The 55,648-nt window shown below is 61.8% G+C and carries 56 protein-coding genes and 2 pseudogenes (1 of these 58 cut by a window edge); 35 read left to right on the forward strand and 23 right to left on the reverse strand.

What is annotated here, in order from left to right; translation table 11 throughout:
• The first annotated feature begins 167 nt into the window (after positions 1 to 167).
• From QRN04_RS04335 to QRN04_RS04345, 3 genes are all read left to right on the forward strand, one after another.
• Complete coding sequence (locus tag QRN04_RS04335) at positions 168 to 590, forward strand: Hpt domain-containing protein (protein WP_284974931.1); 423 nt, start codon at positions 168 to 170, stop codon at positions 588 to 590.
• A 145-nt stretch (positions 591 to 735) separates the two neighbouring features.
• Positions 736 to 1,476 carry an IclR family transcriptional regulator gene (locus QRN04_RS04340; RefSeq protein WP_284974932.1) on the forward strand — a complete coding sequence of 247 codons (741 nt, stop codon included), beginning with the start codon at positions 736 to 738 and terminating at the stop codon, positions 1,474 to 1,476.
• 116 nt (positions 1,477 to 1,592) lie between these two features.
• Positions 1,593 to 2,780 (forward strand): 4-hydroxybenzoate 3-monooxygenase, encoded by a 1,188-nt coding sequence (locus tag QRN04_RS04345; RefSeq protein ID WP_284974933.1) that lies wholly within the window; start codon positions 1,593 to 1,595, stop codon positions 2,778 to 2,780.
• Positions 2,781 to 2,863: 83 nt separating this feature from the next.
• Here QRN04_RS04345 and QRN04_RS04350 read toward each other — a convergent pair.
• The 6 genes and pseudogenes from QRN04_RS04350 to QRN04_RS04375 all read right to left on the reverse strand — a co-directional run.
• A pseudogene (locus tag QRN04_RS04350) lies at positions 2,864 to 4,316 on the reverse strand (HNH endonuclease signature motif containing protein); the annotation flags it as partial.
• A 359-nt stretch (positions 4,317 to 4,675) separates the two neighbouring features.
• On the reverse strand, positions 4,676 to 5,140 hold the full coding sequence (locus QRN04_RS04355; RefSeq protein WP_284974934.1) for a DUF8821 family protein: 465 nt from the start codon (positions 5,138 to 5,140) through the stop codon (positions 4,676 to 4,678).
• Between the two features lie 67 nt (positions 5,141 to 5,207).
• Positions 5,208 to 6,077, reverse strand: a complete 870-nt coding sequence (locus QRN04_RS04360) for a class II glutamine amidotransferase (protein ID WP_284974935.1) — start codon at positions 6,075 to 6,077, stop codon at positions 5,208 to 5,210.
• A gap of 70 nt (positions 6,078 to 6,147) precedes the next feature.
• Entirely contained in the window at positions 6,148 to 7,548 is a 1,401-nt protein-coding gene (gad, locus tag QRN04_RS04365; protein ID WP_284974936.1) for a glutamate decarboxylase, read from the reverse strand.
• Between the two features lie 106 nt (positions 7,549 to 7,654).
• A complete protein-coding gene (locus tag QRN04_RS04370) occupies positions 7,655 to 8,278 on the reverse strand; it encodes a hypothetical protein (protein WP_284974937.1) in 624 nt (207 codons plus the stop codon).
• Positions 8,279 to 8,407: 129 nt separating this feature from the next.
• Entirely contained in the window at positions 8,408 to 8,704 is a 297-nt protein-coding gene (locus tag QRN04_RS04375; RefSeq protein WP_284974938.1) for a hypothetical protein, read from the reverse strand.
• Between the two features lie 275 nt (positions 8,705 to 8,979).
• Here QRN04_RS04375 and QRN04_RS04380 point away from each other — a divergent pair, with 275 nt between their 5' ends.
• On the forward strand, positions 8,980 to 9,798 hold the full coding sequence (locus tag QRN04_RS04380; RefSeq protein WP_284974939.1) for a DUF2382 domain-containing protein: 819 nt from the start codon (positions 8,980 to 8,982) through the stop codon (positions 9,796 to 9,798).
• 322 nt (positions 9,799 to 10,120) lie between these two features.
• On the opposite strand, the gene QRN04_RS04385 is transcribed toward QRN04_RS04380, so the two are convergent.
• Positions 10,121 to 11,974 (reverse strand): glycoside hydrolase family 15 protein, encoded by a 1,854-nt coding sequence (locus tag QRN04_RS04385; RefSeq protein ID WP_284974940.1) that lies wholly within the window; start codon positions 11,972 to 11,974, stop codon positions 10,121 to 10,123.
• Between the two features lie 183 nt (positions 11,975 to 12,157).
• On the opposite strand from QRN04_RS04385, the gene QRN04_RS04390 reads away from it, so the two are divergent.
• Positions 12,158 to 12,388 (forward strand): DUF6458 family protein, encoded by a 231-nt coding sequence (locus QRN04_RS04390; protein ID WP_284974941.1) that lies wholly within the window; start codon positions 12,158 to 12,160, stop codon positions 12,386 to 12,388.
• 88 nt (positions 12,389 to 12,476) lie between these two features.
• Positions 12,477 to 12,761 (forward strand): hypothetical protein, encoded by a 285-nt coding sequence (locus QRN04_RS04395; RefSeq protein ID WP_284974942.1) that lies wholly within the window; start codon positions 12,477 to 12,479, stop codon positions 12,759 to 12,761.
• 53 nt (positions 12,762 to 12,814) lie between these two features.
• Here the strand turns inward: QRN04_RS04395 and QRN04_RS04400 are convergent, their stop codons facing one another.
• Both QRN04_RS04400 and QRN04_RS04405 read right to left on the reverse strand, forming a co-directional pair.
• Entirely contained in the window at positions 12,815 to 13,006 is a 192-nt protein-coding gene (locus QRN04_RS04400; protein WP_284974943.1) for a hypothetical protein, read from the reverse strand.
• Between the two features lie 157 nt (positions 13,007 to 13,163).
• Positions 13,164 to 13,757, reverse strand: coding sequence for a histidine phosphatase family protein (locus QRN04_RS04405; RefSeq protein WP_284974944.1), 594 nt, complete (start codon positions 13,755 to 13,757; stop codon positions 13,164 to 13,166).
• Between the two features lie 85 nt (positions 13,758 to 13,842).
• Between QRN04_RS04405 and QRN04_RS04410 the strand changes: the two genes are divergently transcribed.
• Entirely contained in the window at positions 13,843 to 14,196 is a 354-nt protein-coding gene (locus tag QRN04_RS04410; RefSeq protein ID WP_284974945.1) for a hypothetical protein, read from the forward strand.
• 301 nt (positions 14,197 to 14,497) lie between these two features.
• Complete coding sequence (locus tag QRN04_RS04415; protein WP_284974946.1) at positions 14,498 to 15,904, forward strand: serine/threonine-protein kinase; 1,407 nt, start codon at positions 14,498 to 14,500, stop codon at positions 15,902 to 15,904.
• A 58-nt stretch (positions 15,905 to 15,962) separates the two neighbouring features.
• On the opposite strand, the gene QRN04_RS04420 is transcribed toward QRN04_RS04415, so the two are convergent.
• The 3 genes and pseudogenes from QRN04_RS04420 to QRN04_RS04430 all read right to left on the reverse strand — a co-directional run bounded on the left by QRN04_RS04420 (position 15,963) and on the right by QRN04_RS04430 (position 18,357).
• Complete coding sequence (locus QRN04_RS04420) at positions 15,963 to 17,192, reverse strand: GAF domain-containing sensor histidine kinase (RefSeq protein ID WP_284974947.1); 1,230 nt, start codon at positions 17,190 to 17,192, stop codon at positions 15,963 to 15,965.
• Between the two features lie 65 nt (positions 17,193 to 17,257).
• Positions 17,258 to 17,917 carry a winged helix-turn-helix transcriptional regulator gene (locus tag QRN04_RS04425; protein ID WP_284974948.1) on the reverse strand — a complete coding sequence of 220 codons (660 nt, stop codon included), beginning with the start codon at positions 17,915 to 17,917 and terminating at the stop codon, positions 17,258 to 17,260.
• Positions 17,918 to 17,923: 6 nt separating this feature from the next.
• Positions 17,924 to 18,357: pseudogene (locus tag QRN04_RS04430) on the reverse strand (VOC family protein).
• Positions 18,358 to 18,612: 255 nt separating this feature from the next.
• Here QRN04_RS04430 and QRN04_RS04435 point away from each other — a divergent pair.
• Both QRN04_RS04435 and QRN04_RS04440 read left to right on the forward strand, forming a co-directional pair.
• On the forward strand, positions 18,613 to 18,822 hold the full coding sequence (locus tag QRN04_RS04435) for a hypothetical protein (RefSeq protein WP_284974949.1): 210 nt from the start codon (positions 18,613 to 18,615) through the stop codon (positions 18,820 to 18,822).
• A gap of 103 nt (positions 18,823 to 18,925) precedes the next feature.
• Positions 18,926 to 19,729: a DUF1206 domain-containing protein gene (locus tag QRN04_RS04440; protein WP_284974950.1), complete on the forward strand. Its 804-nt coding sequence runs from the start codon at positions 18,926 to 18,928 to the stop codon at positions 19,727 to 19,729.
• A 73-nt stretch (positions 19,730 to 19,802) separates the two neighbouring features.
• Here QRN04_RS04440 and QRN04_RS04445 read toward each other — a convergent pair whose 3' ends face one another.
• Together QRN04_RS04445 and QRN04_RS04450 are read right to left on the reverse strand one after the other, a co-directional pair.
• A complete protein-coding gene (locus QRN04_RS04445) occupies positions 19,803 to 20,069 on the reverse strand; it encodes a hypothetical protein (protein WP_284974951.1) in 267 nt (88 codons plus the stop codon).
• Complete coding sequence (locus QRN04_RS04450) at positions 20,062 to 20,331, reverse strand: GlsB/YeaQ/YmgE family stress response membrane protein (protein ID WP_284975064.1); 270 nt, start codon at positions 20,329 to 20,331, stop codon at positions 20,062 to 20,064. Before QRN04_RS04450 ends, QRN04_RS04445 begins: the two co-directional genes overlap by 8 nt.
• Before the next feature lie 610 nt (positions 20,332 to 20,941).
• Between QRN04_RS04450 and QRN04_RS04455 the strand changes: the two genes are divergently transcribed.
• The 8 genes from QRN04_RS04455 (at position 20,942) to QRN04_RS04490 (ending at position 29,372) form a co-directional block, all read left to right on the forward strand.
• The gene (locus QRN04_RS04455) at positions 20,942 to 21,343 is read left to right on the forward strand and encodes a hypothetical protein (RefSeq protein WP_284974952.1); all 402 of its coding nucleotides are present in this window, start codon (positions 20,942 to 20,944) and stop codon (positions 21,341 to 21,343) included.
• A 167-nt stretch (positions 21,344 to 21,510) separates the two neighbouring features.
• Positions 21,511 to 22,995: a fumarylacetoacetate hydrolase family protein gene (locus tag QRN04_RS04460; protein WP_502868761.1), complete on the forward strand. Its 1,485-nt coding sequence runs from the start codon at positions 21,511 to 21,513 to the stop codon at positions 22,993 to 22,995.
• The gene (locus tag QRN04_RS04465) at positions 22,988 to 23,656 is read left to right on the forward strand and encodes a GntR family transcriptional regulator (RefSeq protein ID WP_284974954.1); all 669 of its coding nucleotides are present in this window, start codon (positions 22,988 to 22,990) and stop codon (positions 23,654 to 23,656) included. Before QRN04_RS04460 ends, QRN04_RS04465 begins: the two co-directional genes overlap by 8 nt.
• 31 nt (positions 23,657 to 23,687) lie before the next feature.
• On the forward strand, positions 23,688 to 25,202 hold the full coding sequence (gene hpaE, locus QRN04_RS04470) for a 5-carboxymethyl-2-hydroxymuconate semialdehyde dehydrogenase (protein WP_284975065.1): 1,515 nt from the start codon (positions 23,688 to 23,690) through the stop codon (positions 25,200 to 25,202).
• Between the two features lie 30 nt (positions 25,203 to 25,232).
• A complete protein-coding gene (gene hpaD / locus QRN04_RS04475) occupies positions 25,233 to 26,324 on the forward strand; it encodes a 3,4-dihydroxyphenylacetate 2,3-dioxygenase (RefSeq protein WP_284974955.1) in 1,092 nt (363 codons plus the stop codon).
• 2 nt (positions 26,325 to 26,326) lie between these two features.
• Positions 26,327 to 27,112: a 2-oxo-hept-4-ene-1,7-dioate hydratase gene (hpaH, locus tag QRN04_RS04480; RefSeq protein WP_284974956.1), complete on the forward strand. Its 786-nt coding sequence runs from the start codon at positions 26,327 to 26,329 to the stop codon at positions 27,110 to 27,112.
• On the forward strand, positions 27,097 to 27,900 hold the full coding sequence (locus QRN04_RS04485) for an HpcH/HpaI aldolase family protein (protein WP_284974957.1): 804 nt from the start codon (positions 27,097 to 27,099) through the stop codon (positions 27,898 to 27,900). Before hpaH ends, QRN04_RS04485 begins: the two co-directional genes overlap by 16 nt.
• 62 nt (positions 27,901 to 27,962) lie before the next feature.
• Positions 27,963 to 29,372 (forward strand): MFS transporter, encoded by a 1,410-nt coding sequence (locus tag QRN04_RS04490; RefSeq protein WP_284974958.1) that lies wholly within the window; start codon positions 27,963 to 27,965, stop codon positions 29,370 to 29,372.
• 96 nt (positions 29,373 to 29,468) lie between these two features.
• Here the strand turns inward: QRN04_RS04490 and QRN04_RS04495 are convergent, their stop codons facing one another.
• The 3 genes from QRN04_RS04495 to purB all read right to left on the reverse strand — a co-directional run bounded on the left by QRN04_RS04495 (position 29,469) and on the right by purB (position 32,125).
• On the reverse strand, positions 29,469 to 29,903 hold the full coding sequence (locus QRN04_RS04495) for an acyl-CoA thioesterase (RefSeq protein WP_284974959.1): 435 nt from the start codon (positions 29,901 to 29,903) through the stop codon (positions 29,469 to 29,471).
• A 62-nt stretch (positions 29,904 to 29,965) separates the two neighbouring features.
• Entirely contained in the window at positions 29,966 to 30,469 is a 504-nt protein-coding gene (locus tag QRN04_RS04500; protein WP_284974960.1) for a GNAT family N-acetyltransferase, read from the reverse strand.
• A gap of 249 nt (positions 30,470 to 30,718) precedes the next feature.
• A complete protein-coding gene (gene purB / locus QRN04_RS04505; protein WP_284974961.1) occupies positions 30,719 to 32,125 on the reverse strand; it encodes an adenylosuccinate lyase in 1,407 nt (468 codons plus the stop codon).
• Positions 32,126 to 32,294: 169 nt separating this feature from the next.
• Here purB and QRN04_RS04510 point away from each other — a divergent pair, with 169 nt between their 5' ends.
• Both QRN04_RS04510 and QRN04_RS04515 read left to right on the forward strand, forming a co-directional pair.
• On the forward strand, positions 32,295 to 32,606 hold the full coding sequence (locus tag QRN04_RS04510) for a hypothetical protein (RefSeq protein ID WP_284974962.1): 312 nt from the start codon (positions 32,295 to 32,297) through the stop codon (positions 32,604 to 32,606).
• The gene (locus QRN04_RS04515; RefSeq protein ID WP_284974963.1) at positions 32,606 to 33,952 is read left to right on the forward strand and encodes a hypothetical protein; all 1,347 of its coding nucleotides are present in this window, start codon (positions 32,606 to 32,608) and stop codon (positions 33,950 to 33,952) included. The genes QRN04_RS04510 and QRN04_RS04515 overlap by 1 nt, the downstream gene beginning before the upstream one ends.
• 11 nt (positions 33,953 to 33,963) lie before the next feature.
• On the opposite strand, the gene QRN04_RS04520 is transcribed toward QRN04_RS04515, so the two are convergent.
• Positions 33,964 to 34,392 (reverse strand): phage holin family protein, encoded by a 429-nt coding sequence (locus tag QRN04_RS04520; protein WP_284974964.1) that lies wholly within the window; start codon positions 34,390 to 34,392, stop codon positions 33,964 to 33,966.
• Positions 34,393 to 34,464: 72 nt separating this feature from the next.
• Between QRN04_RS04520 and QRN04_RS04525 the strand changes: the two genes are divergently transcribed.
• The 5 genes from QRN04_RS04525 to QRN04_RS04545 all read left to right on the forward strand — a co-directional run bounded on the left by QRN04_RS04525 (position 34,465) and on the right by QRN04_RS04545 (position 40,071).
• Positions 34,465 to 35,583: a histidinol-phosphate transaminase gene (locus QRN04_RS04525; protein WP_284974965.1), complete on the forward strand. Its 1,119-nt coding sequence runs from the start codon at positions 34,465 to 34,467 to the stop codon at positions 35,581 to 35,583.
• Positions 35,584 to 35,732: 149 nt separating this feature from the next.
• On the forward strand, positions 35,733 to 36,923 hold the full coding sequence (pdhA, locus tag QRN04_RS04530; RefSeq protein WP_502868759.1) for a pyruvate dehydrogenase (acetyl-transferring) E1 component subunit alpha: 1,191 nt from the start codon (positions 35,733 to 35,735) through the stop codon (positions 36,921 to 36,923).
• Positions 36,923 to 37,903, forward strand: a complete 981-nt coding sequence (locus QRN04_RS04535) for an alpha-ketoacid dehydrogenase subunit beta (RefSeq protein ID WP_284974966.1) — start codon at positions 36,923 to 36,925, stop codon at positions 37,901 to 37,903. The genes pdhA and QRN04_RS04535 overlap by 1 nt, the downstream gene beginning before the upstream one ends.
• A gap of 52 nt (positions 37,904 to 37,955) precedes the next feature.
• Positions 37,956 to 39,452, forward strand: coding sequence for a dihydrolipoamide acetyltransferase family protein (locus tag QRN04_RS04540; protein WP_284974967.1), 1,497 nt, complete (start codon positions 37,956 to 37,958; stop codon positions 39,450 to 39,452).
• Positions 39,445 to 40,071, forward strand: coding sequence for a phosphatidic acid phosphatase (locus tag QRN04_RS04545; RefSeq protein WP_284974968.1), 627 nt, complete (start codon positions 39,445 to 39,447; stop codon positions 40,069 to 40,071). Before QRN04_RS04540 ends, QRN04_RS04545 begins: the two co-directional genes overlap by 8 nt.
• A 59-nt stretch (positions 40,072 to 40,130) precedes the next feature.
• Here the strand turns inward: QRN04_RS04545 and QRN04_RS04550 are convergent, their stop codons facing one another.
• The 3 genes from QRN04_RS04550 to QRN04_RS04560 form a co-directional block, all read right to left on the reverse strand.
• Complete coding sequence (locus tag QRN04_RS04550) at positions 40,131 to 40,469, reverse strand: hypothetical protein (protein WP_284974969.1); 339 nt, start codon at positions 40,467 to 40,469, stop codon at positions 40,131 to 40,133.
• A gap of 143 nt (positions 40,470 to 40,612) precedes the next feature.
• Positions 40,613 to 41,041, reverse strand: coding sequence for a universal stress protein (locus QRN04_RS04555; RefSeq protein ID WP_284974970.1), 429 nt, complete (start codon positions 41,039 to 41,041; stop codon positions 40,613 to 40,615).
• Positions 41,038 to 42,345, reverse strand: coding sequence for an aminotransferase-like domain-containing protein (locus QRN04_RS04560; protein WP_284974971.1), 1,308 nt, complete (start codon positions 42,343 to 42,345; stop codon positions 41,038 to 41,040). The genes QRN04_RS04555 and QRN04_RS04560 overlap by 4 nt, the downstream gene beginning before the upstream one ends.
• Before the next feature lie 110 nt (positions 42,346 to 42,455).
• Here QRN04_RS04560 and QRN04_RS04565 point away from each other — a divergent pair, with 110 nt between their 5' ends.
• Positions 42,456 to 43,304 carry an isocitrate lyase/PEP mutase family protein gene (locus tag QRN04_RS04565; RefSeq protein WP_284974972.1) on the forward strand — a complete coding sequence of 283 codons (849 nt, stop codon included), beginning with the start codon at positions 42,456 to 42,458 and terminating at the stop codon, positions 43,302 to 43,304.
• A gap of 95 nt (positions 43,305 to 43,399) precedes the next feature.
• Here the strand turns inward: QRN04_RS04565 and QRN04_RS04570 are convergent, their stop codons facing one another.
• Complete coding sequence (locus QRN04_RS04570) at positions 43,400 to 43,975, reverse strand: NAD(P)H-dependent oxidoreductase (protein ID WP_284974973.1); 576 nt, start codon at positions 43,973 to 43,975, stop codon at positions 43,400 to 43,402.
• Positions 43,976 to 44,097: 122 nt separating this feature from the next.
• Here QRN04_RS04570 and QRN04_RS04575 point away from each other — a divergent pair, with 122 nt between their 5' ends.
• The 9 genes from QRN04_RS04575 to QRN04_RS04615 all read left to right on the forward strand — a co-directional run bounded on the left by QRN04_RS04575 (position 44,098) and on the right by QRN04_RS04615 (position 54,472).
• Positions 44,098 to 44,703, forward strand: a complete 606-nt coding sequence (locus QRN04_RS04575; RefSeq protein WP_284974974.1) for a TetR/AcrR family transcriptional regulator — start codon at positions 44,098 to 44,100, stop codon at positions 44,701 to 44,703.
• A 249-nt stretch (positions 44,704 to 44,952) separates the two neighbouring features.
• Positions 44,953 to 45,936, forward strand: a complete 984-nt coding sequence (locus QRN04_RS04580) for an ABC transporter permease (RefSeq protein ID WP_284974975.1) — start codon at positions 44,953 to 44,955, stop codon at positions 45,934 to 45,936.
• A complete protein-coding gene (locus QRN04_RS04585) occupies positions 45,936 to 46,910 on the forward strand; it encodes an ABC transporter permease (protein ID WP_284974976.1) in 975 nt (324 codons plus the stop codon). The genes QRN04_RS04580 and QRN04_RS04585 overlap by 1 nt, the downstream gene beginning before the upstream one ends.
• Positions 46,907 to 49,102, forward strand: a complete 2,196-nt coding sequence (locus QRN04_RS04590) for a dipeptide ABC transporter ATP-binding protein (RefSeq protein ID WP_284974977.1) — start codon at positions 46,907 to 46,909, stop codon at positions 49,100 to 49,102. Before QRN04_RS04585 ends, QRN04_RS04590 begins: the two co-directional genes overlap by 4 nt.
• Positions 49,103 to 49,177: 75 nt before the next feature.
• A complete protein-coding gene (locus QRN04_RS04595; protein WP_284974978.1) occupies positions 49,178 to 50,905 on the forward strand; it encodes an ABC transporter family substrate-binding protein in 1,728 nt (575 codons plus the stop codon).
• 143 nt (positions 50,906 to 51,048) lie between these two features.
• Positions 51,049 to 52,095: a Gfo/Idh/MocA family protein gene (locus QRN04_RS04600; RefSeq protein WP_284974979.1), complete on the forward strand. Its 1,047-nt coding sequence runs from the start codon at positions 51,049 to 51,051 to the stop codon at positions 52,093 to 52,095.
• A gap of 148 nt (positions 52,096 to 52,243) precedes the next feature.
• Positions 52,244 to 52,966, forward strand: coding sequence for a hypothetical protein (locus tag QRN04_RS04605; protein ID WP_284974980.1), 723 nt, complete (start codon positions 52,244 to 52,246; stop codon positions 52,964 to 52,966).
• 133 nt (positions 52,967 to 53,099) lie between these two features.
• Positions 53,100 to 53,648, forward strand: coding sequence for an RNA polymerase sigma factor (locus QRN04_RS04610; protein WP_284974981.1), 549 nt, complete (start codon positions 53,100 to 53,102; stop codon positions 53,646 to 53,648).
• The gene (locus QRN04_RS04615) at positions 53,645 to 54,472 is read left to right on the forward strand and encodes a hypothetical protein (RefSeq protein WP_284974982.1); all 828 of its coding nucleotides are present in this window, start codon (positions 53,645 to 53,647) and stop codon (positions 54,470 to 54,472) included. The genes QRN04_RS04610 and QRN04_RS04615 overlap by 4 nt, the downstream gene beginning before the upstream one ends.
• 77 nt (positions 54,473 to 54,549) lie before the next feature.
• Here QRN04_RS04615 and ald read toward each other — a convergent pair whose 3' ends face one another.
• Positions 54,550 to 55,648, reverse strand: partial view of an alanine dehydrogenase gene (gene ald / locus QRN04_RS04620; protein WP_284974983.1) — the 3' portion only. 20 nt of this gene lie beyond the right edge of the window; only the last 1,099 of its 1,119 coding nucleotides appear in the window; its start codon lies beyond the right edge, outside the window — the gene reads right to left on this strand; the stop codon is at positions 54,550 to 54,552.

The following is a 55,648-nucleotide window of genomic DNA, read 5'->3' on the forward strand; positions in this document are numbered from 1 at the left end:
CTCCTTCGCCTTCAACGCCACCCAACGCACCGCCACCACCAAATAACACCCAGCCACCGCCGAGCCTGATCGGGCGCCCCCCTGCCTGATCAGGCTCGAGCGGTTACTAGCAATTACCCAACTGGTGGCACAACCGCGGAAGGAATGCCATGACGAGCAGGCCCGAGATGACTGAGGAAACTGTGGCGTCGGAAACTGCGGCGTCGCCAGTAGTCCTCTGGGAACTGAACACGCTAAGGAGCCTTCGGGACGAGTTGGGCGATTCCCGTCCCGTGGCACGCTTCCTTTCGACCTACCTGAGTATGCTTCCCGGCAGGGTCCTCAGGATTTCCAAGGGTTTGTGTCAGCACGACACCAACGCCACCCTGGATGCGGTGCTCAGCCTGAAGATCTCCTCGGCCATGGTTGGGGCTATGGAGGCGGAATCGCAATGCCGCGCAATGGAATCGATGATCAGGAACCATTGCTTGGCTTCTGCCGCCGAGGTTCTGCCGGCACTTCGGAGTGCTGCGGAACGCTGTCTGGCGGCCGCCCCGCAGGTGCTAGGCAATGCCGCGGCAGGCGCCCCTCACCATCTGCGCAGCTCATAACCTCCGCAGCTCATAACCGAGCTGAGTCGGGGCTGGTTGGTGCACCCCTGTAGCCCGGAGGCAGCGCGGCTGCTGCTAACGATCAATTGGTCTTACCATTGAATGGAAGGCGCCACCTCCGGCGCCTCTGGTGGAGGAGCACATCGTGGCAAATTCAGATTCGGGCGACTCGGTTGTCGATCGGGTTGTCAGGGTCTTTGAGGCATTCCCTGAAGGTGTGGCGTCACTCCAGCTGACTGAGCTCGCTGAGCGCGCAGGCCTGCCGCTCTCCTCGGCCCATCGGCTGGTCCGGCAGCTCTCCGGCCACGGGCTGCTGGAGCACGACGCCGGCGGCACCGTTCGCTTGGGCATGCGGTTGTGGGAACTCGTGAATCGCAATTCGCCCACCCTGGCCTTGCGACAGGCGGCGATGCCGTTCATGGAGGACATCCAACAAGTACTCAACCAGAACGTTAATCTAGCTGTGCTCGATGGGTGGGAAGCCCTGTTCGTGGAGCGTCTCTCGCGCAGGGGGTCCATAGTCAACCGCGCTCGGGTAGCAGGGCGGATGCCCGTGCATATCTCATCTGCGGGTTTGATACTGATGGCGCATCAATCGGCCCAGCTCCAAGCCGAGTACCTCAAGCAGTTCCGAGACCCTTCAGGAAAGATGACTGCCGACGTCGTACGCCGTTTGCTCGCGGAGGGCGCGCAGCAAGGGTATGTGCAGCTCGCCGGCGTCGTGGACCCGGACGCCTGGGGAATTGCGGTGCCGGTGATGGATGCAAAACGCCGGACTCTAGCGGCATTGGGCGTGGTGGTGCCCGTTGCTGAGATGCGCCTTCAAGCCTTGGTCCCCGCACTTCAGACCGCGGCCCGCGGCATAGGACGCCGTCTTGAAGCGTAATTAGCCTTCCGTTCAACGGAATGCACGACCCCTCGAGCAGTCCCTGCCCGCCAGACTGATTGCAGATCCATCCAAGCCAGATCTTGGGCGGGGACCGCAACGAAGCGAGGAGTACCATGGCACGCACGACTATCACTACCCAAGTCGCCATCATGGGGGCTGGTCCGGCAGGGCTGATGCTCTCCCATCTCTTGGCCAAGCAGGGAATCGAATCCGTAGTGGTGGAGATCCGGAGCCGACAACAGATCCACGAGACAGTTCGCGCCGGCATCCTCGAACACGGCACCGTGAACTTGCTGGTCGACTCCGGAGTGTCGGACCGGGTTCTGCGCGAAGGGGACAGGCACGACGGCATTGAGCTTCGCTTTAACGGCGAGAGTCATCGCATCAATTTCAAGGAACTCGTGGGCGAGTCTGTGTGGCTCTATCCCCAGACGGATGTCTTCGCGGACCTTGCCGCCCGCCGCGAGGCCGACGGCGGCGACGTGCGCTACAGCGTCACCGACACGACAGTGCACGATCTCGAAGGCAAACCCAAGGTTTGGTTTACCGATGCGGAAGGCCATGACGTGGAGGTTGAGGCGGACTTCATCGTAGGCGCTGACGGCTCACGTAGCCACTGCCGCTTCCAGATACCTGAAGCCAACCGCAAATGGTATTTCCACGAGTACCCCTTTGCCTGGTTCGGCATCCTGGCTGAAGCGCCGCGAAGTGCCGATGAGCTCATCTACGCTAACTCCGACAACGGCTTTGCCCTGATCAGCCAGCGTACCGAAACCGTTCAGCGGATGTACTTCCAGTGCGATCCCCACGAAAATGTTGCCGAATGGGACGACGAGCGCATTTGGTCAGAGTTCCGCCGGCGGGTCAACGGCAACGGGTTCGAACTAAAGGAAGGACCGGTCCTTGAAAAGATGGTTCTTCCTTTCCGGAGCTTCGTGCACACGCCGATGCGCCATGGCAACCTCTTCCTGGCCGGGGATGCGGCGCACACCGTTCCGCCCACCGGAGCCAAGGGCTTGAACCTTGCCATCAATGACGTCAAGGTACTTTTTGAGGGTTTGGACTCTTTCTATTCGAGCGGCTCCACGGCCACGTTGGATTCTTACAGCGACCGGGCCCTTGACCGGGTCTGGAGGGCGCAGCATTTCTCATACTGGATGACTTCCATGCTGCACACCGTGCCCGGTGCGGACGATTTTGACAGGGCGCGGCAACTCGGCGAACTGCACTCCGTTGTTGGATCCGAGCACGGGAAAGCGTACCTGGCGGAGTCCTATACAGGTTGGCCGACGTCGCGCTGAAGTCATGATGAGCATTACGATGCCTCCGATCGACGGCGAGCGGGTGGGTGGATGAGGGCCGACAGAACCTAGGGCGCTCCCTCCTACGTTCTGAGGGGTGTGCGGTGGTGGTTCCGCTGCGGTATTTGACCGGGGTCAACGTGGAGTGGCGGAACGAACCACGGGACACCTCTAATGACGCTGATTTTCCATTGTTCTTTGTGCACGAGGTGATGGTGGTGGCTGCAGAGCAGGGTGCCGTTCTCGGTGCTTGTGGTCCCGCCTTGTGACCAGTAGGTGACGTGATGGGCTTCGCACCAAGGGGCGGGCATGGTGCAGTCAGGGAAGGCGCAACCTCCGTCCCGCGCGGTGATGGCTTTCCTGACGTGGGGCGGGAAGAGTCGAGTGGTGCGGCCGATGTCCAACACCCGGGACTCGCTGCCGAGCAGGACGGGAATAATGTCGGCGTCGCAGGCGATTTTGCGGATGGTGTTGGGGTGGATTGGGCCGCCGAATGTGGCCGTGCCGCTGGACGGGCCCCGGTACCTGCGTTGGACTTGTTGGAGGAGGTCGGTGGTCGATCGTGACGATGACTTGGGGCCGCAGTCCTCCGTTGGAGGGCAGTTGGCCGGTGGCCAGTGCCACGTTGCAGGCACCGACCAGTCCGTCCAGGAGCCTCTGCGCCCTGGATCGTCGGTCTAGAACTGGGCGGGCGGGTTCCTCTTTTGTCGCCGTGCCTGCAGCGGAAGCTTCGACTGTGCCTGTGTCTTCATTGCTGGCCGTGCTGTCTGGAGTGCCGGCGCCGGTAGTGCGAAGACGTGGGTTGGTCGCGGTGTTCATGACGGTGGTGAGGGTCTCGAACTGTTCAGTGGTGGCGAAGATCTCAACGTGGTGGAGCCCGTGGCGGGGCTTGCGAATGAAGGCGCCTTGAAGTTGGCGAAGGGCTTCTTCGGTGGGTTCGGGCCCGTCTTGGTCGATGGCGTCAGTCCATCGCCTGGCAATCGTGGCGACGAAGTCGGGGTCGGACTGGATTGCCGTCTGGGTCAGGGCACGCTCCATGGCCGCGATCGTGTCGGTGCTGGCGAAGTGCGTGACCTTGTCCAAGGCCATCGTGATGATCGTCGCGGACCGCGACGGCACAAGCGCGGAGGCGATGGCGTCGGCGAGCTCTTCCCGCTTGGGCGTCACCGATTGACCGGCGATACCGGCGTGGGGGAGGAGTTCGGAGGCCAGTGCAAGCCTGCGCCGGGCTTCACTGATACCGATCCGCAAGCGGGCGCGCAAGAACTCCGCTGCGTTCCGGTACCCGTCGTCCAGGAGGCTCGCAGGTTTCCCGCCGTACTCTTGCGCTTTGGCGGCTTGTGACTCTGGCCCCGCCGCTCGTGATGGTTTCATCTGTTCAGCCTCGTGCCGGGTCCGGGCTACCGCGTGGGCTGCGACTACCTGCAGGTACTCCAGGGACCGGGAGATCTCCTCAACCGTGCCGGCAAAAGCGGCGGCCTCGGTGAAGTCCATCAAACGCCCTTCGACGGCAGCAGTTGAACGTGCCGAGTCGAGGCCCGAAATGCAGTTCTCCAGGATCCGCCCGATCCCGGTTAAGTCGGCAGAAGAACCCGGCGAGGGCTCGCGTCCCTGAGGAGGCGAAAGCGGCGGCATGGCAGTGTTCCGGGCCCCCGCTGTGCCGCCCCTGCGTCGCGAGATGCGGGGCTGGGCGCTACTCTGCTGCTTCCGCTGTATTACCCCCTGCCCGCGTACCTGCCCGCTGTCTCCCATGCAGAAACCCTGTCACGGGAGCCAACCAAGCATCAGGTGCAACCCACGCTATGTGGAAAACCTCCCCAACCGACGCACCTGAACCTGAGCGGTCGGCGAAACGGAAACGGCGGCCATGGAGGTACTTACGAGCCTGGAGCTATCTAGTACTCGCCTTTGATCACGAAGTAGGAGCCCCTGATGACACCGGCAAGTTTCGACTTCTGACGGGCGAACTTGAAGCGTGATTCGAGTTCCTCGGGAATCTCCATTCCCTCTGAGAGTTTGAATCCCACAGCCCTCTTGCCGCCCTCCTCGATGCTGTACATGACGTTGATGGACAGGCCGGACTCGTAGAAAACGTAATCCATGCGTAGCCCGTCAACTTCGAAGGAAGTCGCTTCCAGCGGACGGGACCCGATGACAATATCCCGTTCTTCTTTCAGGATGCGGCTAACGCGCTCGATCACCTCGGGGACTTCGTCCGCGGGGCTGACGGTGAAGGCATGGTTGTACTTGTTCATGTAGTAGCGAGACTCATTGGCGCGCAGGCCGGCGAGCGCATCGACCACAGGAGACGACTCCACGCCTTCTGTAGAAACGTTTTTGAAGTCAACGATGTGCTGCAATGCGATCTCCTCACTAGGTGTGTAGGGACCACGATAACCCGACGACCGAGCTGCCGCCCGAAGCAGGTCAGGGTTTTTGCGACTCCGCGGCGTGGGGTTCAAGGTCGGCCAGGGTGAGCTGGTGGGCCGGGGCATCCGGGAAGGGGAAGGTGCTCCGGGCTGCCAGATCCGGGCCAACATGGATCAGCTCACCGGATCTGAGCGGACGCCATCCGGGGTCGTGGTCCATGCGTTCGGTAGCGAAGAGTACATGTTTGGAACGGGTGAGCTCAGTGCTTCGGGAGTGTATCCGCTTGCTCCGTGCATCCAAGGGCGCAGCGGGGCCCGGAACCGCGGCAGGTTCCCGCTCCAAGATGTATAGCTCGTGCGTTGCCGGGTACCTGAGGCTCCAAATGTCAGTGGCCGTTGTCAGGATGAAGTTCAGACTGAAGACCGGCAATTCCGCGGCAATCCAGCTGACGGCGCGTCCGATTCCAATTCCCACATCTCCTGCTGCCTTCCTGGTTTCCGCGGTGATGAGGGCGAACAGGCGTTCACTGTCCGTCTGTCCTTTTACGAGTTCCAGAACGCCCAGGCTGTCCAAGTGAGCGTCGAGCTTTTGCAGTCCTTCGAAAGAGCCGTTGTGGGCGAACAGCCGGCCATCCTGCTCGAATGGGTGCGTGTTCACCAAGGTTAAGGCGCCGGTGCTCGCATAGCGTACGTGGGCCAAGAACGTGGTGCTTTTGAGGTCGCGGGCTTCGCGGGCGAAAGCATGGTCTTCCCAAGCGGCCAGTGGCTGTTTGGCCACTCGCGGCTTCCCGGCGGCGTCGTAGGTTCCGATGCCCGCGCCGTCGGGTTCCCGACGACTCTGGACGGAGAGGCTATCCGGGGCGTCCAAGAGCCAAAAGGTGGCCCGGACCGGGTGCGCGCCGGCATGAAGCCCGAAGAGTCGGCACATGTCTTTGCTCCTTCACGACGAGGACAGCACAGCCGGGGCGATCAGCTGACACAGGACACGGTACAGCCCGCTAGTGGTGGAAGGCAGGTGTTTGTCCGACGGTGGGCATCGGCGCGTCGAGGGAATCGAGGTATTGGACTTCCCTCTTCAGATCGGTGAGGAAGCTCGATGCCAGGTCCCGCGTAAAGCCGTTCCGGACCACGATCCGCTGGACGGTAATTTCACTGAGTCCATCAGGCAAGGGGTAAGAGGGAACCAGCCATCCGTTCAGGCGGAGGCGCTCTGAAAGATGGTGGAGGTTCCATTTGTCGGTATAGCCATCTGCGAGCTGCCAAGCAAAGACAGGGATGTCCGATCCGTCACTCCACAGCTTGAACGCGTCCATGGCCCCGATCTCGCTCGAGAGGTAGTGGGCGACGTCGCGCGAGGTGGCTTGGACGGACTTGTATCCGGCAAAGCCCAAGCGAAGGAAAAGGTAGTACTGCAGTAGCACCTGGGCCCCTGGCCGGGAAAAGTTGAGCGCGAACGTGGGCATGTCCCCGCCCAAGTAGCTGACGTGGAATATCAGGTCGTCAGGCAGAGCTTCTTCGTCCCGCCATACAACCCAGCCCAATCCGGGGTAGACCAGTCCGTATTTGTGGCCCGAGGTGTTAATGGAGGCTACCCGGGGCAACCTGAAATCCCACACAATTTCCCGCTGCAGGAACGGAGCCACCATAGCCCCGGACGCTCCGTCCACGTGGATAGGGATGTCGAGGCCTCGGCGCTCCTGAATGTCGTCCAGCGCGGCGGAGATGGCCTGGACCGGTTCGTACTTGCCGGTGTACGTAACGCCCATGATGGCAACGACGCCGATGGTGTTCTCGTCCACGTACTGATCGAGGCCTTCGCCGTCGAGGACCGGGTGTTCCGCTGATACCGGAACGTAGCGCGCCTCGACGTCCCAGTAGTTGCAGAATTTTTCCCAGCATACTTGGACTGCGGAGCTGAGGATGAGGTTAGGCTTGTCCGTCGGCAGGCCGTCTGCCCGCCGTTTGTGGTGCCAACGGCGCTTGAGGGCCAAGCCGCCGAGCATGCAGGCTTCCGAGGATCCGATGGTGGACGTTCCCACGCTCTTGGCAGCGTCCGGTGCGTTCCAGAGGTCGGCGAGCATCCGCCAGCAGCGCGTTTCAATCAGCGCAGTTTGCGGGTATTCGTCCTTGTCGATCATGTTCTTGTCGAAGGCCTGGGCATAAAGTTCCGATGCTTCGGGCTCCATCCAGGTCCCGACGAACGTTGCGAGGTTCAGCCTGGAGTTGCCATCCAACATCGCTTCGTCGTGCACGATCTGGTAAGCGGTGGCGGGCAGTGACTCGCCCTCCGGCATGGTAAAGCGCGGGAAGATCGTGGCCTCACCGGCCCTGCTGAACAAGGGGTTGAGTTCGATGGCGGTGTCCGGCTCATGTTTGGACGTCCGGTGTGATCTGCTCATGGCTGCTCCTTGGGATTCTGTCCTGCACAGCGTTAAAGCGTCCGACGGCGGGAGGCCGCGTCGGACGCTTTGTGCCCTTGCGTGGATGGTAGTTTACGCGGGTTGGCTAGTCGACGACGTCGGTGCGACGCTCGACGGCGGCCCGGTCGACTTTGCGGTGGAAGTGCATTCCCGCTTTGCCGCCCAAGATGGCCCCGAGGAGGGGAACGATCAGGGCAATGACGAGGCCGATGATGCCGCTGACAGTCAGGAGGCTCCCGTCGACGGGGATCTGCGGTGCTCCGTTGAGGTTGCCGAGGATGTTGAACTGGCTGCCGGCTACCGTGGCGAGGATGGCCACGATCACGGCGACGATGATGCCCCAGAGCCAAACGGCGAGTCCTTGCCGGGCTCCGTCAAAGCGGGCCATCCTGCCCGCCACGTATCCGCCGCAGTAGTACGCAAGAAACAGTATGACGGCGAGAATTATGCCGCTGGCAACCCCCAGTGTTTGGGCGTTCTTGCTGGCCTGGTCTGCGGCTAGGTTAACGTTGGTGGAATTTGCGGCGCCGACGCCGACGCCGATGGCGGTCGCCAAGGCGCTCAGCAGGACGGTCATCCCGATGGCGGTGAGCCAGCCGAAGAACGCCGAGCCCCATTTGATGCCGCCGAACCGTTCCTTTTCAGTGGCGACGATGTCATTGGTACGCCGTTGGGGAGTGCTTGCTCCCGTGGAATCTCTCTGTGCCATGTCATGTCCTTGTGGAGTGGGGGATCACGCGCCGGGGCCTCGGCTCGACCCCGGTACCTCAATCGAAACACCACAGGACACTAGAAAGCAAGGCTACTTACCATTGAAATGTCGACGTGCTTGTCCGGCCTAATCCGGAATCTCCATCTGGAAGCCGCACTCGTCACAATGGAGTACGCGGGTGGTCAGATAGGCCTCAAGGTCCGGATCCATCCTGCGGTCGTTGAGGCCGGTCATGAGCATGCTTCGCTTCCCGGTTCCCGTGTGCATGGCTACCCCGCAATGGAGGTAATGCTTGCTGAGGCGCGGGATGCTCTGGTTTTTTGTGGAGCTTCGGAAGCGGGTGTCCTCGTCGTCGACCCGGACTGCGGTCATCGCAGGGGCCGGAGGGGAGGAGGGGAAATGATGCGCTGGCTGAGCAGGCATTGGTTGGTCCTGAAAGTAAATGGAGAGTGGACGCCTATGGCATAAGTGTTGTTCTCCTCTCCTGAGGGTAAGCGCGGCAGGCCTGGCATCGCAAGCCTGGTGAATCTTTGCCCAAGGGGTTGCCAAGGTAACACTAAGCATGCTTATGGTATTGGTGTTCCCGCTGACGGGTCGACATTTATTCTCAGGAATTCCCCGTAACAGCGTCTCGAACGGCCCGGTGAAGCAGCTCGCCAGGCATTCTCGGCACCAGAACCGCATTCCAAGGAGACATCATGCTCGCTAGGGAAAACATTGACCGTTTGATGGGCCTCAACGGAAACGTCCGTACGGCAGACGGTGACAAAGTTGGTTCCATTGGCACCTTCTACACCGATGACGACACGGGAGAGCCCACGTGGGTCACAGTGAAGACCGGGCTGTTCGGCAGCTCCGAGTCTTTCATTCCGCTTGAAGGAGCATCCGTGGACGGCGACGACGTCGTTGTCCCCTACGGCAAGGACCACATCAAGGACGCACCCCGCGTAGCCGACGACGGACACTTGGATCCGGGCGAGGAGGACCGCCTGTACAACCACTATGCAATCCAGGGGCGGGACAACGGGAACGGCAAGGCCGTAGGCACGTATGGGACCGCTGACACGTACCAAGACACGGCTAGCACCGGCACGTCCGGCACGAACGCGACCGGCACCACTGACGTGAACGCCTCGGGCGGCGGCGATTCCATGACCCGTTCAGAGGAGCGGCTGAACGTGGGAACGGAAAAGCAGGCTACAGGCCGTGCCCGCCTCCGCAAGTACATCACCACGGAAAACGTCACCACCACGGTGCCCGTCCAGCGCGAGGAAGTTCGCTTGGAGCGGGAGCCCATCACGGACGCCACCGCGAGCGATGCCATGTCCGGGCCGGACCTCACCGAAAGCGAACACGAGGTAACCCTTCATGAGGAGCGCCCCGTGGTCGAGAAGGAAACCGTCCCGGTGGAGCGGGTTCGCCTCGAAAAGGACACCGTCACGGACAACGTCCAGGTCGACGAGGAAGTCCGCAAGGAAAACATCGAGACTGACGGCACGGGCGAGACCCGCCGCTAGCCCGACTTAAGGCGCAAGCCTGACCTGGGCGCTAGCCCGACTCAAGGCGCAAGCCGGCTTAATGCAACGCGTCCGACGGCGGGAGGCCGCCGTCGGACGCGTTGTTGCGTATTGCAACTACCGCTCCAGCACCGGGAATGGGACGATGGATGGATGGGCGAACATGAGCAAGGCCAGCCCGCCGTGCCGACGGGCGCAGCGTCAGAAGACCGGGGAGACCCGACCACCCAGCAAATTCGGACCATAGGCCAGCGCCGAAGGGAAGCCGAACGAAAACTGGACCAGCACCTGGAAGAAGCCAGCCGTAAGGGCGAACCGCGGGCTAACGAAGACGAGGATCATTCCGAAGGGTAGCCGCACCCTCCTGTTGCGTTCTCTTATGCCTGTGCATAGGAGTGTCGCTGTGGTGTGCCTCGCCATGATGGAGTTGCAGGGCGCTGTGGATCAGCGGGAAGTGGCTGAACGCTTGCGGGGTGTTCCCGAGTTGCCGCTGGGACCGGGGATCCCACTCTTCGCTCAGCAGGCCCACATCGTTGCGCAGGGTGAGTAGCCGCTCGAAAAGCGACGTGGCCTCGGCTGTGCGGCCAACACCAAGAAGCGCATCAACCATCCAGAAAGAACACGCAAGGAATACACCTTCGTCGCCAGGGAGCCCGTCGTGCCCGGAGGCAGTGTTATAGCGGAGTACTAAACCGTCGTCGGTCAGGCCCTTTTGGATGGCATCAACGGTCCCCACCACGTGGGGGTCGCGGTGGGGCAGGAAGCCCACCCGCGGAATGAGCAGCAGGCTGGCGTCCAGTTCTGTGCTCCCGTAGGACTGTACAAAGGAATTGAGCTTCTGGTTGAAGCCCTTTGACATCACGTCCGCATGGATCTCGCCACGAAGTGCTGCCCAACGTTGCACGGGTCCGGGCAAGCCGGAAGTCTTGACACCTTTGACCATGCGGTCGGCGGCCACCCACGCCATGACCTTGGAGTGAGTGAAGTGGCGCCTCGGGCCCCGAACCTCCCAGAGTCCGTTGTCCGGCTGGTCCCATGCCCCTTCCAGGTACTCCATGAGGGCCACTTGGATATCCCACGAGTTATCTACTGTGCCCGGCGGCGAGTATGCCCGGGTCAGCGAAAGCCCGTCCAGGACTTCGCCCCACACGTCGAGTTGGAGTTGGGGGGCCGCCGCGTTTCCCAGCCGGACCGGCGTGGAACCCTCGTAACCGGAGAGCCACGGGATCTCTGCCTCTGGAAGTCGGCGTGCGCCGTCGAGCCCGTACACGATTTGCAGCTTGGCCGGGTCCCCGGCGATGGCCCGCAGGAGCCATTCACGCCATGCCGCGGCTTCTTCGGTGTAGCCGGCAGCAAGCAGGGACTGCAGCGTCAGCGTCGCGTCCCGGAGCCAGCAGTATCGATAGTCCCAGTTCCGCGGGCCGCCTATTTGTTCCGGAAGGGACGTGGTGGCGGCTGCCACAATTCCACCAGTGGGCGCGTAGGTGAGGGCCTTGAGGGTGATCAGCGAGCGTTCGATCGGCTCCTTGTACTTCCCCTGCATTTCGGAACGCGCCACCCAGTCGATCCAAAACGATTGCGTCGTTTCGAAGGCCCGGCGTGCGTCGATCTGCCGGGGTTCCCGTTCGTGGCTAGGAGCCCAGCCCAGGACGAAAGGAATCCTCTCGCCTGCCCGCACCGTGAATTCGCTAAAGGTGCGCTTGTCCCGGCCCTGAAGGGGGACAGGGGTGGTGAGGTAGGCCGAATCCGGCCCGGCCACTGCACTGATGCCATGCTTGCTGCGGCGAACCCAAGGAACCACGGTGCCGTAATCGAAGCGTAGGACCAGTTCCATCTCCATGGTGACCTCGCCGGCGAGGCCCTCCACGATCCTGACCAAGTCCACGGCATCGTCCCGTACCGGCATGAAATCCGTGACGCGGACCGCTCCGCCGTCGACTTCCCACTCGGATTCCAGGATCAGGGTGTCTTCGCGGTACCGGCGCCGGGTGCAGTTGCCCTGGGCGCCCTTTGGCGCAAGGAGCCAGCGGCCGGCCTCAGGTGAATCCAGAAGGGCCGCAAAGCAGGCCGGGGAGTCAAAACGGGGGAGGCACATCCAGTCAATGGATCCGTTGCGTCCCACGAGGGCCGCCGTGTGAAGATCGCCAATGAGGGCGTAATCCTCAATCCTGGCCATGGATCAGTTCCTTACTTCGGTGCAATCGACTACGCCTGACCGTACCCTGTCCGTTTGGCTGCCTCAACGCTGACGCGGCTCTTTCCAGGTGAGACCATGCTGGCGGGACCAGATGATCATAAGTATCCTGATGTTACGGACGCGTCGCTTGGCCGCGTGCCGAACGAACTTGAGGAGCTCGTTATGAGAATTGGTTCTTCCATTGCCCTGATCGCCATCGGAGCTATTCTGGCTTTCGCGCTCGCCCCCGGACTCATTCCCTTCTTGGACCAAGTCCTTGTGGGCTACATCTTGATGGTGGTCGGCGTCTTGGGGCTGATCATCTCCATCGCCATGTCCGGCCGTACCCGGCGCACCGTCGTCGAGCGGCGCGTCGCACCGGAAACGATTGTTGAGCGTCGTCCCGAAATCTAACCGGCTCGCCCGCAGCGTGAAACGCACGACGGCGGAGGGTCGCCGTCGTGCGCCAACGCAGCGGGACGTCACAACGTAGGCTTTTGACATGGAAAACTCATTCGTCGTTGAACCTGTAAATGTGAACGAGTATCTGCTCCGGTGGGCAGCAGAGGGGCAGGCGGGCGAGTCCCTGTTCCATACCAACCCGGAGTTCCTCGCGGAAGTAGGCCTGGATGGCTTCGATGAGCAGCAGGTCGTCGAAGAAACCGCGGATTACCTGGCAGAACGCCAGCCGGTGATCGACTTTCCGCAGACTGTCGATCTCGAAGAAATCGCCGCAGCGTACGGGGATTATGCCGAGCAGCTAAAGGCCCGGCTAGAGTCGCGGTAAAAGCCCGCGGGTGATTCCTCTGGGGGTGATTCCTCCGCGGGTGATTCCCGGGGTCACCACAGTAGGTCGACGTCGAACTCTTCCGGGCGGCGTCCGGTGGCGAGGGCCGCAGCCTCACGAACCGCCTGGGCGGCTTCTCCGAGGCTGGGGGACTGAACCACGAGGTCGGGAATTTGCGTGACGTGCAGCTCAAACCAACTATCGGCGGCCCTTGTCACCATCGCCGTCAGGGCAATCGCGGTCATAACGCAGGTTCCTGCCCTTCCAGGACAGTGATGACCGGGAGGTTAAGGTCGAGGCCCTCCCGGGGCGCAGACTAGCGTAAGCCACCTTCTTGACTTAATTGAGCATACAGAAATTCGTATGCTTAATGTCGGTATTGGGGAGGAAATTCCGGCTAAATCAGGCGTCGACGTCGGCGCTCACGCGCTCGCCGTTGAAGTACTCCAGCTGCCAGTCGCCGGAGGCATCGTAGGTGGCGAGATTGAGCGCAGCATTGTGTACGTTGCCCAAGGTGCGGCCGATCGCTCGGCTGAGAGCCAAGCGAATCAATGTCCCGTGCGCCACCACCAACACCCGCTGGCCTTCAAATTCCTGCGCCAACGCTTCGAGCGCCGCCAGTCCACGGCTTGCTGCGTCCTGATCGCTTTCGCCCCCTTGGAAGCCGCTGGCGATTCGGAGGGCTTCCAACTCAGGGCCGGCCTGCAAGCCTTCGGCGCGGCCGAAGCTGCGTTCAATAAGTTCGGGAATATGTTTGGCCACTGTCAGCCCCAGTTCGCCCGCGATGATCCGAGCTGTTTCCGCGGCGCGGTCCAGCGGGGAGGCAACCACCACATCCCAGGCGTGGCCTTTCAAGGCACTCGCGGCATCACGGGCCTGGCCGCGACCGACGTCGTTCAGGGGGATATCCGTGGCGCCCTGCAGCCGGCGATCGGCGTTCCAGTCGGTCTGGCCATGGCGGACGAGGGCGAAGGTGGTGAGGGTCATGCCTTCCATTCTGCACTGCCATTGCAGGGGGTGCGCTTTGTAAGTCTCCTTATAGACTGCTGGTGTAACTGTTCTCGACGCTTAGGGGAAGTACATGAGCTACAACGGAAGTCCATCCGAAAAGGCAGTTCCTGCCGGAGAGTTGGACCGGCGTCATGTGGGCCAGTCGGTGAGTTTTCAAGCCAATGATTTCACGGTGGTTTTCGGTACTATCGCCGGGATTGCCCGCACGGAGGCGCAGGTGTACTTGTCCCTTGCCGGAGTCGGCGGTGGCACGCACCTGAAGGACGAATATGATCTGCCGAACTCCCAGGAGGTGTACCTGCAACTGGATCCATTGAGCAGCGCGGAAAAGGGCTTTTCTGAAGCAGCGAGCCGCATCAAGGACAAGCTGGATGAGCTTGGCAAGAATCTCCGCGACCGGGACCAAGCCAAGGATTCCGAGTAGTCGCCCAGCGAATATGAGGCCACCACGGCCTATGACGCCCCGCCGAAGCACTGGCGGGGCGTCACCCATTTGGTACCAAAAAGACCCGTGACATTGCCTTACCCCCTAGTACTAAGTATCCTGATGACTTATCCAGCGAAACTGGATGACGCTGTTTGGGCTGGGGGTTGCTCGGGTCGTGGGGGCTGAAGAAGGCGGCCATGCGGCCATCGCTGAAAAATATGATCGACGGTATTGCCTGGCATACGCGGACAAGTAACTGTCCGCAGCATCCAGAGGAGCCTGAAGGGCGTGACAATTCGTGGGCAACAATGAAGAGGCCGGGAACATCCCCGGCCCCGATCTCGATCGTGGTGTCCTTGACGGGCGCTATCAACTTGGTCCCATCCTGGGTCGTGGCGCCATGTCCACCGTCTACCGGGCAACCGACCTGCTCCTGGGCCGGGACGTCGCCATCAAAATCTTCCTGCCAGGCTCGGGGGACGAGTCCTTCCGGGCGCGCCAGGAAACCGAGATGCGCCTTTTGGCGAGCTTCGACCACCCCGCACTCGTGGCTGCTTTCGACACGGGCGTCGATACCCGCAATGACGAGGAGCGGGCGTATTTCGTCATGGAGCTCGCCGAGGGCCGGGACCTCCGCGCCGTGCTCGCCGACGGGCCGCTGCCAGTGTGGGAAGCCGCGAACATCGGGTTTAGGATCGCTGAAGCCTTGTCCGAGGTCCACGCCCGCGGGGTCATCCACCGCGACATCAAACCCGCGAACATCCTCGTCTCCGGCGGGGATGTTCATACCCAATCCGTGAAGCTCGCAGATTTCGGCGTCGCGCTTGTCATGAACGACAACCGCCTGACAGCCACCGGATTTACCGTCGGCACCGCCCAGTACCTGAGCCCCGAACAAGCCCAAGGACTCCATCTGACGCCAGCGAGCGACATCTATTCATTGGGCTTGGTCATTCTGGAGACCCTTACCGGCAAAGCCGAATACCCTGGAACGCCAGTGGAGACGGCGACGGCGAGGCTGCACCGGTCTCCGCACATTCCCCCGGAGTTGCCGCGATCGTTGCGTTCCCTGCTCGCAGCGATGACAGACATGGACCCCCTCAAGCGGCCTGGCGCCCACGAGGTCGAACAGTCATTGGCGGTGGAGCGGACGCGCCCTGGCCGCCCGGCCGCCGTCGTCGCGTCCCTGCCGCCGATGCCGTCCAGGCCGCCGCTGGCGGTCCGGACCAGACGCCAGTCCGCCGTCGCCGGTGCACTGAGCCTAGGCAGGCGCCGGCCGAAGACGCTTCGCGGTGTGGCCGCTGCAGCGGTGACCGTTCCGCTGGCGTTGTTGATGTTTGTGCAAGGGCTGGCCCCCTCTGCGAATATCCCGCCCGCCCAGCGCGCAGACGTCAACGTGTCCCAAGCCGATCCGCAGACGTCGGCACCGGCGGAGCCCGCTGGGCAGGGCTCGTCCCAGCCAGTGGAAGCCGTACCGGCGGCGGCCCCAGTAGCAGTCCCAACGTCCGAAGGCGTTCCCGCGTCAACAGTTGATCTTCCGGCTGCAGTGCAACTTCCCGCACCTGCTCCTGTGACGCCTGCCGCGCCCGCAGTCGTTGGTTCGACGAACCAGCCCGGGGGTAACGCCAAGGATTCCGGCAGCGGGAAGCAAACCAAGCCTCAGAAGGCAAAAGATAAATCGCGGCAAAACGGCCCCGGCAAGTAGGCCGGCCTCTTATACGCGCGATTTATAGCTGCGCTATTACCGACGCCGGTAACGGCGGCTATGCGCCGGCCGGAAAGCTGATCGCCACTGTGGTTCCGCCACCCGGAGTTTCCGTGAGGCTAAGCTCCCCGCCGTGGGCCTTCGCGATGCTGCTGCAGGTGGCCAGGCCTAAACCGGAACCGGGTCCATCGCCTTGGCGTCGCAACCGCACGAGAGGTTCCAGGACCTTGGCGCGGTCCTCAGGATTTATGCCTTTACCGTTGTCGGCTACGAAGAGGGTTGCACCCTGGTAGTTGGATACGCCGCTGATCCGGATGCGGAGCGCCCGCTCTTGACTCCGGTAGTTCATGGCGTTGGACAAGAGGTTTTGAAGCAGGACCCGGAGTTGGCCTTCATCGGCGGAAAGTCTGAGGTCCTGGACTTCAATGATGCCGTCATTCTCAATGCCGAGGTCGCGGATGACGTCTACAGCCACGTCGTGCAAGGACAACTGGGCCGATTGGATTCCGCCCCCAACCCGGGAGTAGTTCAGGACGTCTTCCAGCATCCCCAGCATCCGCCGCCCACTGGCACCGATCCGGTTCAGGTACTCGGCCGCCACGCTTTGGCCGTCGATGTCGGGGTCGTCTTCCACCAATTCCACATATCCAAGAATCGTGGTGAGCGGTATGCGGAGATCATGGCTGACGCGGCCTGCGAACCCGGCCAGCTTGGCGTTGCTGTCTTTGAGCTCGGCGTAGGTCCTGTCCAACTGGACCGTGCGGTGCTGGAGTTCGAGTAGCTCCACCACTTGTTTGGCAAGTACTTCCAGCATGCCCACCTGCCGTGGGCTGAGTTCATTGGTCTTGTCCGAAAAAACGCACAGGGTCCCGGGAACGAAGCCTGATTCCGTTTGAAGGGGAACAGACGCATAGAAGCGCACCTTCCCAATGTCCCCGTTCACAAAGGGATTGTCCGCGAAGCGGGGATCCTTGGACGCGTCCGACACTACAGTCCGCTCGCGGGACAGGAATACCTTGGCGCACATGGAATCCTCACGGGAGCAGACGCCGGGGTCCACGCCCCACGCCCCGATCTGGTGCTGGTACTCCGCGCTAATGATGTTAACGACGCCGAATGGGGCCGAACATAGCTCGGCGGCGAGCCGTACGAGGTTCTGTAAGGCGCTCATGACGGCGGTGTTGGGCAGCAAGGTGGAGTCCGTTGCCGGGTCAAGTCCGTACTCCCTCAATTCGAGGTCACGGCTCGAATCGTCGGTAAAGGACAACTGGCCCAGCACTTCCGTCATATAAAACTCCCCAAGCGTCTTTAGGATTCCTCGCCGATACTACCGGGAAATACCATGATTCCGGGTCACGCAGCGGCGAGGTGGAATGTGCTGGCGAAGCGATTCAAGAGATCGCCTGGCCCGTGCAACACCCTGACCACGCCTGCGGCCACGGCCTCATCAGGGGCTAGCTCCCCGGAGATGATCCGGTGAATGCCCGGACCGGCTGCAAAGGCAAGGTCTGCCGCTCCTTCCCAGCCGGGGTCCTCACGCCGCGTCACTTGGAGGGTCCCACCGGAGACCCGCACCAGCAGTCCAGCGGAACCGACGTCGGCCTCATAGGAAGTGGCGGGGAACCTAGCTGCCACGTCGGGCTGGAAGGCCGTTCGGAGGGACATCGTCATGGAATCCGGGGTGATGATCTGCTCCTCCCGGGGATCACCCAGGGCTTTGAAACCCCATGCGCCCAACGCAAGCACGATCGGTTCGAGCTCCCGGCCGTACGGCGTCAACTCATAAACGATGACCCGGGAGTGCGGGATCCGGCGGATGATGCCCGCGGACTGTAAATCTTTGAGCCGGGCAGCGAGGATATTGCTCGGAATGCGGGGAAGGCCCCCTGCGAGCTCCCCATATCGGCGTGGCCCCACCAGTAAATCGCGGACTATGAGCAGGGCCCAGCGTTCACCCACGAGCTCCAACGCGCGGGTGATCGCGCAGTACTGCCCATAGTCCCGTGCAGCCACGCGGGATCAGGCCTGCTGGGTCATGTAGGCCTCAGGCCCCTGCTCAGCCGCCATCGGTTCCATGTAGCCGAACTCGAGCACATTTCCGTCAGGGTCAGTGAGTTGCCGTTGGTACATGAAGCCGAGATCGGTGGCGGGGCGATCTTCCGAGCCGCCTGCGGCTAGGCCGTTGGCGACCGCTGTGTCCACGTCTTCCTTGCTGTCGAGGAAGATCGCGGTGGCCACTGACACCGCTGCCGTAGGGTCACCGATGGGACGGTCCGTGAATGTCTGGAAGAACTCGCGCACCAGGATCATGAAGTAGCTGTGGTCCTCTTCGACCACAACACAGGCCGCGTTGTGGTCGGTGAACATCGGATTGATGGTGAACCGATCGCCGTATAGAACGACTTTGCCCGCTCGAGGTCTGTCACGGGCAGGTTGACGAACATTGCAGTCATGGTGGTCACCGTCTGGTTGGTCCGGTACTGGACACAAGCCACACTTGCAAAAAACAAGTGGCACGTCAAGGACTTCCGTTAACGGACTGCGGGTGGACGCTGTGGCGTGGTTGGAGGAAGGAGTTCGGGACTCGGGGGCCCTGGCAATCTTGAGCGAATCTTGAGATGACCCGGCGTCGTTCTTGAGGGGCCGGTCCGATGGTTGAAACATCAGCCAATGCAGCTGATGGGAACTTCCAGGAAGGACCACCGGGAATGCCTGACCAGATTACGACCCCCTCAATGAGTGGCGGCTTCGCCTCCTCCCCTGTGAAGGCCGGTCCGCTTGCCTGTGCCGAAAATGACTCGCGCCCCGCAGTGGAAATCCTCGGACAAACGCGATCCGTGGGGGCTGTCCGGGAGCAGTTCAACCCGTTTGGTGTTGGGCTGAGGAGCATCTGGCCGCAATCGGTGTGCGGTTTCTAGGACCTTCCGCTCTGCCTTCTTCCCATGCACATAGCCCTCAGGGGATTCCGGTGGCACCATGGTGTGCAGCTAGGAGATAAGGAGGCTTGTCATCAAGGAGGAGATGAAAAAGGCCGCTGACGTGGCCGAGGAGGCTTCCAAATCCCGAACCTTCGAACGCGTAGCCCGCGCGGGGTACGCCGTGAGCGGCATCCTGCACGTCCTGATCGGCGTTATCGCCCTCCAGTTGGCGGTAGGGCGGGGCGGTGAAGCCGACGTCACAGGCGCGATATCCCAGATGGCCAGTGAGCCGGCAGGGCCATTCCTCTTATGGACTTGCTTTGCTGCGTGCGCGGCGCTGGCCTTATGGCAACTGGGAAACGCCATTCTCGGCTACCGGAGAGGAGTCGATAACAAAGTATCCAAAAGGCTTTCAGCCGCCGGACAGGCCGTTGTGTATGCCGCTTTGGCGGCCACACTCATCTCCTTCGTTGTGGGCAAGGACAAGAACAGCCGGGAATCTACTACTGACGTCACCGCCAGCCTGATGAAGGTGCCGTTCGGCACGGCCATCCTGATTGCTGTAGGCGCGGGCATCATGATCACCGGCATAGTTTTTGGGGTGCGCGGCTTCACTAGGTCGTTCAAGAAGGATCTCGCTCTTTCTTCCAAGAAGGAAGACCGCGATTTCCAACTCAGTGTTGGGGTGATCGGTTACGTTGCCAAGGGTATTGCACTGTTGCTCGTTGGATTGTTGGTGGTCATCGCAACCGTCACCGCACGGCCCGAGCAGTCCACCGGCCTCGACGGAAGCCTGAAGGCCCTGCGGGAACAGCCGTACGGGCCATACCTCTTGGGGGCTGTGGCCCTGGGGCTCATTGCCTACGGACTCTTCCTGATGGTCAAAGCCAAAACTCTGCGCACCTAGCTGCGACATCCGCTTAACAGCAAGAGCCCCGGAAGATGCGCAATGCATCTTCCGGGGCTCTTGGCGTTACAGGCTAGTTTTGCGTCTGCCCGGAACCGGACGCTTCTTCATCCGGCTCGGATGAGAAGGGGCGGTCCGTCGCCGTATCTTCGGTGTTGCGCTCGTCCAACTCGGCATCAGCTGAGGGCACAGTCTTCTCGGCGTAGTCGCCGGCCGTGTAATCGCCCCCGGCGTCGTCACGCAGAGTCTCGGGGGATACTCCCGCATCACCGTAGTCACCCTCGACGTACTGGCCGTCGAGTTCCTCGCCGTTGGCGTCCGGGTTCTGGTGCTTAGCCACGGTGAGTCCGGCGTCCTGCGAGGAGGCCATAGATCAGCAGAACAATGATGGATCCGCCGATCGCCAAGAGCCAAGTGGTAAGCGAGAAGAAGTCCTGGAGGCCGGTGTGGAAGAGAACGCCACCGATCCAGCCACCCAAGAGGGCGCCTATGACACCCAGCAGGAGGGTGATGAGCCAGCCGCCACCCTGACGGCCCGGAAGGATAAGTTTTGCAATAGCGCCAGCCAAGAGGCCGAGCAGGAGAAAACCAAAGAAACCCATTTTTGGTCCTACTTTCTTGTTGATGTAAATTCCATGAACTTCCATGAACATTGTCAAGAGGTCCAGTTCATCGGGTGCCTGTTCCAATGTGGAGGCACCATAATGGGGCCCCTGGAGGCCCTTTGGAATGCGGGGATTGAAACTGTTATGCCATCCCGATGAATGTCTTAAATAAAGCCAATAAAACACTCCTGCCGATGGGGTCGGTCCGTAGCACTGCACAAGCAACGCTAGCGGGTCCCCGGTTGAGTAGCAAGTAACCTGACTATTTTGCGCTACGGCCAAAAGCGTGCTTCCTTCGTTTAGCTGCGGCGGATTCGGGGCGGCGCAGGCTTGGAAATCCTGATGCCAGTGCTGCTCTCTCACCCCTTCGGTTGGGGGGCGTGATTGCCGCGGCTCGGCGCGGGGGACCCGCGGGATCTTCATCATCGAAGGCCCTGGACATATGTGATTGCGCGCACGGAGTGGATGCTTTTCTGGGTCAGAAGCCGCTCTTTGTCCGTGATGATTCTGCAATTACAAACTCCGGAGAATGAATGAATGTTCACGTGACACTGGACGGGTGGCAGACTAGGGTCGAAAGATAGTCACCTCGGAAGGAGTGGTTCCCATGAAAGGGAAAGTAATGTTCGCCGTCGGCGTGGCTGTCGGTTACGCATGGGGTTCTAAATCGTGGTCGGAGGTCTACGGCCGGGTTCGGGGAGGGACAGAAAAGGTCCTAAATAACCCGGACCTCCAGGACGGTGTGCATCAAGCCGCGGAGGCCGTGCAGGAATCGGTACCCGACATTTTGGACTCGTTGTATGAGGCGGGGAAGAAGCTGATCGATAAGGCTGAATCGATGCTTCCGGGCTCCAAGGGGTCCGAGTCGGCAGGGGACTCGATCGCCACCATGAAAACAGTTCCGGCTGCGCGCGCCATGCCAACCGTGGCATCCGATGTTGTGTCAGAGCCTGGCGTGGAGGATGCTGCGGGTACGGACCGGGCTGGCGAGAGCGACTCGGCACCGTAAACGCCATGCCTCATTGCTAATCCCTTTTGCTAGCCCCTTTGCAGAAAGGGGTTGACGGCGGAGATCTTCGCGGACATAGTTATCGTATACGATTTCGTACTCGATAAATCTTGCCCCGAGGAGGTGCCGTGACAGTGGAGTTTCGGACCCAAGACTTTAGCCAGTCCATGCTGGCCCGGACGCGCAAAGTCATCGCCGTCCACATCAACTACCCCAGCCGTGCAGCGCAACGTGGACGCACTCCCGCGCAGCCGTCGTATTTCCTGAAGCCTCCGACGTCCTTGGCACTGGGCTCCCCTGAGGGTCCCGGGATTGTTGAGCGTCCGGCCGGATGTGAGTTGCTCGGTTATGAGGGTGAGATCGCACTGGTGATCGGCAAGTCAGCCCGACGGATCGGCTTGGATGATGCGTGGAGCCACGTCGAATGGGTCACCGCATCCAATGATCTCGGCGTTTACGATCTCCGCTACGCGGACAAGGGCTCCAACGTTCGATCGAAGGGCGGTGACGGTTTCACTCCGGTGGGTCCGGCGCTCATTCCGGCCGATGCCGTTGACCCTGCCCGACTGCGGATCCGCACGTGGCATAACGGCGAACTAGTCCAGGACGACACCACCGAGGACCTGCTGTTCCCGTTCGCGCAGCTCGTGGCGGACCTCTCCCAGTTGCTCACCCTCGAGGAGGGCGACATCATCCTCACAGGCACCCCTGCCGGTGCCTCCGTGGCCAAGCCGGGCGACGTCGTCGACGTTGAAGTCACAGGCGGTGACTTCAGCACCGGCCGCCTGACCACCAAGGTCACAGAAGGTACGACGCCGTTCGCGGACTTCGGCGCCCAGCCCAAGGCAGATGACACGCAGCGGGAAGAAGCTTACGGTTCCCGGGAGGCTGCCGGTTTGCCTGCTGCTGGTCCTGGCGCCGGTGTATTGACGCCGGAGCTGAAGGCGAAGCTGGAGTCCGTGGCGACCGCGACTTTGTCATCCCAGTTGCGCAAGCGCGGGTTGAATAACGTGAGCATTGATGGACTGCAGGCAACCCGTCCGGACCGAAAAGTGGTGGGCTTGGCCCGGACACTCCGGTACGTGCCCAACCGCGAGGACCTCTTCAAGACCCACGGCGGCGGGTTCAATGCCCAAAAGCGTGCAATTGATTCGGTCGATGCGGGCGAGATCCTCGTCATGGAAGCCCGCGGCGAGAAGGGCACGGGAACGGTGGGGGACATCCTGGCCCTCCGCGCCCAGGTGCGGGGGGCCGCTGCCATCATCACCGACGGCGGAGTCCGCGACTACTCTGCCGTAGCTGACCTGCAGATGCCCACGTACTTCGCGAACCCACACCCGGCGGTGCTTGGTCGGCGCCACATTCCCTGGGATACGGACATCACCATTGCCTGCGGCGGCGCCACCGTGCAGCCCGGCGACATCATCGTGGCTGACGCGGACGGCATCCTGGTGATCCCGCCGGCCATCGCGGAAGAACTGGTAAATGACTGCATCCAGCAGGAAAAGGAAGAGACCTTTATCTTCCAAATGGTCAAAGAGGGCAACAGCGTGGACGGTCTGTACCCGATGAACACGGAGTGGCAGGCCCGCTTCCAGGAGTGGGCCGCGGGGCAGGAAAGCCCCAGCCCGGAAGGAGCCCCAGGTGACTGAAACCGCCGTCGGAAGCGCCGCCGTCGGGAGTAAGTCCCAGCAGGCCTATGAAGCCGTGAAGGCCAGGATCGTGGAGGGGACCTACACGCCCGGTTACCGGCTGGTCCTGGCCAAAATTGCCGAGGACTTGGGTTTCAGCGTGGTGCCGGTGCGCGAAGCGATCCGCCGCTTGGAAGCTGAGGGGTTGGTGACGTTCGAACGGAACGTCGGCGCCACAGTGTCCGGCATCGACCCCACCGAGTACCTCTACACGATGCAGACGTTGAGCATCGTCGAAGGCGCCGCCACCGCTCTGTCAGCGCCACTCATCGACTCCGTGGCAATCGCCCGGGCCCGAGCAGTGAACGAAGAGATGCGTGAGTGCCTCAAGCACTTCGACCCCGTTCGTTTCACTGCGCTGAACCAGGATTTCCACGGCGTCTTGTTCGAATACTGCCCCAACCCGCACATTCTCGACCTCGTCCACCGTGGCTGGAACCGGCTGGCTTCGCTCCGCTCGTCAACCTTCAGGTTCGTCCCCAACCGTGCCCATGAGTCCGTGCGCGAACACGAGGCGTTGCTGGAACTCATCGAGTCCGGAGCCGACGCCGAAACCATCGAAAAAGCGGCCCGCCACCACCGTGCCGCCACCCTGGACGCGTACCTCGCCAAAGCCACCTAACGCATTGCGTTGCTGAAAAGGAAAGACAATGATGACTGCTCCTGTAGAGACCACCGCCAAGCATTACATCCCCGAGAACCTGCCCACGCACATCCAGCACTTCATCAACGGCGAATTCGTTGACTCTGTGTCTGGTAAGACTTTCGATGTCCTCGATCCGGTGTCGAACGGCAACTACGCCACCGCCGCGGCCGGCCAGAAGGAAGACATCGACCTCGCGGTCGCCGCTGCACGGGAAGCGTTCGTCAACGGCCCGTGGCCGAAGATGAAGCCACGTGAACGAGCCCGGGTGCTGAACAAAATCGCCGACGCCGTGGAAGCCCAGGAAGCGCGACTCGCCGAGCTCGAAACGTTCGACACCGGCCTGCCGATCACCCAAGCCAAGGGTCAGGCCCTGCGTGCCGCCGAGAATTTCCGCTTCTTCGCGGACTTGATCGTGGCACAGTTCGACGACGCCATGAAGGTCCCCGGTTCGCAGATCAACTACGTGAACCGCAAGCCGATCGGCGTCGCGGGGCTCATCACGCCATGGAACACCCCGTTCATGCTGGAGTCCTGGAAGCTCGCCCCGGCCTTGGCCACCGGCAACACCGTGGTGCTGAAGCCGGCCGAGTTCACGCCGTTGTCCGCGTCCCTCTGGGCCCAGATTTTCAAGGACGCAGGCCTACCCGACGGCGTCTTCAACCTGGTCAACGGCCTGGGCGAGGAAGCCGGCGATGCCTTGGTGAAGCACCCGGACGTCCCGCTGATTTCCTTCACCGGGGAGACCACCACGGGCCAGACGATCTTCCGCAACGCTGCCGCGAACCTCAAGGGCCTGTCCATGGAGCTGGGCGGCAAGTCCCCGTGCGTCGTGTTCGCCGACGCCGACCTGGACGCCGCGATCGATTCGGCCCTCTTCGGTGTGTTCTCGCTCAACGGCGAACGCTGCACCGCGGGCTCACGCATCCTGGTGGAGCGCGCCATCTACGACGAATTCTGCGAGAAGTACGCCGCCCGCGCCAAGAACATCGTGGTGGGAGACCCCCACGATCCCAAGACCCAGGTGGGCGCTCTCGTCCACCCGGAGCACTACGCGAAAGTGGCATCGTACGTGGAGATCGGCAAGTCCGAAGGCCGTCTCCTTGCCGGCGGCGGACGACCCGACCACCTGCCCGAAGGCAACTACATCGCACCCACGGTGTTTGCCGACGTCGCACCTGACGCGCGAATCTTCCAGGAGGAAATCTTCGGTCCCGTCGTGGCCATCACGCCGTTCGAGAACGACGACGAAGCCCTCGCCTTGGCGAACAACACCAAGTACGGCCTGGCGGCCTACATCTGGACCCAGAACCTGACCCGGGCCCACAACTTCTCCCAGAACGTCGAAGCCGGAATGGTGTGGCTCAACAGCCACAATGTCCGTGATCTCCGGACGCCGTTCGGCGGCGTCAAAGCCTCCGGCCTGGGCCACGAGGGCGGCTACCGCTCCATCGACTTCTACACCGACCAGCAGGCCGTGCACATCACGCTCGGCGCTGTGCATACTCCAAAATTCGGCGCCTAGGCTGCCCCCTTTCAACGAAGAGAGACCATCATGAGCAACCCCTTCACCGACCCCATCCCAACTCCCACGGTCCCGGCCCCGGATATCGTCCGTTGCGCGTACATGGACATCGTGGTGACGGACTTGGCCAAGTCACGGGAGTTCTACGTCGACGTCCTTGGTCTGCATGTCACTGAGGAAGACGAGAACACCATCTATTTGCGCTCGTTCGAGGAGTTCATCCACCACAACCTTGTGCTCCGCCAGGGGCCGGTGGCCGCCGTCGCCGCTTTCGCCTACCGCGTGAAGTCCCCGGCCGAGGTGGACGCCGCCGAGGCCTACTACCGCGAGCTGGGCTGCCGTGTGGAGCGCCGCAAGGAAGGCTTCACCAAGGGCGTCGGAGACTCCCTGCGTGTGGAAGATCCGCTCGGCTTCCCGTACGAATTCTTCTACGACGTTGAGCACGTGGAGCGCCTCACCCAGCGTTACGACCTCTACTCCGCCGGGGAACTTGTCCGCCTGGACCACTTCAACCAAGTCACCCCGGACGTCCCGCGCGGCCGCAAGTACCTGGAGGACTTGGGCTTCCGGGTCTCCGAGGACATCAAGGATTCCGACGGCGTCACGTACGCCGCGTGGATGCACCGCAAGCAGACCGTGCACGACACCGCACTGACCGGCGGCAACGGTCCCCGCATGCACCACGTTGCGTTCGCCACGCACGAGAAGCACAACATCATCCAGATCTGCGACAAGATGGGTGCCTTGCGCATCTCCGACAGGATCGAACGCGGCCCGGGTCGCCACGGCGTGTCCAATGCGTTCTACCTCTACATCCTGGATCCGGACGGTCACCGCATCGAGATCTACACGCAGGACTACTACACCGGCGATCCCGACAACCCCACCGTCACCTGGGACGTCCACGACAACCAGCGCCGCGACTGGTGGGGCAACCCCGTCGTCCCCTCCTGGTACACCGAAGCCTCTTTGGTCCTGGACCTTGACGGTAACCCGCAGCCCATCATCGAACGCAAAGACAAATCGGAGATGGCTGTCACCATCGGCGCTGATGGGTTCTCCTACACTCGCCCCGCCGGAGGCGAGACCGCGGAGGGTTTCAAACTGGGAGCACAGGTCTAACCATGTTGGACGCGAAGACGATCGAAGCGATAGCTGACGAACTCCTCGAAGCCGGCCGGAACCGTCAGCCGATTTCCCGGTTGACGGCCCGTTACCCCGACATGACGGTTGAGGACTCGTACGCCGTGCAGCAGTTGTGGATGCGGCGGAACGAGGAAGCGGGACGCACGTTGGTGGGGCGAAAGATCGGCCTCACGTCCAAGGCCATGCAGGCCGCTACCGGCATTACAGAGCCGGACTACGGTGCCATTTTTGATGACATGGTCCTGGAAACCGGCTGCTCCGTGGAATGGGACAAGTACACCCACCCACGGGTGGAAGTGGAGCTCGCGTTCGTGCTGAAGTCAGGTCTCAAGGGGCCACGCTGCACCATCTTCGACGTCCTCAATGCCACCGACTACGTGGTTCCGGCCCTCGAAATCCTGGACTCCAGGATCGAAATGGAGGGCCGGACCATCGTGGACACCATCTCGGACAACGCCGCCATGGGTGCCATGGTGATCGGTGGCAGGCCCGTGAAACCTGACGCCGTTGACCTCCGATGGGTATCGGCGATCCTGTACAAAAACCAGACTGTGGAAGAGACAGGCGTGGCCGCCGGCGTCCTGGACCACCCCGCCAACGGCGTCCACTGGCTGGCAAACAAGATCGCCGCGCACGGGGACTCCATGAAGGCCGGAGATATCATCCTGGCAGGCTCGTTTACCCGGCCGATGTGGGTGTACAAAGGTGATACCGTGCACGCGGACTACGGACCGTTGGGAGTGGTGACATGCAACTTCGACTGAACCCCACGTTCTACTCGGCCCTGAGTGAAGCGGGCCGTCCACTCGCTGGCATGTGGGTCTGTTCCGGCAGCCCCTTGGTGGCCGAAATCTGCGCCGGCTCGGGATTGGATTGGGTGCTGATCGATGCTGAGCACAGTCCCAATGGCCTTGAATCGATCCTCGCGCAGCTTTACGCCGTCAGCGGTTATCCCGTGCAAGCCATGGTCCGGCCACCGGTCAACGATGCCGTGGTCATCAAGCAATACCTCGATCTTGGCGTGCAAAACCTCATGGTCCCCATGGTGAACTCGGCATTCGAGGCCGCGTCAGCGGTCGCGGCCATTCGCTACCCGCCCCACGGGGTTCGGGGCGTCGGATCCGCGCTGGCCCGGTCCTCACGATGGAACCGTGTGCCGGAGTACCTTGGCACGGCCTCTGACACCATCAGCCTCACCGTCCAAATCGAATCCGAAGCTTCAGCCTCAGCCGTGGAAGAGATTCTTGCCGTGGACGGCGTAGACGGCATCTTCCTCGGCCCTTCGGACCTCGCGGCCTCCATGGGCTTGCTGGGACAGCAGGAAAATCCTTTGGTGAGGGCCGTCGTCGAGCACTGCCTTGAAGCCGCTAAAGCGGCTGGCAAGCCTGCCGGCGTCAACGCCTTCAATCAGGCCACAGCCCGCGCCTACCTCGACGCCGGTGCCTCCTTCGTGCTCGTCGGCGCCGACGTTTCGGTGCTGGCCAGGGCGTCGGAGAGTTTTGCTTCCACTTTCATTCCCGTGTCCGAGGCGACGAAGCGCGAGAGCTACTGACGCCTGGCCCCACCCACCTATCGCGGTCACAACGCTGTGCCCGCGGGAAATGAGTTACCCTCATGAGCGCATCAACCTCTGCCCGGGGCGGAGTAGCACACAGTCATTCAGCGCGGAGCAACCGCCGAGTAGCCTTTGCCACGATTGTCGGCACCACGGTGGAGTGGTACGACTTCTTCATCTATGCCAATGCTGCCGGCCTGATCTTCGCCAAACTCTTTTTCGAACCCGCGGGCGCCGATATTGCGCTGCTGATTTCCTTTGCATCAGTTGGACTGAGTTTCCTGTTCAGGCCGCTGGGCGCTTTCCTGGCAGGGCACTTTGGGGACAAACTCGGTCGGCGCGCCATGCTGGTCCTGACACTGGTCCTGATGGGCGCAGCCACCACCTTGATCGGTGTCTTGCCCACATACCAAACGGCAGGGTTGGCCGCACCGATCCTGCTGCTGCTCCTTCGAATCCTGCAGGGTATCTCAGCCGGTGGCGAATGGGGCGGAGCCGTCCTGATGGCAGTAGAGCACGCACCTACCAACAAACGGGGACTCTTCGGATCCTTCCCGCAACTGGGAGTACCGCTTGGCATGCTCCTGGCGTCCGGCGTCCTTACGCTGATGTCGGGAGTGATTGCGCCGGGTGCCGCTTTCGAGCAGTGGGGCTGGCGCGTCCCGTTCCTGCTCAGCTTCGTGTTGATCATCGTCGGGTTCGTTGTCCGCAGGGGTGTGGACGAAAGCCCCGTTTTCTCCGAGATCGCCGCCCGGAAGCAGCAGACCAGGGTTCCCATCGTTGAGCTGTTCAAGAAGCACTGGCTGCTCGTGATACTCGCTGCGCTGATCTTCGCGGGAAACAACGCCGCCGGGTACATGACCACTGGAGGCTACATCCTGAGTTATGCCACGGCACCCAAGGGCCTGGCTATGGACCGCACCCAGGTTTTGCTGGCCATCACCGCTTCTGCCGCCCTGTGGTTCGTTTTCACGCTCTTCGCGGGTTATCTTGCCGACAGCATCGGGCGGAAGAGGACGTACATCATTGGTTATGCGTGCCTGATCGTCACCTTCTTCCCGTTGTTTTGGCTGATCAACACCGGCAACATCTGGGCCATGACGGCCGCGTTGGCACTCTTCAGCGTGGGACTGGGGCTCACCTATGGGCCGCAGGCCGCTCTTTACAGCGAGCTCTTCCCGGCCTCGATCCGTTTCTCCGGAGTAGCTATCTCCTACGCGCTGGGCTCCATCATCGGCGGAGCTTTCGCGCCGACCATTGCCACGGCCCTTGTCCAAGCGACAGGCACAACCATGAGCGTCTCCGCCTACTTGCTGATCGTCGCGTTGATCTCCGCGGGAGCTGTTCTGTTGACCCGCGAGCGCAAGGGAATCGATTTGGGCATCGACAACCAAGCCGAACAAGAGGTTGGCGCAACGGTCTTCGATCGGCGTCGTTCTTCCACCCAGAAGGTTAGCCAGGGCGTTTGACGCCAGCGCCGGTCTGACTTTCAGGAGGGGTTGTTCCCAAGGGGAGCAGCCCCTCCTGCCAGTTAATTGGGCTGAGTACGCGTCGTGGGGTGCCGTTTAGTCCTCGTCGAGCGGCTTGGTGAGGTGGTGCGTGGGGATGCGGTCACGGTCATAGGTGATCTCCGTGTAACCATGCGGCTCCGGGCGTCCGTCACTTCCCAGGTTCACGAAGACGATCTCCTCAATGGTCAGGATGGATTGCCGGGTGATCATGTTGCGGACCTCGGCACGCATGGTCAGTGACGTGCGGCCAAACCGCTTGGCCGTCAGGCCCATCTCGATCAGGTCGCCCTGCACCGCCGAACTCACAAAGTTGATCTCTGAGATGTACTTGGTGACAGCCCGGCCATTGCCAAGCTGGAGGATGGCGTAGATCGCGGCCTCTTCATCGATCCACTTCAGCAGGCTACCGCCGAAGAGCGTGCCATTGGCGTTCAGGTCCTCGGGCCGCACCCATTTACGCGTGCGGAAGGTGATATCTGCTTTTTCCATAATTTGAGATTATCGAACTGTACCGAGGTGTGCTTGATGTTGCCGTCTCAACCTGCGCCCGCTTAGGCCATGGCTGTGTGCGAGGCACTATGTGAATCGATGTGCTTGGAATAGCAATGCGAATCCGTTACGCCGATATATGGCTCGAAGTTTGGCACTGGGGCAAACCCTGCGCTCTCGTAAAAGCTGCGGCCATCCGACTGGGCAGACCCCGCCTCCGCTGTGATCACGCTGAAGCCATGCGAGTGGGCTTGGGCTTCCAAGGCGGCGAGTATTGAGCTGGCAACCCCGGACCCGCGGGCATACGGAACCACGTAGAGCCTTTTGATCTCTGCGGTGTTTTCGTCGAGCATCCTCAAGCCTCCGCAGCCCAAGGGTTGTCCCGAGCACCTCTCATAGGCCACCACGAAAACGGCCGTATCAGCCTCCGAAGGGGCCGGACCAGGCTCGTGGTCTGTGGTTCCAAAGCGCGAATCCAATTCGGCCTGTTGTGCGGCTCGGAGGTCTGCACCCACCGGGTTTGCCCATGTGACCTGCCGGATGTTGAGCCGTGGATTGGTCTGCATGTATGCCTCTTTCGCCGCGTGGTGAGGTTCCTATGCGACTCAAGCCTAGGTAGGGCGAGTTACCACTGTGTTTCCTGCTCGTAAGCGTCCGGAGAATTGCGCGCCGCCACCCGAAAGGTATGGCGCGGTTATGTGATGCGCCATTAAGCGATGGTGCCATTAAGAGGCGACGGCGGACCGGGGCACACAGCCCCGTCCCGCCGTCGACGTGCGTCCGTCACCTGTGATGGCAACACCGCAGGAGATGGTCTACCGCAGGTGGTCCACCAGCTTGTCGGCGATGCCTGTGTACTTACCCGGGGTAAGTTCCAAGAGCCGAGCTTCAGCGTCCTTGGAAAGACCCAGGCCCTGCACGAATTCCTGCATTCTGGCGCCGTCCACGCGCTGGCCGCGCGTGAGGTCCTTCAACCGCTCGTACGGGTTTTCCATGCCCTCGACACCGGCGATTGCCTCCGCGCGCATCACCATCTGGATCGCCTCGCCAAGGACTTCCCAGTTGGTGTTGAGGTCGGCTGCGAGGACTTCTTCGGCCACATCAAGTGCCTTGAGGCCCTTGGCAACATTTGAGATAGCGAGCAGGGAGTGACCGAAGGCGACACCGATGTTGCGCTGGGAGGAGGAATCCGTGAGGTCGCGCTGCCAACGCGAGGTAACCAGCGTGGCGGCCAGTGTATCGAGAAGGCCGTTGGAGATTTCCAGGTTCGCTTCGGCGTTCTCGAATCGGATCGGGTTGACCTTGTGCGGCATGGTGGAGGAACCCGTGGCACCGGCAACCGGTATCTGCCGGAAGTAACCGATGGAAATGTAGCTCCAGATGTCGGTGCAGACATTGTGCAGGATACGGTTGAAACGCGCGATGTCAGCGTAAAGCTCGGCCTGCCAGTCGTGGCTCTCGATCTGCGTGGTGAGCGGGTTCCACGCCAGGCCGAGCCCTTCCACGAACGTCTTGGCAACGGCCTCCCAGTCAGCGCTGGGGACAGACGCTACGTGCGCGGCGTAGGTGCCGGTTGCGCCATTGATTTTGCCAAGGTATTCGGTCTTGGCGATGCGGGTGAGTTGCCGGTTCAGGCGGTGGGCTATCACCGCAAGTTCCTTGCCGAGCGTAGTAGGAGTCGCGGGCTGCCCGTGCGTGCGGGACAGCATCGGCACGGAGCGGTTGGCCTCTGCCATGGCCTCGATCTGCTGGACCAGGGCTTTTGCGTTGGGGAGCCAAACGTCCTCCACGGCACCTTTGATGCCCACAGCGTAGGAGAGGTTATTGATGTCCTCAGACGTGCAGCCGAAGTGGACCATGGCGGTCAGGTTCTCGATGCCGATGGCGGCCAGGCGACGCCCGATGTAGTACTCCACGGCCTTGACGTCGTGAACAGTGACCGCTTCGATTTCCGCCAGTTCATTGACCGACTCCGCATTGAACTCCGTCACGATGGACCGCAACTGAGAGACCTGCTGGTCCGTGAGGGGACCGGCGCCCGGCAGCACCGACTGGCTGGTGAGGTGAATCAGCCACTCGACTTCCACATGAACACGGTCGCGGTTCAGGGCCGCCTCGGACAAGTAGTCAACGAGCGGCGCGACGGCGGCGCGATAGCGGCCGTCGAGGGCGCCAAGGGCGAGAGGTTCGGAAGCGAGGGACACGCGAGGGGATTCAGCCATGGTGCCTATTCTTTCATGCTCTACGGCTGTCCCGGGCGTTGGTGACAGGCGCTCTGTGGACAGTCATTTGCGTTTTCCACATAGGGGAGGTCAGCAGTTCCTTAGGCTCCCAGGGCTCCGTAATCTCGTAGCCACAGAACCGCATAACAAATCAAATGGAGCAAAGGACATGAGCGTCGGCTTGATCCCTGCAGCCACCCCGCCCACATTCGACCCCCTGGAGTGTGCATCGCGTAGCCATGACGTGCAGAGGCTCGCCTGGCGCATCAAGGCATGTGTGGACCTCGCCGATACCGCGTTGGCGTCGCTGCGGAGAGCGCAGATGGAAGACTGGCAATCACCGGCCGGGCAGGCTTATCGAACAACGGTTGCCTTGCAGGCCGCAGCCCTGATGCGTGCAAGGGGGACCATGGAGCACGCAGTGGCAATGGTGCTCCGTTATTCCAGAAGTGTTTCCGTCTCCGGCGGGACCGGTCCCTGATGGCCGATGCCGTTTCTTTCGGTGACGGATCCGCTCTCCAACCCTTGCCGCCGGTCAGGGATGGCAGCCTTTCCATCAGGGGCGGGGTGGGTGGCATCTCTTTTCAACTGGAGGAGCTTTCCCGCGGCGCAGACCAGTTGGACGAGGTTGCCCAACAACTGCTGGAGATCGAAGCGGAGGCGCGCAAGGTTCACGATGAGCTGGAGATGTTCGCCCGGAATGCCGTGGTGTCCGGCTACCCGGCCGTCAACGCTGTGGGAGAAGCTCGCAGTGACTTCGGCAAGGTGCGCGAACAACTAACCGGCATCAGCGCCCAGGTTCGCTCGAGCCGCCGCGCGTACGAGGATGTTGAAACCCGGAACGCGCTGCCACACGTACTGCGTCCCGATCAGATCAGATGGTCCGGGGCGCCGGGGGTTTTGGCTGCCGGCCGGGATATGACCCAGGAAACCTATAACAGGCTCATTGCCACCGGGTACCGAGTGGGCGACGTATTGCATGAGCTGCTGAAGTCGCCATTCTTGGAGGGGATGCAGCCGCGACCCGTCACGATCGAGAAGATGGACGAGTCCGTGGAGGAATTCCGGCCAACAATGGCTGGTAGCCTGCGTCGGCTTGAAAAGCTGCACGCCCTGAACGACGGCGAAATCGAGGTCATTCAGCTCGAAAACAGGGGATCTGCTTCGTGGATGGTCCTCATCCCGGGAACCCAACTGGAACCCTCCTCATCCAATCCTTTCGACGCTGCCGGTGTCGGTGAGGCGCTCGGGTATGGCTCCCAAGAGGTCATACCGGCAATCGGGCAGGCACTGGAGGCAGCCGGTGCAGCGGCCGGGGACCAAGTGGTCGCTGTCGGCCACAGCCAAGGGGGAATTCACGCCATGAATTTGGCTCAAGACAAGGCGTTCCTTAGCGAGTTCGACCTCAAGTTTGTACTGACCGCGGGATCGCCGGTCGGCGGTATCACGTCGGAACCGGGCATCAGTGCGCTGCATTTGGAACACATCCAGGACTGGGTACCAGGAACAGATGGGGCCGATAATCCAGACACCAAGGACAGAGTTACCGTCACGCTGACAAACCCCGTCGAAACCCCAAAGGGACAAGATTCAGGACTGGGCCCCGGGCACGACCAAGAGAATTATGCGGCCGGGGCGGAGCTGGTCAGCGCGAGCCACGACCCCTCATTGTTAGCCTCAAGTGCTGCCTTCGCTGGGGCTGTCGGGAGTGGGGGCGCAGTGAAGGTAACTCACTTCAAACTCAAGCGACAGCCGATGCGGCAACGGAAAGACATCTTGCCTCCCAAAGATCTGCCTGAGACCCGATCAGTGGCAGGGGCGCGATAAGTGTTGGATACTCAGCGCCGACGGGCGCCGGGGATTAGGCCCGCAACCATGGAAATAATGCTGATGATGATTGCAGCCAAGACAGCCGTCCAGAAAAAGGAATCGATGGTGAGGTGGACGGGCGTGAAACTACTTAGCCACGCAGTCAGGTACAGCATGGCCGCATTGATGATGATGGTGAACAGTCCCAGCGTCAGGATCGTCACAGGAAGCGAAAGTACCTTAACCAACGGGCGAACGAACGCATTGACCACCCCGAAGATGAGGCCGATGAAGAGGTACGCAAGGACTATGCCCACGGTGTCCGCTCCTTGCGCGAGCCCGGCATTTGTTGCCGCCCGCTCTGTGGCAGTCGTTGAGATATCCATACCGTCCAGCAACCATGTGGCAACCCACAGGGCAAGGCCGTTGATGAGGACGCGGATGATGAATGAACCCATAGACCCATGGTTCCACACAGGCCGGCCGATCAGCCCAACAACAGCCACGGATCGGCAAGTAGGCTTGAATCCATGACTACTACTGACAACGCACCGGAGGGCGTACTCCCTCGCCCGGTCGTGGACAGGCTCCCCAAGTACGCAGCCGGCAAACCTCCCGCTGTAATTGAGGGCCTCACTAGCTACAAATTGTCGTCAAACGAGAATCCCTTACCCCCGGTTCCTGCAGTGCTGCAGGCGATCGCGGACCAGACCGACATCAACCGCTACCCTGACCCCCTGGCCACCAAGCTGCGAAATGCCTTGGCCGATTTCCTCGATGTCCCGGCCGACGACGTCGTTACTGGCGCCGGCAGCTTGGGGGCGTTGAACCAGATCCTCGCCACTTTCGCCGGACAGAACGAGGACGGCAAACAGGACGAGGTTATCTACGCTTGGCGTTCTTTCGAGGCATACCCGATTTGTGTCGGGTTGGCGGGTGCGGGAAGCGTCCGGATCCCGCTTCTCCCGGACGGTCGCCATGACCTGGAAACCATGGCCGCTGCGGTGACGGTTCGTACCAAAGTCATTCTGCTCTGCACACCGAATAACCCGACTGGTCCCATCCTCACCGCAGAAGAAACTGAGCGATTCATCCAATCGGTTCCGCCCGGCGTCGTGGTGGTCATCGATGAGGCCTATCAGGAATTTGTGCGGGATGAACGGGCTGTCGATGGGATCCAGCTCTATCGGAAGTATCCCAACGTGGTGGTGTTGAGGACTTTCTCCAAGGCTCATGGCCTCGCAGGCCTGCGCGTTGGGTACAGCGTTTCCGGCCCCTTGATTACCCAGCACCTCCGTGTCACCGCCACACCCTTCGCAGTATCGCAAATCGCGGAGCGGGCAGCGGTGGCTTCCATCGAAAACTATGACCAGGTTGTGGAGAGGGTACAAAGCCTGGTGGACGAGCGGGATCGGGTGACCGCTGGCCTGAGGGAGCTCGGATGGTTCATTCCGGAGCCCCAAGGCAACTTTGTCTGGCTCAATTTGGGTAAGCACAGCGGTGAATTCTCGGCACTCGCAGCCGAGAAAGCCCTGTCAGTTCGTGCCTTCGGTGATGAAGGCGTCCGCGTCACCATCGGTGAGGTCGAGGCCAACACCCGCTTTCTGGAACTCTGTGCAAGGTATACAAACCCGCCGCAGCGTTCCTAGCGGTTAACATGTGCACCAAGATTCCTTACTCCCGATAAAGTAAGGACGAAAGCCAAAATATATGCCAGTTCCGGAATGCATTCCGGAACTGGCATATATCCCAGCGAAAGACATCGCCGCGGCGCCGCCGTGGAAGCAAGGAGACGGGTATGGGCCAGGGACAACTACCCCACGGTACGGAAGAAACTCTCGCGGCGACCACCGCGGCAGCGGCCGCGCCGGCCGAACCGGTGGACATGGTTCAGTTGCTCGGGCCCGACGGAAAACTCGGCACTGATCCCGTGTTCTCGGATTACGCCAAGCGCATCGATCCGGAAAAACTGAAGGTCTTCTATACCGACATGGCCCGAATCCGTCGCTTCGACCAGGAAGCCACGGCGTTGCAGCGCCAAGGAGAGTTGGCTCTCTGGGTGCCGCTGACTGGCCAGGAAGCCGCGCAGATCGGTTCCGGACATGCCAGCGAACCTCAGGATTACATCTTTCCCACGTACCGGGAACATGGCGTTGCCCTGGTCCGCAACGTGGACCTGGCCGAATTGCTCAAGCAATTCCGTGGAGTCTCCAACGGTGGCTGGGACCCGCGCGAGAACAACTTCCACCTCTACACCCTGGTGCTTGCCGCGCAGACTCTGCATGCGGTCGGTTACGCCATGGGCATCCAGCGGGACCAGAAACTTGCTGCTGAGGGCTCTGCTGATCCGAAGGCCGCGGTCATCGCTTACTTCGGCGATGGCGCCAGCTCCGAAGGCGACGTCCACGAGTCCATGGTCTTTGCGGCTTCGTACGATGCGCCCGTGGTTTTCTTCTGCCAAAACAACCATTGGGCTATTTCGGTGCCCACGGAAGTCCAGACCAAGGTCCCTTTGGCCAATCGGGCGAAGGGCTACGGTTTCCCAGGGATTCGTGTAGATGGCAATGATGTCATCGCAGTTCACGCCGTCACGGAGTGGGCTCTCGAACATGCCAGGGAGGGCCGGGGCCCGGTGCTGATTGAGGCCTACACCTACCGCGTCGGTGCCCACACCACTGCCGACGATCCCACTAAGTACCGGGAATCTGCGGAAGAAGCTGCCTGGCGCGAGAAGGATCCCTTGGATCGGCTGGAGAAGTACTTGCGGGCGGAAGGCTTGGCTGATGAAGCCTTCTTCGACCAGGTCGCGGCCGACGGCGATGAACTGGCCAAATATGTCCGGAGCACCACTCATGGCATTGAAGTGCCTGACATTCGCGAAGCCTTCGCCAGCGTCTACGCCGAAAAGCATCCGTTGATTGCCGAGGAATTAGCTTGGTTTGAGGAATACTCGGCAGGGTTCGAAAGTGACCAGGAGGCAACCAACTAATGGCGACCATGACCATTGCCAAGGCCATTAACGAGGGCCTGCGAGCTTCACTGACCGCCTATCCCAAGTCGTTGTTGATGGGCGAGGACATCGGGCACCTCGGCGGCGTCTACCGCGTCACGGACGGCTTGATCAAGGAATTCGGCGATGATCGCGTTCTGGACACGCCATTGGCTGAATCGGGGATCATAGGTACCGCGATCGGCTTGGCGTTGCGGGGATATTCGCCCGTGTGCGAGATCCAGTTCGACGGCTTTGTATATCCTGCCTTCAACCAGATCACAACGCAGTTGGCCAAGATCTACTCGCGGAGCCTGGGGAAGCTGAGCGTTCCGGTGGTCATACGCATCCCTTACGGTGGCGGCATCGGATCCATTGAACACCACTCCGAGTCCCCCGAGGCGCTGTTCGCGCACACGGCAGGGTTGCGCATCATTTCACCCTCGAACCCGCACGACGCGTATTGGATGATCCAGAAAGCAATTGAGTGCCAGGATCCGGTGATCTTTTTCGAGCCCAAGCGCCGTTATTGGCTCAAGGGTGAAGTGGATGTTGAAAATCCTGGTTTGTCGGAGGATCCTTTCAAGGCTCACGTGGTCCGTGCGGGAACCGATGCGACCATCGTGGCTTACGGGCCGTTGGTGCCTGTCGCACTGGCAGCGGCAAATGCAGCTGAGGAGGATGGTCGAAGTGTTGAAGTTATCGATCTCCGCTCCATTTCGCCGGTGGATTTCGACACCGTGGAAGCCTCGGTAAAGAAGACCGGCCGTCTCATCGTTGCCCATGAGGCTCCTACTTTTGGTGGCATCGGCGGGGAGATCGCGGCGCGAATCAGCGAACGGGCGTTCCTCCACCTTGAGGCCCCCGTGATCAGGGTGGGCGGTTTCCACATGCCCTACCCTGTTGCCAAAGTTGAAGAGGATTACTTGCCGGATATCGACAAGATCCTCGAAGCGCTCGATCGATCCCTGGCCTACTAGCCCGCCCTGATTCGCCCTGCTTCGTGCGTGGCAAACGACAATCGAGGACCCAGTGACTGTAAAGAAATTCAACTTGCCGGACGTCGGCGAAGGCTTGACAGAGGCCGAGGTAGTGGCATGGAAGGTCAAGCCGGGGGACACCGTGGCCATAAACGATGTACTTTGCGAGATTGAGACTGCAAAGTCGCTCGTAGAGTTGCCCTCGCCATTTGCCGGTACGGTCACCGAACTGCTGGTGGAGGAGGGCATCACGGTGGAGGTCGGCACTGCCATTATTGCCGTTTCCGAGGGGCAAGAGGGTGATTCAGCACCCGCCACTCCCCAAGCTCCCCCCGTGTCGCCAGAGGTGGACGAAGTATTCACACCCGTCTACGGAAAGCTCTCCGCAGAGGACAACGAGCAGCCCGCCACCAGTCCCTTGGTTGGATCCGGTCCAAAGGCCGACGCCGTCAAGCGCCGTGCGCGCAAACGGCCACTCGAAAGCGTGGTCGCCGCGGCTCCGGTAGCCGAGGACGCTGAAGGTACAGTGCAGGACGTGACCTCTGTGTTGCAAGCCAATGCAGCCGAGGTGCCGGCCCCGAAGCGCGTCACGTCGGTTTCCCAAGAATCGCCCGCAACCCGCGGGAGCAGGGCCCTTACAGGCCTCGTGAACAAGGTCCTAGCAAAGCCGCCGGTGCGCAAGTTTGCCCGCGACCTCGGGATTGACCTCGCGGACGTGGTGCCCACAGGACATCGTGGTGAAGTGACGCGCGAAGACTTGGTCAGTTACCAGGCGCAACGAGACGCGGAACTGGACCAAGCGGAAAGTTTCTGGAGCGCGTCCAAGAAGCCACAGGATCAGAGGATCGAACGCATCCCGGTCAAGGGGGTACGCAAGGCGACGGCTCGGGCAATGGTTGACTCTGCGTTCTCAGCTCCCCACGTCAGTATCTTCGTGGACGTTGATGCGAGCCGCACCATGGAATTCGTTAAGCGGCTGAAGGTTTCCCGCGACTTCGAAGGCATCAAGGTTTCCCCCCTCCTCATCCTCGCCAAAGCAGTGATCTGGGCCGCCGCGCGTAACCCCAGCGTCAATGCGACGTGGGTGGATGACTCCGACGGGAAGGGAGCCGCCGAAATCCACGTGAAGCACTACATGAATCTTGGCATTGCGGCCGCAACCCCGCGGGGACTCATGGTGCCCAACATCAAGGATGCGCAGGACCTCTCCTTGAAGGAGCTGGCGCTGGCACTTAACGAACTCGCCACCAAAGCCCGGGCCGGCAAAACGCAACCTGCCGAGATGCAGGGCGGTACCCTAACCGTCACCAACATCGGTGCGCTCGGAATTGATACCGGAACCCCCATCATCAATCCGGGCGAGGTAGCAATCGTTGCCTTCGGAACAATCAAGCAAAAGCCCTGGGTCCTTGATGGGGAAGTCATCCCACGCTGGATCACCACTCTTGGGGGTTCTTTTGACCACCGAGTGGTCGATGGCGACCTGTCCGCCCGGTTTATGGCGGATGTGGCGGCGATCCTTGAAGAACCGGCATTGCTGCTTGACTGAAGGTACGACGTCGGTCGCGCAGCTTTCCGGCAAGTGGCGCGCTGTTGCCCGTGTGCTGACGGAGGTATTCCAACCGCCTGTAGTGGTGACGGTCCTGCTCCTGATCAGTCCTGTCATCGAGCCGGGGTTTCCCGGAACGATATGGTTCGGAGTCTTGGCCGCGGTCTTCGTTTGCTTGCTGCCGCTGGCCTACGTGCTGGTGATGGTGAGGCTGGGCAGGATCACGGACCACCACGTCAGTGACAGACGGCAGAGGCCCGCTTTGCTGATGACGACGCTGGTGTCGGTGCTCGCCGGGCTTCTTCTTCTGCAGGTCCTTCACGCCCCTGTGAGCGTGTCGGTGATGATACTTGCCCTCATTGGCGGCATCGCCGTGTTGGCGGTTGTCAGCGCGTTCTGGAAGATGAGCGGGCATGCCTCGGCGCTTGCCGGCACCACCGTCATAGCCATTCTCATGTTCGGGCCTGCCTGGCTGCCGTTGCTGTTGCTCGTGCCCGCTGTGGGCTGGTCGCGCCTCGTTCTGCGGGCGCACACCGTTGCCCAAGTTGTTATCGGCTCGCTGTCCGGCGGTGTCATCATAGCCGGACTGTGGTGGCTGCTTCGCGAATACATGCTCTGACGAGCAACCCGGAACCCGGAACACGAGCAACCCGAAACACGGGCCACCCCGTGCGGCGCTTAGTACGCCGGGTAGTTGACCAGGAGCGCCTGGAGTTCCGTTGTTGACATGTGCTGGGCCATTTCCACGCTGACTCCCAAGGCCACTGCGGCGACGGTCAGCACGGCGACGGAGACCACCGACAGGAAGCGCCAGTCTTTGCGAAGGATGCTCCGGATCGTCTCCGGCATTTGAATGCTGGGGGAGATCAGGTTCGGTGCGCTGTCCCAGGAGCCGTCGTCGAGCATTGCAATGACCCGGTCATTGGCGCGGTCCAAGCGCATGGTGCTGATGCTGTTGCCGTGACGGGCAAGCAGGATGTCGTGCCCAACGCGTTGGCGCGGCTGCATAGTAAGCATTGAGGATCCCCTGAGATCGAAAAATGGAGGCGGCTCGCACCTTTGGGGCATCTCAATTTTATGACGGTTGCCTTGGGCGCCCGGCTCAAGGGGACGCTAATGCCGGGTGAGAATCCCCACCCGGCACCGTGATCCTGCTCGCTTTAGGCTTCGTCGGTTTTCACGATGTACACGTCGCAGGGGGCAGTGTGAGCCACTGTGTTGGCCACGCTTCCCAGTACGCGGCCAAGTCCTTGCATGCGCCGATTTCCCACCACGATCAGTTGGGCGTGCAGAATTTCGGCCTCCTTGACGAGGGCTTCGCCCGGCTTGCCGTAGGCCGGACCATAGGTCACCTCAAGCCTGTCATCTTTGAGTTGCTCGGCTACTGTTCGGGCCACGGCCTCAGCTTCGGCGGCGTCGGACACCACCCACTTGTCCGTTCCGATCTCAACCACTTCTGTCTTGTTGCTGTCGAAAGCACTCACGACGTGGAGCTTGGCACCCAGCGCTATGGCTAGCTGCTGGGCAGAATGCGCGGCTCTGAGGGCAGTCTCGCTGCCGTCTACTCCGACGATCACAACTCCGGTCATTGTGCTGCTCCTTCATTGGTAGCTTCAATGGCTTCAGCCAGGATGGGGGCCAGTCGACGCACCCCTTCGGCAATGGTATCCGGCGGAACGGCGCTGAACGCCAAGCGGAGCTTGTTCGATACTCCATCCGCCGGCGAGAAAGCGGCCCCGGGGATGAACACGACGCCGGCATCGATGGCCTTACCCAAAAGGGGATAGGTATCCAGACCCTCGGGCAAGGTGACCCACACGAAGAATCCGCCTGCGGGCCTGGTCCACGTCACTCCGGCGGGCATGTGGGTTTCCAACGCTGAGAGCAGGGCCTTGCAACGCTCCGCGTAGAGGGAGCGATACGTCTCGATTTGGCCTTCCCAGTCGTATTCGCGGAGATATGCCGAGACAAGCATTTGGTTCAATGGCGGAGGACAGAGGGTGACTGCCTCGGAGGCCAGATAGAAGCGTCGTTGCAGGTGTGCCGGGACCAAGGCCCAACCGATGCGGAGTCCTGGCGCGAAGATTTTGGAGAAGGAGCCCAGATAGATGACGTCGTCCGGGTTGGCTGCCCGCATGGGCGCAAGCGGTTGTCCGTCAAAGCGAAGAAGCCCGTAGGGGTTGTCTTCGAGGACGATGATATTCGACCTCCGGCATATGTCCACGATCTGCTGCCTGCGTTCCTCAGCCAACGTGATCCCGGAGGGATTGTTGAAGTTGGGAATCGTGTAGAGGAACTTGATGGTTTTGCCCTCTGCTTGCAACGCAGAGATCCGGGCCTCCAGTAGCTCCGGGACCAAGCCGTCGTCGTCCATTTCGACGGGTTCAACCTGCACCTGGTAGGCCTCAAAGGTGTTGAGAGCACCAACGTAGGTTGGGTTCTCGACCAGAACGACGTCGCCCGGGTTGCAGAAAACCTTCGTGGCTACATCTTGGGCTGACTGGGAGCCTGCGGTGATGACGATGTTCTCCGGGCTGGCGTTCGTGATGCCTTCCGCGGCCATGATGGTGCAGATCTGGCTCCGTAACTCCTCCGTTCCCTGCCCTCCGCCGTACTGGAGTGCGGTCATGCCTTCCTCGGCGATGATCTTGGCAGCTGTCTGGCCCAACTTTTCCAGCGGCAAGGATTGGAGATAGGGGTTTCCGCCTGCGAGGGAGACAAGGCCCGGTTGCATCGAAATATCGAAAACGTCCCGAACAGCGGACTGCTTGATGTTGGCGGCCCGCGCAGAGAAGAGTTCCTCATGCGGGTGAGCGGCCGTTGCGGCCCGCTCGATGGCGTCGATGGCTTCAGCGGGCAGCGTGGTGCCGGCATCCAATGTTTCGTGGGTCACACGGAAAGAATACTCCTCAATGTTGCTAAAGAGGCAACACTTGTTGCTCAGAATCATCCGGAGCGTGGCAAGAGCTTTACGGCACGATGCCTAACGGCTGGAATGTAGCTATGACAACGCACTCGGGATCCGTGACCAAGGCCGAACAGTTCCGCAAGCTCCACGATCCTGGTCCTCAACCCCTGGTGCTTGTGAATGTTTGGGACGCGGCTTCTGCCCGCGTCGTGCAAGAGGCGGGCGCGTCGGCCATTGCTACATCCAGCTCCGCGGTGTCGTGGAGCTTGGGATACCGGGATGGTGATCACGTGCCGTGGGGATTGGCCATGGCGGCCCTGGGCCGCATCGCACATGCGACCCGGCTGCCCGTCACTGCCGATATCGAAACCGGTTATGGCCGCACCGACGATGAACTTCGAGCCACCATTCACGCCGTGCTGGACGCTGGGGCCGTGGGAATCAATATAGAGGACTCAGCGGAGGACCCCCTCACGGATGTCAGCGAGCAATCACGGCGAATCGCAGTGATCCGTGCAACCGCTGACGAACGCGGGGTCCCGCTTTTCGTGAATGCACGGACGGACACCTATCTGTCAGGACGCTTCCCGGATGCGGCCTACGAGGAGACGTTACGGCGGGCCGAGTCGTACCTCACTGCCGGCGCGGACGGCATCTTTGTGCCCGGAGTGGTGGATTTGCACGTCCTGCACCAGATCTCCAGCCGCATCGCGGCACCCCTGAATGCATTGGCTGGTGTCGGCTCGCCGTCGCCAGCGGAATTGCACGACGCCGGTGTTCGGCGGGTGAGTATCGGAGGCAATACTGCCAAGGCCGCCTACGCCAAAGTAGCCAAGGTGGCCAGCGAAATCCTGGCTGACGGCAATTGGGCGGGCCTGGCGGGCACCCGAAGCCATGCGGAGATGGATGGCCTGTTTCAGCAAGGACCCAAATACGGCCTTTAAGGGATGCAGCCGGACGAAGCCGGCTTAAAATCGAAGCCCCCGCCCGAGCCTGTGTAAACGGCAGGCTCGGGACGGGGGCGTCGACAGGAGCCGGGTTACGCGGCTACTTCTTCTTCTTCTTCATCCTGAACTGCGGTCAGCGGCTCAAAGATGCCCTTGATCTGCTCGACAACCTCAGCGTCGTCCTTCGGGTGCAGTTCAGCGAAACGGATCATGGAACCCGGGATGGCCAGCTTGACGTCCTCAAGCACCTTGGCGCCGGCGATCCCGACTGCCTTGCGGGCCTCGTCCTGGGCCCAGACTCCCCCGAACTGGCCAAATGCGGTACCGACGACGGCGGTCGGCTTGCCGGCGAGGGCCCCGGCACCGTACGGGCGCGACAGCCAGTCGATGGCGTTCTTGAGGGAGGCAGGCATGGTGCCGTTGTGCTCGGGCGTGACCAGGAGGAGAGTGTCGGCGTCGGCGGCTGCGGCGCGAAGAGCGGCAGCCGCGGCTGGGACTTGGCCCTCCACGTCGATGTCTTCGTTGTAGAAGGGGATGTTACCCAACGAGTCGTGGATCTGGACTTCAACGTTCTCGGGGGCGTTGAGCTGGATGGCTTCGGCGAGCTTCCTGTTGTGCGACTCAGCGCGGAGGCTGCCGACGAGGGCGAGGATGGTGTGCTTTGACATGATGTCTCCTTTTGTTGGTCTGACAGGAATGCTGTAGGCCTACGGTTCGGGGGCTTTGGTGCCTTCACTGAGTATAAACGGACCATGGTCCGCTTAATATTCCCGGGGGCTAGAATGAGTTTGTGAGCTCGATTCCATTCCAGCCGGAGGCATCCCCGGGTGCGCCACAGGAGCGTAGCGACGCTGCCCGGAACCGTGAGCGGCTTCTTTGTGCCGCCCGCGAGTTGGTAGCGGAATTCGGAGCCGAGGCTTTGACCATGGACGCCCTCGCATGCAAGGCCAAGGTGGGCAAAGGGACTGTTTTCCGTCGTTTCGGCAGCCGGGCGGGACTGATGATGACGTTGCTCAGCGACTCGGAGGCAGACTTCCAGCGCGGCTTCATGTTTGGGCCGCCGCCACTGGGCCCGGGCGCTACGCCTGCGGAGAGGCTCATCGCCTTCGGGGAGGGGCGCGTCTACTTCGTCCTGGAGAACGGGGAACTGTTACGCGCTGCAGGAACCTCTGCCCACCACCGCTTTGAAGTCCCCGCGACAGTTCTTGCGCACAGGCATGTGGAGCTACTGCTGCGGGAGGCCGGCGCGCCAGACCCGTGGGTCATGGCGATGTCGCTGATGTCTGCGTTGGATCCGGAACGGATTATCAATGCCGTGCGGACCCACGGAATCTCGCCGACTCGCATCACTGATTCCTGGCGCGAACTCGTGACGCGCCTCCTGAAGCCGCGGTAGCCCGGAGCTGCCCTGCATAACAATCTGGCCGCAGGCGCGGTTCAAGCCGCCGTGAAGCAAAACGTGAAGCAGTTATTGTGGTAGTTTCCTCTTGAATGTGACCCATGCCATATCAAGGCTGGTGGTCGCTGAAGAGGTGCGGGGGACACCCACATACCCGTGTGCCCCTGCAACTGAAGCCGGCCACAGCCGGGTACCGCGGAAGGACGAGCTTTTGAATTTTGCCCTGATTCGAGGCAGCCGACCGACATGCTGAAGTACTTGATGAAGCGATCAGGAATCTACCTGGTCATGATCTTCCTAACCACCAGCGCCGGGTACTTCCTGGCGGTGTCCTCACTGAAGCCGGCAGTCCTCGAACAGGAGAAAATTCCGCGGCCAACCCCTGAGCAGGTAGCGGCATCGTTCCGGGGGCTCGGCTTGGATCCGGCCAAGAACGCGTGGGAACGCTACGTGGATTGGCTCGGAAACATCGTGACCCACTGGGACTGGGGCCGTAGCCCGAATGGCGCATCAGTTAATGCTGAATTCGGAGACCGCGTCCTGGTCTCTACCCGGCTGTTCATTGCGTCGATCATCCTGACCCTGATCATCGGCGTGGCCCTGGGCGTGTACTCCGCGGCACGGCAATACAAGTTCCAAGACCGGGTCATCACCTCCTATAGCTATCTGGTGCACATCCTGCCCGCCCCGATCGCCTACTTCCTGGTCCAGTTGGGCGCCATCAGCGTCAATGAGGCAGTCGGCCAGCGGATTTTCTTCGTGACAGGAATTTCGACGCCGGGAATCGACCCCGGGTGGCCTGCTTTCGTTGACCTCGTGGCCCACTACGCCGTGCCCACCTTCGCGATGACGATTTTCGGTTGGGCCGGCTACCAGATCGCCCAGCGCCAGTATCTTTTGGACAACGTCAACGCAGACTTCGTCCGAACGGCGCGAGCGAAGGGCCTGACCCGCAACCAGGCCATCCGTCGTCATGCGCTGCGAGTGTCTTTTATCCCGGTGGCGCAGAGCATCGCGTTCACCATCCCCGCGATCTTTACCGGTGGCTTCTTCGCTGAGGCGATCTTCGCATGGCCGGGCATTGGTCTTTGGAGCATCCAGTCCATCGGGTTGCAGGACGTCAATGTCGCTACCGCAACCCTGGCCTACGGCTCGGTGATCTTTGCCATCGGTGCAATCCTGGCGGACTTCGCCACAACGCTGGTCGATCCACGAGTGAGGGTCCAGTAATGACGAACATCATTGATCCGATTGCAGAGATCGACGAATCCCGCGTCTCCGATGGCCAGGACGTGGTCATCGCCAAGTCCCGCATTATCTTCCGGCGGTTCATGCGTAACCGAACCGCCGTCGCCGGATTGTTCGTTTTCCTTGCTTTGTTCCTCTTTTCATTGGTGGGCGGGTTCCTGACTCCGTGGAACAAGGACACGATCGATCCCTACAACATCGGCATGGGTCCTTCCCCGGACCACTTCCTCGGTACCTCCCAGGCCGGAATCGACCTCTTGGCGCTGATAGTGGAAGGCACCAGGATCTCCATCTTCATCGGCTTGATCGTGGGCGGCGTGTCCGTCCTGGTCTCCGCGGTGTACGGCTGCACCATGGCGTTCTTCGGCGGGAAAGTGGACGCGATCATGCTGTTCATTCTCGAAGCGCTCATCATGATGCCAGCCATCTTGGTGGTCGCAGTTGCAACCAGCGGCAGCGGGGGGCTGAAGAACCTCCCCAGTTGGCTGTTGCTGATTGTTGTGCTGCTCTTTTTCAGCTGGATGGGCACTGCCCGTTTGGTGCGCTCCCTGTCTATGTCCCTCATGCAACGTGACTACGTCAAGGCAGCCAAATACATGGGTGTTCCATCCCGGCGCATCGTCTGGCGGCACCTGGTTCCCAACATCGGCTCCCTCCTGGTCCTGGACTTCACCCGGGGCATCACCGGTGCGGTCCTTGCCGAAGTGGCGTTTTCCTTCATCGGTATTGGCATCAAACTTCCTGACGTCAGCCTCGGCGTCCTCATCGGCCAGGCCACCGGGCAAGTGTCCTCGTTTCCGTGGATGTTCTGGGTTCCGCTGACGGTCATGTTCCTGCTGACCGGCTCGCTTGCCATGATGAACGACGGCCTCCGTGACGCGTTCGACCCCAGCTCCAGTTCCATCGGCCGGGCCAAGCGGACCGCAGTACGAACAGTAAAGAAGACCACCAAATGAGCACCAATATCTCCCAAACACCTTCAGAGCGGCTCCGTGAGGTGGGACTTTACGCTCCCGGCGATGCCGTCCTCAGCGTCCGCGACCTCAACGTGCGCTTCAACACGGAAAACGGTGTGGTCCACGCAGTCCGTGGAGTCGATTTCGACCTCCTCCCCGGTAAAACCCTGGGCATCGTGGGCGAATCCGGTTCCGGGAAGTCCGTGACGTCCATGGCCATCATGGGGCTGCTTCCGGAGACGGCGGACATCACTGGATCGGTCCGGTACAGGGGAAAGGAACTCCTGGGCCTCAGCGATAAGGCCATGTGCAAACACCGGGGCAGCGACATCGCCATGGTGTTCCAGGACCCGCTGTCCTCCTTGACCCCGGTCTACACGGTGGGCAACCAGATCGTCGAAGCCCTCACGGTTCACAACCCCATCATGAGCAAACAGGCCAAAGAAGCCCGCGCCGTCGAACTTTTGCGCATGGTGGGCATCCCGAGCCCCAAGGACCGGCTGAAGGCCTTCCCCCACGAGTTTTCCGGCGGCATGCGACAGCGCGTGATGATCGCCATCGCGATCGCCAACGATCCGCGGATACTCATCGCAGATGAACCCACGACGGCGCTGGACGTCACCATTCAGGCTCAGGTGCTGGAAGTCCTGCACACCGCACAGGAGGAGACCGGCGCCGCCGTCGTCATGATCACGCATGACCTGGGCGTCGTCGCGGGCATGGCCGATGACATCATGGTCATGTATGCCGGTAAGCCTGTGGAAACCGGCACTGTGGAGGACATCTACTACAACCCTCGGATGCCATATACCTTGGGCCTGCTCGGAGCGGTTCCCCGAGTAGATACCGCCAACAAACAGTCGTTGGTTCCCATCGAAGGCGCACCGCCCAACTTGGCGCTTCCGGTGACCGGCTGCTCCTTCGCGGGGCGCTGCCCGCTCGTCAGCGACGCTTGCTTGGGCGGCGAGCCGGAGCTCTTGTCCGTGCGTGTCCTCGCAAACAGGCCCAACACAAACGGCACCGATGCGAAGACCGCCGCCAGCCATAGGGCCGCCTGCATCAAAGCTGAGGAACTGGGCGGCGAAACGGACGCTCACCACATTTTCAGGGCGCCCGCCAAGCCAGTATCAAAGTTCGACGGCGTGGACCGCGGCGAGCGCGAAAAAGTCCTGGAACTCAAAGACGTGAAGAAGCACTTCCCGCTGCTCAAGGGTGCCCTGATCAAGCGGCGGATCGGCACGGTAAAAGCCGTGGACGGGCTGAGCTTCGATATCCGCGAAGGGGAGTGCCTCTCGATCGTTGGCGAGTCCGGTTGCGGCAAAACCACCACCCTGCTGGAGATCATGGAGTTCCACCCGGACCAGCAAGGGGAGGTGGTCATCAGCGGTGTCAGCAACAAGGTGGCCACGGACTCCAAGACCAAGATGGCCATGCGCAAGGAAATGCAGATGGTCTTCCAGGACCCCACCGGCGCCCTGGACCCTCGCTTCACCGTGTACGAAGTCCTTGCCGAACCTTTGGAAAACCTTGGCATGCCCAAGGCTGCCATCAAGAAACGGATCATGGAGCTAATGCGCCTGGTTGGCCTGCAGCCGGACCACGTTAACCGCTTCCCCAACCAGTTCTCGGGCGGACAGCGCCAACGAATCGGGATCGCCCGCGCCCTCGCCGTCAACCCCAAGCTCGTTGTGTTGGATGAACCTGTGTCCGCCCTGGACGTTTCGGTGCAGGCCGGCGTCATCAACCTGCTGGACCAACTCCGCGCCGAACTGGGCCTGAGCTACCTGATGGTTGCCCACGATCTGTCTGTAGTGCGGCATATTTCTGACCGGGTGGCAGTGATGTATTTGGGCAAAATCGTGGAGACCGGTGACGTGGACGAGGTCTTCGACAACCCGCGGCACCCTTACACCCGGGCATTGTTGTCGGCCATCCCGGTACCGGACCCGAACCTTGAACGCACCCGTGAACGGATCATCCTCCAGGGCGACCTCCCCAGCCCCCTGGACGCCCCGCGAGGTTGTAACTTTGCGACTCGTTGTCCGGTGTTTGCTGCGCTTCCCGCCGCGAAACAGGAGAAGTGCCTTACTCTGGAGCCGCCACTGGCTTCAGAAGAGGCATACGGACAAGAATTCGCCTGCTTCTTCCCGGATGGAGAGATAGATGCCGACATGCTGGTGGTGCATGCCTGACGACAAATGACGCAGAGATGACACCCTGAACTCAACTCGCAAAGATTTCCAGTCGTAAAAAATGAAGGGCAAACCATGAAGAAGTACACGACGATCGGCGGCGTGGCGCTCGCAGCTGCGCTGACGCTGACCGCCTGCGGTGGGGGAACGCCGTCGGGGCCGGCCTCCCAACAGGCCCAACAGGCAGGCGGTGACATCAACAAACTGATCAGCATCAACGCCAAGGACCCCAAGGACTTGGAACAGGGCGGCACGGTGACGCTTCCTGTCAGCAGCATCGGTCCGGATTTCAACATCAATTCCAATGTGGGAAACAGTGCTGACACCTCCGCCTTGTTGACCCCGGTCAACATGGCTTCGATCAGCAGCGGTGGCATTGGTGGCTGCTGGAAGCTTGACTTCGACGGCAAGGCCGTGCCGAACAAGGACTTCTGCGAGGACATCAAGAGTGAGGTCAAGGACGGCAAGCAGACCATCACCATCAAGGTCAACGACAAAGCGACCTGGAATGACGGCACGCCGATTGATGCCAAGACCTTCATCAACACCTGGAAGATGCTCCGCGGAGACGACAAGTCCATTGACATCGTCACCGCCGGAAACTACCCCTTCGTGGACTCGGTAAAGGCAGGCGCCAATGACAAGGAAGTCATTGTCACCACCACCCAGCCGGTCTACCCACTGACTTCATTGTTCTTCGGCCTGATCCACCCGGCCATCAACACCGCCGAAATCTTCAACAAGGGCTTTGCGGGCAACATGCACCCCGAGTGGATGGCTGGTCCGTTCAAAGTAGAGAACTATGACACGACTGCCAAGACGGTCACCATGGTTCCGAATGAGAAGTGGTGGGGCCAGAAGCCTGTCCTGGACAAGGTCATCTGGCGCCAGATGGAACCCAGCGCCAGCATCGCCGCCTTCAAAAACGGCGAAATCGACGCTGTGGACGGACGCACCTTGGGCCGTTACAAACAGCTGGAAGGCACCAAGAACACCGACATCCGCCGCGGGCAGCGCTTGTTCGCCGGTGGCCTGAACCTTAATGCCAAGCGCCCTGCATTGTCGGACGTGGCCGTGCGTAAGGCGATCTTCACCGCCGTCGACCGCAAGGCCATCCGCGACGTACGCTTCAACGGCCTGAACTGGTCCGAACAGAGCTCCGGCTCCATGATGCTGATGCCGTTCTCGCCGTATTACCAGGACAACTACCCTGTCAAGGACACCGGGGCTGACGCAGCCAAGAAGGTCCTGACGGACGCAGGCTACGCACCGAACGACAAGGGCGTCATGGCCAAGAACGGCGTGCCGGTCTCCTTCAAGATCACCAACTTCGGTGATGATCCCACCATCGGAGCAACGTCGCAGACCCTCCAAAAGCAGCTCCAGGCTGCCGGTATGGACGTTGGAATCGATCAGCGCGGCGACGCCGATTTTGGCAAAGTCCTGGGTACCCGCGACTTTGACCTCACTATCTCCGGCTACACCGTGGGTGCCGACGCAACGGATGCGGTGAAGCAGTATTACGATTCCAGCACCAACGAAAATGGCCTCGGCGATCCCCAGCTTGATGCGCAGATCAAGAGCGTCGCCGGGATGGCCGATGACGCCCAGCGCAACAAGGCCGCCATGGACATCGAGAAGGCGCACATGGCGAAGTACTACTCCATGGGTACCGTCCTGAACGGCCCCGAGATCCAGTTCGTGCACACGGGCTTGGCCAACTATGGCCCGTCGCTGTTCAAGAGCCTCTCGGACGTACCTGACTGGACAACCCTGGGTTGGGAAAAGGGCGCCAAGAAGTAGCTCTTAACTGACCGACCCGGCTTTCTGGAGGCCGGGAACTCCGCGCTCCGCTCACGGTGGTGCAGGGTTCCCGGCCTTTGCCGTGTCGTAGCCGCCCGGTGGCGCGGGCCCCATGGTGGAGTGTCCTGAACTAGCCTTGGCACATGACTTCCAGGCCTATCCGCACAGCGATCGCAGGTTTCGGGTTATCGGGCAGCGTTTTCCACGCGCCCTACATTGCCGGCAACCCTTCCTATGAGCTCACGGCCATCGCAACGTCGGACCCCGAAAGGCAGGCCCACGCCGCCAAACGGTACCCGAACGCCAAGATCGTGGACGCCCCACAGGACCTCGTGGCGCTCGCGGACGAACTGGACCTGATCGTCCTTGGCACACCGCCCGCAACCCATCATCGGCTGGCGAAGGCGGCGCTGGAAGCCGGCCTGGGCGTTGTCGTCGATAAGCCGTTCGTGGTCCACAGCGCCGACGGTGAGGAACTCATCCGACTCGCCGCCAGCCTGGGGCGCGTCCTCACCGTCTATCAAAACCGCCGTTGGGACGGCGACGCCCTCACGGTGCAGAAACTGCTCGACGCCGGCACCCTGGGTGAAGTGACCAGGTTCGAGGCGGGCATGGAGCGGTGGGCGCCGGAGATCGCCAAGGCGTGGAAGGCCAGTGCCACAGCCGAGGACGGTGGGGGAGTGCTGTTCGATCTCGGTACGCACGTGCTGGATCTCGCGCTCCGATTCTTCGGGCCTGCAACCGTTACCTACGCGGAAATCGCGGCACGCCGCCCGCAGGAAAATGCTGATGACGACGTCTTCCTGACCCTCCGGCACGAGTCCGGCGTCATCAGCCACGTCACCATCAACCTCAACAGCCACCTGCACGGACCGCGCTTCCGGGTGCTCGGTAGCCGCGGTGCGTTCGTGAAATTCGGCAGCGACCCGCAGGAGCCGTTTGTCCGCAAGGGCGGGTTGCCGAGTCACCCGGCCTACGGCGTCGAACCTCCCGAAAACCATGGCACGCTCGAGGTGGATGGGCAGCAGCGGACCATACCCACGGAGCGCGGCGCCTATCCGGAGTTTTACCGGTTACTCGCCGAGAAGCTCAACGACGGCGGCATCACCTCGGCGCGTCCGGTACCCGTGGATCCGGCCGACTCGGTTGCGGTGCTCCGGCTCATTGAGCAGGCCCGGAGGCTGGCGTGAGATCAGGACGAAAAAGAATTTTCGACACCGCGTAACCTCATGGCACCCAAGAACGATGTAAGGGGTGTGCGGGCCACGTCCGCACCTGATCATCCGGTAGCGGATCCATCGCTGCCGGGGCAATCCACACCGTATGTCGGAGGGTTTCATGTCCTTGTTCACTGTTATCGCCACCAGCAAAGTCGCCGCGGGCGTCCTGGCCGTCGGAGCCGTAGCTGCCGGTGGAACCGGCGTCGCCGCTTTCAACGGTGCTCTTCCCACTGAGATCCAGCAGGGCGCGCACAACCTCGTCGGCGCTCCCGCACCGGTTGCTGCCAAGTCCGCCGTAGACGCCAAGACCGCAGAAGCAGCCGACGCCGGGGCTGACGCCAAGACCCGCGTGGCAGGCGCCGTCGAAAGTGCCGAAGCACGCGCAACCGCTGCCGCCGATGCCGCGAAGGGCAAGGCGACTGACGCGACTAACACCGCCGCAGGCGTCCAGGCCAAGGCGACTGACGTCGTCAAAGATGCCACGTCCCCCGAGTCATTCGGTCTTTGCACCGCGTTCCTGAACGGCGGCCTGAAGGCCGACACCAAGGTCCCTGGCTACCAGTCCTTGGTTGTTGCCGCGGGCGGCGACACCAAGGTTGACGCACACTGCAAGGCCGTCGTTACTGCAGGCAAGGCAGCTGGCCTGAAGGCCGACGCCAGCGTGCAGGGTGACGCCGCTACCGGTACTACAGTGAAGTCCGCTGTACCTGCCGTGCCGGCAACCCCGGCCGTTCCGGCTGTACCCGCCGTCCCAGCGACCCCCGCTGTTCCGGCCGTACCCACCCAGGTGCCTTCCGCTGTACCGACCGTTCCGGGCGCAGCCCTGGATTCTGTCCGCTAAGCAAGTAGCGGTTACGGTTTAACGGCAGGGCTCCTTGGCTAGGACAGGGAGCCCTGCTACGTGACAGACCGCAGCGACGGTGCCGGGCATAGGCCGCGGCGAAGCTTCGCTGTGCGGACGGAGGCAGCCTAGGGTGCTTGACCCTTTAGTTGATGAATATGTGCAGGCGGACCACCATGATCCCGCCCTGCTGTTCACTGCTGCCTACAATGAGTTCGCCGGGCCCGTCTGCGGTTACCTCCGGGCGCGCGGAGTGGACGATCCCGAAGCGGTCACCCAAGATGTTTTCCTCGCGCTGTATCCAAGGCTCGACACCCTGCAAGGCGGGCTGCAAGGGGCAAAAACCCTGCTGTTTTCGATCGCGCATGCCCGGATGGTGGATCACTACCGTCGTCGGGAGCGCAGGCCCGAACCTGCGCCATACGAGGTCGAGACGGACACCCGGAGGGCCCCGTCCGCCGAAGACCAAGCCTTCGGCGCTGGCTCCTTGGGGGTTACCGAGCTATTGCACGGCGTTGCCGACGACTACCGCGAGGTCCTTGCACTGCGGGTGGTCGCAGACCTCTCGGTGGAAGAAACTGCGGCGATCATGGGTAAGTCCCAAGGCGCCGTGAAACAACTGCAACGCAGGGCACTGGGCGCGTTGAAGAAGCGCGCACTACTAAGGAACGGCTCAGAATGAGTGAAGAAACCGCACGGCGCAGGATGAACGACGAGCAGGCCATCGACCGCCTCCTCGCCGATGCCGACGCGTGCTCGGACGACTTCGGCGGCATCCGGTCCGAATTACTTGAACTGCGCTCTTGGGCAAGCACGCCGCCGTCGCCCTCGGCTGCCGTCCGCGCGTTGATGGTCAGTGGCCCTGCAGCGGTCACCGGCAAACTTACGACGGCGGACGGTCCTGCCGCATTGTCGGAGGTGCCGACGTCGGTGCTCGCCACGGTGGCAGCCCCGGCTTCCTGCGCCAACGAGGACGAACTCGCGGCCCGGCGTCGTCGTAAGCGCCGAACCGCGCTGGCAGGCTTCGCTGTGGTGGCAACCCTGGCCGGTGGAGCAACGGCGGCAGCGGCCTCGGAGGGCGGCATCCCTGCCGTAGTCCAACATGTTGGCGAAGCGATCGGCTCCATGGTCACCCAGTTGGTCCCGGCATCCGGCAAGGCTCCCCGGCAGGGCGAGCCTGCTGTCAGTACCCCGGATCCGCTTCCCGTCAACGAAGCGACGCATCCGGCGGCCCCGGCCCGAGGGACAGCGCCGGCTAACCCCGGCCCGTCCGGCGCCGCGCACCCAGACCCACGTTCCACGCCCGGAGAAGGCGCTTCACGCCCGAGCCCCAAGGCTTCACCCCGCGTTGATCCTGGCAATCTCAGCATTCCCAGCCCACCGGTGACGGCACCCGTCACCCCGCCAGGTGTTGAGCTTCCCCCTGTGGAACGACCCGACATCCCTGTGCCGGCCAGCCCGGCCGTGCCCGGTGTCCTTGGCGTCCCCACGCTCCCGGCGAGATAACACCGCGAGATAACACGTAAGGGCAATGTTCCTGGGGAACATTGCCCTTACGTGTCAATCCGGGGAGTTGAAGGTCCTTATGCAGAGACCAGGCTGTGCCAATCGGTGACGAGGGGCAGGTTGTGTGCCTCGGAGACGGAGTGGTGGGCCACGTGGCCTCCGGCGATGTTGAGGCCGGCAGCGAGGGCAGGATCGCGATCGAACGCAGCCCGGACGCCCAGGTTGGCCAGAGCCACCGCGTAGCGCAGGGTGACGTTGGTCAGTGCGTAGGTGGAGGTGTTCGGGACGGCGCCGGGCATGTTGCCAACGCAGTAGAAGATCGAGTTGTGGACCTTGTACGTGGGTTCCTGGTGCGTGGTGGGGTGTGAATCCTCGAAGCAGCCGCCCTGGTCAACTGCGATGTCCACCAGTACCGAACCGGGCTTCATCCGGGCTACGAGCTGGTTGGTGACGAGCTTGGGGGCCTTGGCGCCCGGGATCAGGACTGAACCGATGACGAGGTCTGCGTCGACTACTGACTTCTCGATCTCGTAGGCGTTGGAGGCAACGGTCTTCAGGCGGCCCTGGTAAAGGGCATCCAGTTCGCGCAGCCGGTTGATGTTGATGTCCATGATGGTGACGTCAGCACCGAGGCCCAGGGCCATGGCGGCGGCGTTGGTTCCGGCCACGCCTGCGCCCAGGACCACGACCTTTGCCGGGCGGACGCCCGGTACGCCGCCCAAGAGGACGCCCTTACCGCCGGCCGGGGCCATCAGCGAGGAAGCGCCGACAACCACGGAAAGCCGGCCTGCGACCTCGGACATGGGAGCGAGCAGCGGAAGCGCCCGGCCGTCTTGGACGGTTTCGTAGGCGATCGCGGTGACGCCGGAGTTGATGAGCTCGGCGGTGAGTTCCGGTTCCGCGGCGAGGTGCAGGTAGGTGAAGAGGATCAAGCCCTTGCGGAAGCGGTGGTACTCGGCCGCGATGGGTTCCTTGACCTTCATGACCAAGTCAGCGCGGGCCCAGACGTCATCAGCTTCGTTGACGATCTCGGCGCCGGCGATCGAGTATTCCTCGTCCGTGATCCCCGAGCCGAGGCCTGCGCCGCGCTCCACCAGAACCGTGTGTCCGTGGGTGCGGAACTCGTGAACACCTGAGGCCGTGATGGCTACGCGGAATTCGTTGTTCTTGATTTCT

It is taken from the genome of Arthrobacter sp. efr-133-TYG-104 (assembly GCF_030208915.1).
Taxonomy (GTDB): Bacteria; Actinomycetota; Actinomycetes; order Actinomycetales; family Micrococcaceae; genus Arthrobacter.

Excerpts from the sequence above, each read along its gene's own strand:
- QRN04_RS04335 (WP_284974931.1), top strand. The coding sequence starts at position 168 with ATGACTGAGGAAACTGTGGCGTCGGAAACTGCGGCGTCGCCAGTAGTC.
- QRN04_RS04345 (WP_284974933.1), top strand. The coding sequence starts at position 1,593 with ATGGCACGCACGACTATCACTACCCAAGTCGCCATCATGGGGGCTGGT.
- QRN04_RS04360 (WP_284974935.1), bottom strand. The coding sequence starts at position 6,077 with ATGTGCCGACTCTTCGGGCTTCATGCCGGCGCGCACCCGGTCCGGGCC.
- gad (WP_284974936.1), bottom strand. The coding sequence starts at position 7,548 with ATGAGCAGATCACACCGGACGTCCAAACATGAGCCGGACACCGCCATC.
- QRN04_RS04370 (WP_284974937.1), bottom strand. The coding sequence starts at position 8,278 with ATGGCACAGAGAGATTCCACGGGAGCAAGCACTCCCCAACGGCGTACC.
- QRN04_RS04375 (WP_284974938.1), bottom strand. The coding sequence starts at position 8,704 with ATGCCTGCTCAGCCAGCGCATCATTTCCCCTCCTCCCCTCCGGCCCCT.
- QRN04_RS04380 (WP_284974939.1), top strand. The coding sequence starts at position 8,980 with ATGCTCGCTAGGGAAAACATTGACCGTTTGATGGGCCTCAACGGAAAC.
- QRN04_RS04385 (WP_284974940.1), bottom strand. The coding sequence starts at position 11,974 with ATGGCCAGGATTGAGGATTACGCCCTCATTGGCGATCTTCACACGGCG.
- QRN04_RS04390 (WP_284974941.1), top strand. The coding sequence starts at position 12,158 with ATGAGAATTGGTTCTTCCATTGCCCTGATCGCCATCGGAGCTATTCTG.
- QRN04_RS04395 (WP_284974942.1), top strand. The coding sequence starts at position 12,477 with ATGGAAAACTCATTCGTCGTTGAACCTGTAAATGTGAACGAGTATCTG.
- QRN04_RS04400 (WP_284974943.1), bottom strand. The coding sequence starts at position 13,006 with ATGACCGCGATTGCCCTGACGGCGATGGTGACAAGGGCCGCCGATAGT.
- QRN04_RS04405 (WP_284974944.1), bottom strand. The coding sequence starts at position 13,757 with ATGGAAGGCATGACCCTCACCACCTTCGCCCTCGTCCGCCATGGCCAG.
- QRN04_RS04410 (WP_284974945.1), top strand. The coding sequence starts at position 13,843 with ATGAGCTACAACGGAAGTCCATCCGAAAAGGCAGTTCCTGCCGGAGAG.
- QRN04_RS04420 (WP_284974947.1), bottom strand. The coding sequence starts at position 17,192 with ATGACGGAAGTGCTGGGCCAGTTGTCCTTTACCGACGATTCGAGCCGT.
- QRN04_RS04435 (WP_284974949.1), top strand. The coding sequence starts at position 18,613 with ATGCCTGACCAGATTACGACCCCCTCAATGAGTGGCGGCTTCGCCTCC.
- QRN04_RS04440 (WP_284974950.1), top strand. The coding sequence starts at position 18,926 with ATGAAAAAGGCCGCTGACGTGGCCGAGGAGGCTTCCAAATCCCGAACC.
- QRN04_RS04450 (WP_284975064.1), bottom strand. The coding sequence starts at position 20,331 with ATGGGTTTCTTTGGTTTTCTCCTGCTCGGCCTCTTGGCTGGCGCTATT.
- QRN04_RS04455 (WP_284974952.1), top strand. The coding sequence starts at position 20,942 with ATGAAAGGGAAAGTAATGTTCGCCGTCGGCGTGGCTGTCGGTTACGCA.
- QRN04_RS04460 (WP_502868761.1), top strand. The coding sequence starts at position 21,511 with ATGCTGGCCCGGACGCGCAAAGTCATCGCCGTCCACATCAACTACCCC.
- hpaE (WP_284975065.1), top strand. The coding sequence starts at position 23,688 with ATGACTGCTCCTGTAGAGACCACCGCCAAGCATTACATCCCCGAGAAC.
- hpaD (WP_284974955.1), top strand. The coding sequence starts at position 25,233 with ATGAGCAACCCCTTCACCGACCCCATCCCAACTCCCACGGTCCCGGCC.
- hpaH (WP_284974956.1), top strand. The coding sequence starts at position 26,327 with ATGTTGGACGCGAAGACGATCGAAGCGATAGCTGACGAACTCCTCGAA.
- QRN04_RS04485 (WP_284974957.1), top strand. The coding sequence starts at position 27,097 with ATGCAACTTCGACTGAACCCCACGTTCTACTCGGCCCTGAGTGAAGCG.
- QRN04_RS04490 (WP_284974958.1), top strand. The coding sequence starts at position 27,963 with ATGAGCGCATCAACCTCTGCCCGGGGCGGAGTAGCACACAGTCATTCA.
- QRN04_RS04495 (WP_284974959.1), bottom strand. The coding sequence starts at position 29,903 with ATGGAAAAAGCAGATATCACCTTCCGCACGCGTAAATGGGTGCGGCCC.
- QRN04_RS04500 (WP_284974960.1), bottom strand. The coding sequence starts at position 30,469 with ATGCAGACCAATCCACGGCTCAACATCCGGCAGGTCACATGGGCAAAC.
- purB (WP_284974961.1), bottom strand. The coding sequence starts at position 32,125 with ATGGCTGAATCCCCTCGCGTGTCCCTCGCTTCCGAACCTCTCGCCCTT.
- QRN04_RS04510 (WP_284974962.1), top strand. The coding sequence starts at position 32,295 with ATGAGCGTCGGCTTGATCCCTGCAGCCACCCCGCCCACATTCGACCCC.
- QRN04_RS04515 (WP_284974963.1), top strand. The coding sequence starts at position 32,606 with ATGGCCGATGCCGTTTCTTTCGGTGACGGATCCGCTCTCCAACCCTTG.
- QRN04_RS04520 (WP_284974964.1), bottom strand. The coding sequence starts at position 34,392 with ATGGGTTCATTCATCATCCGCGTCCTCATCAACGGCCTTGCCCTGTGG.
- QRN04_RS04525 (WP_284974965.1), top strand. The coding sequence starts at position 34,465 with ATGACTACTACTGACAACGCACCGGAGGGCGTACTCCCTCGCCCGGTC.
- pdhA (WP_502868759.1), top strand. The coding sequence starts at position 35,733 with ATGGGCCAGGGACAACTACCCCACGGTACGGAAGAAACTCTCGCGGCG.
- QRN04_RS04535 (WP_284974966.1), top strand. The coding sequence starts at position 36,923 with ATGGCGACCATGACCATTGCCAAGGCCATTAACGAGGGCCTGCGAGCT.
- QRN04_RS04550 (WP_284974969.1), bottom strand. The coding sequence starts at position 40,469 with ATGCTTACTATGCAGCCGCGCCAACGCGTTGGGCACGACATCCTGCTT.
- QRN04_RS04555 (WP_284974970.1), bottom strand. The coding sequence starts at position 41,041 with ATGACCGGAGTTGTGATCGTCGGAGTAGACGGCAGCGAGACTGCCCTC.
- QRN04_RS04565 (WP_284974972.1), top strand. The coding sequence starts at position 42,456 with ATGACAACGCACTCGGGATCCGTGACCAAGGCCGAACAGTTCCGCAAG.
- QRN04_RS04570 (WP_284974973.1), bottom strand. The coding sequence starts at position 43,975 with ATGTCAAAGCACACCATCCTCGCCCTCGTCGGCAGCCTCCGCGCTGAG.
- QRN04_RS04580 (WP_284974975.1), top strand. The coding sequence starts at position 44,953 with ATGCTGAAGTACTTGATGAAGCGATCAGGAATCTACCTGGTCATGATC.
- QRN04_RS04585 (WP_284974976.1), top strand. The coding sequence starts at position 45,936 with ATGACGAACATCATTGATCCGATTGCAGAGATCGACGAATCCCGCGTC.
- QRN04_RS04590 (WP_284974977.1), top strand. The coding sequence starts at position 46,907 with ATGAGCACCAATATCTCCCAAACACCTTCAGAGCGGCTCCGTGAGGTG.
- QRN04_RS04595 (WP_284974978.1), top strand. The coding sequence starts at position 49,178 with ATGAAGAAGTACACGACGATCGGCGGCGTGGCGCTCGCAGCTGCGCTG.
- QRN04_RS04600 (WP_284974979.1), top strand. The coding sequence starts at position 51,049 with ATGACTTCCAGGCCTATCCGCACAGCGATCGCAGGTTTCGGGTTATCG.
- QRN04_RS04605 (WP_284974980.1), top strand. The coding sequence starts at position 52,244 with ATGTCCTTGTTCACTGTTATCGCCACCAGCAAAGTCGCCGCGGGCGTC.
- QRN04_RS04615 (WP_284974982.1), top strand. The coding sequence starts at position 53,645 with ATGAGTGAAGAAACCGCACGGCGCAGGATGAACGACGAGCAGGCCATC.